This is a genomic window from Homoserinimonas sp. A520, from assembly GCF_054489245.1.
Genome location: NZ_JBTMWX010000003.1, coordinates 170,035 through 224,067 on the forward strand (window position 1 = coordinate 170,035; position 54,033 = coordinate 224,067).

A 54,033-nucleotide genomic window follows, 5' to 3' on the forward strand; every position below is an offset into this window, starting at 1 on the left:
CATACAGATCTCTTTGCCGGCCGGCCGGTCGACGGGGTTTCGCGCATAGTCGGGGTGGAACTTTTAAAGGTAGTCCCGGTGCTCCTCTTCTTCCAGAGATCCCCGGCCGGTTCTACCTTGTTCACGTCCCGACGCGACGACGTCCTTAGGTGTCCTCAGGGGTGTATCGTCCCTCAGAAGTCGCTCCACGATAAGGGTCGGTGAACCGGACGCCAACGGCACCATCGGCGTCGGTGATCCAAGTGACGTCATAGGTGGCGCGATAGGTCGGTGGCCAGAACGACCAGAACTGCCCCTGAGCGTCCACTCCCCACTCTCCGAAGGTAGGGCGCCCGTTCTCGGTGTAGGTAGTTCGGCCGTCAGGAGTGAACACCTGAGTTGCCCCGTCGGCGTAGGTGAATGGTGCTCTCGTCAACGCTTCAGCAATGTCGCCTGCATCAATGCGGTCGCCATTCTTGATCGCAGGTCTCTCCGCTCTGGACATGACATGCTCCCTTCAGATGATGTGCCCTCTGGACGTATGCAGCGACACGGATTTCCGGTCATCGGCAGACGGCACGCATTCACTTCGCGATCGCCCCGGTGCCGTGGACGATGTCGCCGTTGAGCCCATCCGGATAGAAGCCACCGGAGCCTCCCGCCTGGGGATCGAGGTAGACGATGTTGAGGATCTCGGCTGCGCTCCGGCCAAACGTCCGACCGTACGCGTCGGTGGGAACGAGATTGGCCATGTCCTTGGTGCCGAGATCCTGATCATCGTCGATGGGGCCACTGACTGAGTTGCGAACTGCGGAGATCTTCTGCACGACGTCGAACACGGAGTCGTCTGCGAGCCCTTCGCTGAAAAGTGTGGCCCGCACGATCCCGGCGTGGTAGGCCTCGGTCGCCATCAAGCCCGCTGCTGCGTCCAGGTAGGTCTTGTTTGAGATGAACGGTGCCGCGCCCTTGAAAGCGGTGACTCCCACGTCTTCGAAGAGGAAGGCGGCGAAGAGGAAGTTGCGGTCGTTCGCGTAGGCATCGAAGATCTCTCCCGGCTTGATCAAACCCGCTGCGGTCGCCGCGGCGGTGAAGCTGTGATCGAGAGAGATCCGCGGGCGTGAAACAGCCGCGCCACCGAGTGCGTCGCGGAGGAATGCAACGTGGGCTCGCTCATCCATGGCAATCTCGCGGGCAATGTTATTGATCAAGGGACTCCGGAAATCGACCTGACGGCCGCCGGATACCTGACCGGGCGTCCCCGTCCCTCCCACCATGTCATCGGGAAGCCCGTGCCCTGTTAAGCCACGAAGATAGAACTCGGCCTCCAGGTATTCAAGGTTGAGCGCAAAGTTCAGGATCGAAGCATCGCTGGGCCCGTCCTCGGCCGTCGCAGCCGCCGGTGCGCCGGTCGCGGCTTCGGCGACCATGTCGGTCAGCTTGACGCGGTCCGCTGTTGTCTCCGCGCTGGCGCTGATGGCATCACTGATGAAGCGGTTCTCAGACATCCTGACTCCTGCTGTTCGATGATTCCGGCCACGCCGAAGGCCGACCGCCGTGTGCTCGAATCGGCTGTCGAGACACTGCTATCTTTCTACCCCACAATGGACCCTGGCGTCCAGATTTGAAGACTGAGAGTTGCCAGTGAAGTGTGGCGTGCCATGCCCTCGATTACCAGATAGCTCAACCCAAGGAGGGCACGCTCTTGCCGATCGTACCGCGGCATCGTATTCTGGACGAAATAGTTCTGTTACTTCGTGATCGACTGATCGGCAGACAGGCCAGGATCACCGGCCGGACACGCGCCGAAGCTCGTCAATGGAGAACGCAGGAGCCATCAGCCACAAAGCCGACTGCGCTGATGCTGGATCATCCGCGACACAAGTCGGCGCACTCACCGGATTGGACTTACCGGCATGGATATCGATTCCTCAGCGTGGCTGACCGCGCTCGACGATGCCGGAACCAAACGGGACGCGGCCTTGGCCCGACTGCATGAGATGTTGCTGAGGGTGGCCGTTCGTGAGGCGTATCGCCGTGGACCGATCTTCCGCATCGGCGGACCGGAACTCGACGACCTCGCGCATCAGGCTGCCAACGATGCGATGGTCTCTTTGCTCGGGAAGCTCAGTACCTTCCGTGGAGAAAGCCGATTCACGACCTGGGCGTATCGCTTCGTGGTGCTGGAGGTCTCCAACAAACTCGGCCGCCACTTTTGGCGCAAGCCATCCGTGTCGCTCGACGCCGAGGATTGGGAACGGCTCCCTGCACGGTTCGCTGCCGACCCGCTCGCACAGGCACAGCAGCGGGAACTGATCGAAGCCGTGCGGCAAGCCATGACCGAAACGTTGACAGATCACCAACGCCATTTCTTCGTCGCGATCGTCGTCAACGGCGTTCCGATAGAAGCGATGGTGTCTCAGTCTGGATCGAATCGGGGCGCGATCTACAAGACCGTTTTCGATGCACGCCGTAAGATCCGCTCCTACCTGGCCGCTAACGGATATCTGGAGGGTGAATCGACGGCTGCCCAGCCTACTGAGCAACAGGTAGAGGTGAAAGGTCATGACCGGGTGGTGGAGGTGGGTCGAGCGATTCCTAGCCGCCGACTCGCGTGACGTCGGGTGCGATGGGGCGCGGGCTATTGTGCATGTCTATGTCGAGCTACTCGCGGCCGGAGTCGATGCTGCGGAGCACAATCCCGGAGTGGCGGCGCATCTTGCTGCATGCGAATCGTGTGCTGAGGATGTGCGCGGGCTATTGGCTGCTGTGCAAGACGATGACCTGCATCTCTAGAGGGGCGGACAATCAGGCTGTCCGTGACGCGTCAGATCGCAGTCACAGCGGGTTCTCAGGATTCTGGGACCAAAACGACTTTCTGCGGTGTTATCCCCTGTGACACCGCAGCCAGCGAAGTTAGAAAAGGAGCAATCGTGTCACACGACTACAGCAAGACTCCGGAGGCGCTCAGTCGCCTCACCGACAGCCAGTTCCGCGTCACTCAGAAGGACGGGACCGAGCCTGCATTCCGAAACGAGTACTGGGACAACCATGAGCCCGGCATCTACGTGGACGTGGTCTCCGGGCAGCCCCTGTTCTCGTCGACCGACAAGTACGAAAGCGGCACCGGATGGCCGAGCTTCACGAGACCGATAGTGGCGGATGCTGTTCGAACGAAGACGGACAAATCGCCTTGGATGACCCGCACAGAGGTGCGGTCTACCGGGGCCGACAGTCACCTCGGCCACATTTTCGATGACGGCCCCGCAGGCGCGGGCGGCCAGCGGTACTGCATGAACTCGGCCGCGCTGCGCTTCATCCCAGCCTCCGAACTCGAAGCACAAGGCTACGGCGAGTACCGCTCGCTATTCGAGACACCCGAAACTACCAACGCAGAGGAGCACGCATCATGACCAGCGGAATTATCGACACCGGGCAGATCACCCGCACATCAGACACCGAGACAGCCGTTCTCGCCGGCGGATGCTTCTGGGGTATGGAGGACCTCATTCGCCGCCAGCCCGGAGTGCTCGACACGCGCGTCGGGTACACCGGGGGCGAGAACGATTACGCAACGTACCGCAACCACCCCGGCCACGCCGAAGCCGTCGAGATCGTCTTCGACCCGACGCAGACAACCTACCGTGACATTCTGGCGTTCTTCTTCCAGATCCACGACCCGTCAACGTTGAATCGCCAGGGCAACGACATTGGGACCAGCTACCGTTCGGCAATCTTTCCGCTCACCCTCGAACAGGAGAGGGTCGCCCGGGACACGATCGCGGATGTCGATGCATCTGGGCTGTGGCCAGGCAGTGCGGTCACAACTATCGAGCCGGCGGGGCTATTTTGGGAGGCCGAGCCCGAGCACCAGGACTACCTGATTACGTACCCGAACGGCTACACCTGCCACTTCCTGCGCCCGGATTGGGTGCTTCCCCGGCGCAGTGCAACCACCGCCTGACGCCTACTGTGAGGGCGCGTTCACTGCGGAAGCGATGGACGCGCCTTCAACGGTTTGGTCACGAACGGCGATGGCTGCACCCTGGCCGGAGTCTGTGGCTTGGTCCGCGGCGAACTTAACTCGCAGACAGGCTCTCGATATGTGCAAGGGCCATGTCAATCGATGTTGCCATCGGCGTGACATCGCGCGCTGTCTGGGCCAAGACGTACCCGCCCTGGACGGCACCCATAAGCCCGGTCGAAAGCTGGTCGATCGAAGCTTCGGGCGGAAGCGCACCACTGTCTTGAAGCTTGCGCAACACACCTGCCAGGAGCTCTTGCCATTCGCCAAAAAGTTGAGACAGGGTTTGGCGCGCGAGATCGTCATTATCTGAAACCTCGGAGGCCAACGTGCCGAGCGAACAGCCGTAAGCGCCGTGCCGTAGAGCGTTGTTCTGTACCAACGCATCCCGCCAGCGTCGCAGGCCTGCGAGCGTCGAAACATGACCGAGGGCGTCGCGCTCACGAGCTATTACGCGTTCTCCTACGAGGTCGATGACGGCCCGCACGAGCGCGTCCTTTCCGTCGAAGTGATGGTACAACTGCGACTTACTCACTCCACTCGCCGCGATCACATCGTCGAGCGTGGTACCCCCGACTCCTCGGATGTACATTAGGTCAGCTGCCGCGGCGACGATCTTTGACCGTGTCTTTGCACCACGCGACGTCAGGCGTCTGCCATTGTGCAAGTCAGCGGTCGTCATCACAGGTCCATGCTACTAAGTGGGCTACTCGATCGCCGTCCTTACGCGGCAGCTACCCTCGCTTGCAGTAAAAGGCGCGAGCGCAAGGTCGAGCGCGGCGTTGAGCGGCCGCGGGTCTTGTGCAAGCTGACTCAAGGTGCTGCCTCCATGAAGCGCCGCAAGAATCAGCACGGCAGTCTTCTGGGCATCGACGTCGACGCTCGCGGCCAGGGCGGAGGACCAGGGGGTGTCAACTTTGGTGCTGGACTGGAGCAACCGGTCCACCGTCTCGGCGATGAGCTCGCGCCACTGATCGAGGAAGTCGGCTCGCTCGGACAACTCATCTGTTTGTTGCATTGCCAGAAAATACGGCGACCGCGGGGTCATGAGCTCCTCGACGATGCGGTGGCGCCAGCAGGCCAGCATTGCTCCGTCGGTGACTCCAGTCAGGTATGCACTTTCGCTGGCCAAGACTTCCGCGAAGTGTGTACTCATCAACCCTCCCAACTGGTCACGCTGCTTACGCACTCTTCCATACTATGGGACTATATAGTCCCATAATGCGGTCCAAATGACGCTTTGGAGGCGAGGGCATAGGCTGTGTGCCGACACTGAGCGGACTACAGAGTCCACAATCCACTCATCTGTAGGGCTATGTGGATGATCCCAGGCAACATTGCGCCAGACCGTGATCAGAAGGAGCAGCCGTGAGTTTCGAGACGATTCACAAGAGAATTATCACTGATCCGGAAAACGCCTGGGCGAGGGACCTCGGCTACTTGCCGCTGTACGCGGCGGCGGCGGGTGCGAAGATCGTTGTGATTGGCCAAGCGCCGGGCCGCAAGGCCCAAGAGAGCGGCATCGCTTGGAATGACGCTAGTGGGATCAAACTCTTCGACTGGCTCGGCGTGTCTGAGACCCAGTTCCGTGATCCCGACCTGTTCGCACTGCTTCCCATGGACTTCTACTACCCCGGCAAAGGCGCCGCCGGCGACTTGCCGCCCCGAAAGGAGTTCGCCGGTCGCTGGCACGCGCCTCTCCTCGATTTGATGCCCGAGATCCGGCTGACCATTCTGATCGGCCAGTACGCCCAACAGCACTATCTCGCAGGCCGCACCAAACGGAACCTCACCGAAACGGTTCACGCCATCGACGAGTATCTGCCGGGCATCATCCCACTGGTTCATCCGTCCCCGCTGAATTTTCGATGGCAGGCCCGCAATCCGTGGTTTGTCACCAAATTATTGCCCGTTGTCCGAGAGCATGTGGCCGCCGCGCTTGCCTGACCTCGGTCTGCACTCGGCGAAGACGCGCATGCCGAAGGGGGCGCGTTGTTTAGCCGCCCGCCTGTTTTGTCTCTGCTTCAATTGCGGTAGCGCATCGAGTAGAGCCGTTCGATTTTTCCCAGCGAGGCTAGTGCCGAACATGCATCGTCCGGCGGAGTGAACAGAGATCATGACGGGAGTTCCAGGTGTTGTCGCCGGAAAAGAAGAAAACAACAAGTGAGGCAATGGAGCTTCCGGGCCTAACAGGGCCAGCGGAGATCATCGTGGACCAATGGGGCGTGCCCCATATTTACGCCGCCACTACGTACGATGCCTTCAGGGTGCAGGGCTTCAACGCAGCTCGAGACCGCCTGTGGCAGATCGATTTTTGGCGACGGCGCGGCTTGGGACGGCTGTCGGGTGTGTTCGGAGCCAGGTATGCCGAAAGGGATCGGGCGGCACGCCTCTTCCTGTTCCGCGGTGACATGCATCACGACTGGCTCTCGTACGGTTCCGACGCAAAGCGGGCGACTAAGGCCTTTGTTGAGGGGATCAACGCCTTCATCCAAATGACTCGCGACGACACCAGCTTGTTGCCTGATGAGTTTAAGGAGATCGGGTACGAACCCGAACTCTGGGAGCCGGAAGATGTATCTCGCATCCGCAGCCATGGCCTCTTCTATAACGTGAGAGAGAAGGTAAATCGCGCACTTACGATCCGCGATCATGGACCAGAGGTCGAGGAATTGCGGCGCAGACGCCAGCCGCACAACGACCTAACGATTCCTGAGGGCCTGGACATCGATCTGATTCCGGATGATGTCCTTACCGTTTATGACCTGGCCACGACCCCGCCGCCGTTCGCTACCCCCGACCCCGATGCCGCACAAGGCAAGGTTCTTCCGGAGGGAAGCAACAACTGGGTTCTGGCGGGTGGCAGGACGGCGACTGGTCGGCCCCTACTCGCCAATGACCCTCACCGAGCCGCTGCCGCCCTTCCGGGACTTCGCTACCTCGCTCACCTCAGCGCCCCCGGTCTTGACGTTATCGGTGGTGGAGAGCCGGGACTCCCCGGGATCAGCATCGGGCACAACGGCCAGATCGCGTTTGGGCTCACGATCTTCGCGATCGACCAAGAGGAACTCTACGTTTACGAGTTGAACCCTGATAACCCCCGCGAGTACCGCTACCAAGGCCGGTGGGAACCGATGCGCGTGGAACGCGAAGTGATCGAGGTAAAGGATGGGGATGACATTGAGGTGGAACTCGTGTTCACCCGCCACGGACCGCTAATACATTCCAATGAGAAAGCAGGGGTAGCCTTCGCAGTGCGAGCGGCTTGGCTGGAGCCCGGCATGGCCCCCTACCTAGGAAGCATGGACTACATGCGCGCCAAGAACTGGGACGAGTTCCTCGGCGCCATGAACAGATGGGGAGCTCCTCCTGAAAATCAGCTTTACGCAGACACCGATGGCAACATTGGCTGGAAGACGGGTGGCCTTGCCCCAATTCGCCCGAACTGGGACGGCACACTTCCGGTACCGGGAGACGGCCGGTACGAGTGGGCAGGCTTTTACGACGTTGACCAACTACCTGGTGACTTCAACCCCGCGACCGGATGGCTTTCGACGGCAAATGAAATGAACCTGCCAGAGGACTATCCTCGCGAACGCCACATAACCTACGACTGGTATGCACCGTACAGAAAACACCGCATTGATGAAGTTCTGGAACGGACCACGAGCGCGAGCGTTGAGGACATGGTCACGCTCCAGAGCGACTACCTCAGCATTCCCGCCCGTCGAATTCTCAACGTGGTCAGGGAACTGCCTATCAAGAATCCCCGCGATGTAGATGGTCTGGACCTGCTTCTCAACTGGAACAACGTCCTCGACGCGGACTCGCCGGCTGCGGCGCTGTTTGAAGTCTGGTACCGGCGTCACTTGAGGCCCGCACTGCTCGCAAGAGCCGTCAGCGAAATCACAGGAGACACCGACACGGTCGACGTCCTGAAGAGGATTGCCAACAACGAAGATCTGCTTGCGGACGCTCGTATCGACCTAGACCTGATGGAAACGCCCGGGAGCCGGCTGGGGCCCGATGCAGCGGGATTCCTGGCGGCAACAGTGGCAGCTACGCTCCCGGCGGCGGTCGCGGATGTCGGGGACTTACTTGGGACTGACCGCAGCGGGTGGGCATGGGGCCGCCTTCACGTGACGCGTGCGTCTCACCCCTTGAAGGCGATCATGCAGGGCATTGACAAGAGCAAACTGACGGCCGGCCCCCTGCCGCGCGGCGGAAGCGGCGACACTGTGGGAAACACCGCGTACGGGCCGAACTTCGTTCAAAGCGCAGGATCAACGTTCCGCATTGTTATCGACGTCGGCAACTGGGACGCTTCACTTGCGATGAACGCTCCGGGCCAGTCTGGCAACATGCAAAGTCCGCACTATACCGACTTGTTCGAGGTGTGGGCGCGAGGGGAGGCGTTTCCATTGCTCTACGCGCGCGAGAGTATCGAAGCCGCCGCCGAACACATCATCAAGCTCACACCTCCAGCCAATAAGTAAAGAGTGTGCAGCGGTAGCTTGCGACACTTCCTGCGAGGCTGCCCTCACGTTAGCGGGGCCATGTGTCGCCGCTGCGCGGATTCATCGGAAGTCTGCGTGCGCTGGCGAAAAAGAGGAAAATCCGGAGGGGCGTGGAGGAAAAGGCCTATAGGGGGTCGAAGAGTGCCCAGAGTTTTCCGCGGCTGCTTGAGTTCTTGGAACAGCCCACAATTGTGATGTCTTCAGACATTGAGGAAAGATGTCGCGAGACATCGAGGACACCCTCACCTATTCAGGTGGGGGTGTTTTTCGTTTGGGGTTGGTAATCGCGGGTGGTGTCGAGGATCAGTGCGCGGAGGAGCTGGCCGGTTTCTGTGGCGATGATCCGGATGTGTTGGTCGTGGATGAGGATCTTCACTCGGGTGCCTTTGTGTGCGCGGCCGATGCCGATGTGGTGCAGGCGTGAGTTGTAGCGGAGGGTGACGACTCCGGAGTCGTCGATGCGGTCTTCGCGGATCCTCCAGTGACCGCCGACGGTGCCGGCGGGTCCGACCTTGGTGCGGGCGGCGTAGGCCTGGGCGGGTGTTCTGCGGTCCAGTGAGCGGTGTGGACGCTGCTGGTTGTAGTACTCCCGGAAGGTCTCGAGCTGTGCTTGGAGGTCGGTCAGGGTGGCTGCTGCGGGTTGGTGGCGAAGCCATTTTTTCAGGGTCTGCTGGAATCGTTCGACCTTGCCCTGGGTTTGCGGATGGTTCGGGCGACCATTCTTCTGGGTGATGTTCAACAGGCGTAGTTCGTTCTCGAATGCGTTCTTCCCGCCGCGGACTCGGGTGGTGAATACCAGCCCGTTATCGGTCAGGTGGACGCTGGTGGCCCGTATTCATTGAGGTTTCTGCGGAATTCGGTGACCACGATTAGCCCGGTCACGACTGAATGAGCCGTGATCGACAGGGCTAGCCGGGCGTGGTCATCGAGGAAGGTGAGGATCTCGGTCCCGCTGCCGTCGGCCAGGGCCCAGTGGGTGAAGTCGGATTGCCAGGTCTCGTTGGGCAGGTCGGCTTCGAAGCGTAGGTAGGAGGAGCGCGGTCGTTTCCTGGGTTGCTCGATGATCAGGCCGTTGCGTTTGAGGGCTTTCCAGATGGTCGAGATGGCCGGGGTGGTGCCGTGGCGTTGCTGCAGGTGGAAGGCGATCGTGTGGGCGCCAGCATCGTGACCCTGACCGGCCAGGTCTCGGCGCAGCTGGACGATCTCGACCTCCAGCTCGGAACTGATCTGCCGCGGATTGGATGCAGGACGTTTGGATCTCGGTTCGATCGCTTCCCACCCGCCGGCCAGGTAGCGATCGACCAGGGTGTAGACCCAGGAGCGGGCGATACCGTATTCGCGGGCGACTTCCGTTTTGGGCCGGCCCTCCACGATGACGGCGCTGACGATGACACGGGCCTTGGACACGGGGCCTCCAGAAGAGAACGAGAAACGTCCTCTATGTCTGGAGACACCTGTCCTCGATGTCAAGAAACCAGACACTGTCAGCCCGACAAAACAGAACACAAAACAAAACAAAACAAAACAAACGCGGACGCTGGATTGCCCGGCTGAAGCCGCAAGGGCGGCGCGTCGGTGAGCTGACCAGTCGTACCTTCTCGAGCTGGCGGCGTTAGATTGTTGCCAGCCTGATGTTCGAGAGCTCCGCACCGTAGTGCTCTCGGAGCCTGACTTTACGCTCCAGATCCTCGATGACGGCGGGCGTGAAGTCCACGCCGTAGAGCGCCTCGCTGGAGCCAAGGCCACCGGGCGAGAACACGTTGACCTCCATCAGCTTGTCGCCCACAATGTCCAGGCCGACGAGGAACAGACCATCCGCGAGCAGTTTGGGGCGCACCGCCTCCACGATCTGCAGCATCTCGTCGGTCACCTTCACCGCTTCGGCGCTGCCGCCGGCAGACATGTTGGACCGGATGTCGGTCTCTCCGGGCCGCCGACGGAAGGCGGCGTAGACGCCGTCAACCTCGAGAGCGCGGCCGTTCATGACGAACATCCGCACGTCTCCGTCCTTGGCTTTGGGCAGGTATTCCTGTGTGACCACATAGCCGTCACGAGCGATCGCCTCCACAATCTGGGAGATGTTGGGCGCTTCCTTCAGGTTGACCAGGAACACGCCGGAGCCACCTGAGCCTTGCAGGGGCTTGAGCACGGCGTGGCCGCCCAACTCGTCAATGAACTGGCGGATGCGGTCCTCATCTCGCGAGATCAACGTTCGTGGCCGCACCACCTCGGGGAAGCGCTGAAAATATGCCTTCGACGTGGCGTCGGCCAGGGAGCCAGGATCGTTGACGATGAGCACGCCGGAGTCGGCGAGCAGCTTGCCGAATGCGATGCCGGCCGTGTTCGCCCACGGGCTCTCCTCAGCGTCCATCGCCGGGTCGGAGCGCAGCATGATTACATCGAAGTCGTTGAGCGCAACCCTCTCCCGGTCGGCCGCCTGCACGTCTTCGAGATACCGCTCCCGCGAGCGGTACGCTTTGCCAGTGCTCACGGATGCCACAATCGCCGAGAGCGACTCGTCTGGCTCGTAGCCGAAATCCCGCAACCCCATGAGGCGGGCGTCGTGGCCGAGCCGATTGGCGGTCATCGCGAGACGCGTGGTCGTGTACACGGGCTTCTCGGTGGCGATGTCGTTGACGACGAAACCGATCTTCATGGGACTCCTAGGTGGATGGTCGTGTGTGGTTGGGGAGGTTTGGGCTGCGGCGAACGATCTACGCGTTGACGAGGGTCACCAGATCTTCCGCGCGGGCGGCATTCTGGAGCCTAGCGGTGGCCTCTGGGTCGGAGAGGTACCGGGGCATGACCCGTGCCGCGGAGAGCAATCCGCGCGCGGCGAGATCCTCCACGAGGGGCAAATCCTCCAGCGAGAACTTGCCGAGAAAGAACAGGTCAAGCGCGCCACCGTCGGCCACATACTGCAGTAACGCGAGTAGTCCGCGCAGGTAGATCGCATCTTTGGTGAAGCCGCCGGCCCGGTACACCCGCATCGCGACGCCGTAGGCGCTTCCGGCGGGCAGACCATGACCGGTGAGCAGGCGGTGCGTCTCGACGAAAGTCGCGCCGCCCACCAGCGACTGCACGGCAATCACCCTCGCGGCGAGCTGGCGCAGCCGGGTGGCGGTGAGCCCGCCGCACGCGATCTCCGCAAGCACAGCGAGGCCTTCCTGCGTCTCGTCGTAGTGGGCGAGGCCCGAGCCCAACATCCGGATCGGCTGTGCCATGCCGTTCACCTGGGTCACCAGGTGCGTGCCCACCTCGTGCTGCAGTAGTGCGTTGACGCGGGGGGCGGCCACCGCGGCGTTGTTCGAGATGAGTAGCATGTTGCCATCAACGAGCACGCCCGAGATGTCATCGCGAATCTCCGCGTGGATCCCGACGTCCGGGTCAATCGATCGGTAGTAGTCGATTTCGGCCTGCGCTGCAGCCAGGAACGTCTCTGCGTTTACGGAGTCATACTCGAGCCGGCCGCTCGGCAGTCGGCGCAGCAAGTCTTCGGCGCAGCTCACCAGGGCGGGTCGCACCGCGCCGTATTGGGCGATCGACAACTGAAGGAAGTCTGGCGCGTTTCGCGCCCGCAGCATCTCTATCCGTAGCGACATCTCCCGCTGCCGGTTGCGCAGCAACGCGGCGAGGGTGGCGTCAGCGACGTCGTCGAGCGGCAGCGCGGCCACCTGCGCATCCAGCACGTTGGGGTCAACATCCAGTTTGCGGTACTCGAACACCGGGTCAACCTCCGGATGCGCGAGGAACTTCGCACGAATGTCGTCGGCGTTCACGGGGGTCATTTCAAGCAGGAACCGCACGCTTCCCGCCAGGGTGGCCATGGCATGGTCCGCCGCGAGGTCCTCGGGAGTGAGAGCTCCCGCGTCGATGGCGCTCGTCTCCGGGGCGGCGGCATCGTGCGGGCGAACTGGCGGCTTGACGGCGCCGGCGGACGGTACCGGGGAGTTATCGGCGCGCGGGCGCGCAGGATCGAGGGCGTCAGACGCATCCGTGGCGTTGCCGCGGGGAGCCGGGCCAGCACTCACGACGTCACCACCGCGCGCAGCGATTCCTCGACCGCCGGGATAGTGCCGGCCAGCGCGCGGGCAAGTTCGTCGATTCTGTCGCGGTCAGGCTCTCCGGTCCACTCATCCATGAAGGTCTTCTTGAACTCGAGCGCGAGCACGATGCCGCGGCCCGGGTAACGGGCGTGCGTCCAGGCCGCGAGCTGTCGACCACGGAAGCGGATGTTCTCTCGCACGTCAAGAACGCCGGTCGAGGTATCTGCGCCCCTCAGCGACTCCATGAAGGTGTTCACCAGAGGGGCGAACCGGTCATCCAGCGAGCCCGTGCCCACGTTGACCTCAGGGTTCTCTTCATCCGGGCCCGCGGCGGCGTCAGCTCCATCGCGGCGGTGGTTATAGGAGTGGATGTCGAACACCACGAACGGTCCGCGTTCAGCGACCACGTCCAGATACCGGCCGAGATCCGCATAGAAGGCGTCGTAGACGTCGAGGGAGTCGGCGACGACGGCATCGTCGAGCGGAGGATTGCGGATGACATCCAGCCCCCACGCCTCCTCCGAGGAACGGTAGACAGACTCTTCGCGCTCGCGATTCAGATCCACCTCGAATCGGGACCGATGCACGATGACGCGGGCGGGGATGAGGGCCCCGATCTCGGCAGTGTGCGGGTCCTCCTCCCGCAGTCGGTCCGGCTCGGGAAGAATCAGCTCCGCGGCGAAGTCAGGGCGCACGTCGTGCCCATTGTGGATAGCGGTGGCGACGAATTGTCGATCCCAGCTGCCGAGAAATTCGAACGGGGGAAGCTCCATTTTACGCATTGGGACATTATTACCGCCGCATATGAGAGATACATGGAGGTTGACCGCGCCGTCGACTCCTGCGAGGCGGATGAAAGCAGACTCGTCAAAGCATGTCCCGAAATGAGTCATTAACTATTACGGCTAGCAGCGCGATCATGAGGGTGCTGACCTGGTGGACGATGAAACCATGCGAATCAGAAGGGGAGAATTCTTCATGGGCGTCAAGAAGAAGCACTCCTCGACTCCACACCTCGTGCTCGACTTTGTGTAGTTCTCGTCGCTGGCGGGGCTCTGGCTGATCTGGATTCTCATCCGGTTCCTTCGCAGCTGACAGCAGGAACGCCATTGGCGCCGCTGCGACCCATGCGGTTGCCCGTCACGGCGGGAGCCCGCGCAAAAAAGAGGAAAATCCGGAGGGGCGAGGAGGAAAATGCATTTCAGGCACAGAAAAGGGTCCCGTGTTTACAGGGCACATTGAGTTCTTGGAACAGCCCACAAAACAGTGTGATGTCTTCAGTCATTGAGGACAGATGTCGCGAGACATCGAGGACACCCTCACCTATTCAGGTGGGGGTGTTTTCGTTGGGGTTGGTAGACCGATGACTGATTCAAGCGTAACGTCGCGTGTCTCATGTGATGGACGCACGCCCTGGGAGTCATTGTGCAGACAGAATTCACCGAGTTTCCCCTCATCGATGCCATCGCGGGGCGCCGCTCCCGCCGTTTCGGGCTGGGCATGGAGCTGCCGAACGGTCCCCTCGCCTTCCGGTCCCAGGCTGAACCCGTGCCCCTGTCGGAGCTTGAACGGTCGATCCTGGTGGCCGCCGGCACCGGCGTAACCGGGTGGAGTTTCGGAGTGCCGTACGGCCCGGATCGCCCGCAAGAGCATGCCCACTACACGCAGCGGTTCACGGGCCGCACGGCACCGACCGCCTCTGGGATCGGCACCCCGATGTTGTTCGCGACCGACGACTCCGGCACATATCTCACCAATACGCGTGATGCCCTTCCCGCCCGCCCTGTTGGGACCAGCGGGAACCGAGACAGCGCCCTTGATGCCATGGTCGAGTCGGTCCGCGCACACACTGTGCGGGTGTCCGAACGGCGGCTCGACCTCCCAGCAGCCCCACCTCACATGCTTGACCCAAACCTGTGGATGGCCAACGCTGCGGGCTCGACCTTGTTCATGCCGGTGGGGGACTCCAGCGAGCAGATGCTCGGCTTCATGGCCATGGCGCTGGCGAATGGGAGCATGCTCGTCGACGATGTGGCCGGTCGCCCCGCCGGCAACTTGGCGCCTTTCGTCCGGAGTGGCCTGCTGCAGGAGGACAAGCGCGTCCCGTTGACGGTGCTGCACCAGATGGTCTACGAGGCAAACGTCGCGGAACTAGCCTTCATGGGCCACAACATCGTGCTCACCATGCAGGCCATGGGGCTGGGCGGGCTGTACTTCACCGGGCTGAACCGGTGGAGCATCCTGGGCGCGTTCAACGAGAGCGGAGTCAAGGGGCTCGGGTTTCGATTCGTCCACGACCCCCGCTGGGTGCTGCCCAACCCCGTGGGGCTCGACGGTCACTTCGAAGCCCTATGTCCGCCGTACGTCTCCGACATGCGTGAGGCGGTGAATCTCTTCGTGCACCGCAAGTTCGGCTCCGAGGGCGCCTACGATCCCAGCACCCCCGGCGCATGGCAGGATGCCGAGGCAATCAAGCACGGGGTCACGCCTTACTCCGACGAGTTCATCGACTGTCTGAGTGAGGCTGCTCAATACATCTACGACACCTACGGAAAGTTTCCGAACACTTTCACGACGATGGTGCTCACCGGCTACGTGCAGGCCGTGCACCTCGACACCGACTTCTACGACGCCCATTACCAGGCCGGCGCTTACCTCCCCACGCACCAGCACCACATGGAGCGTTGGCACAAAGCCGGCGCCGAAGTGTGAGTCTCGCGATAAGAGCGCGCCAGTACGTCCCGCCATCAAAACTGGCACTTGCCATCGATTGAACCGGAGGGTACCTTCGCCTCTGTCGGTGGCGCACGGTCGCCTCGTGCGGTCGCAAGCTTCGATATCGAATCCGTAAAAGACCACAGAGAGGTGGCGACTATGAAGCGAGCGATCATCGGATGCGTTGTTGCATTCGGTCTCGTCCTCGGCGGAGCCGGAACGGCATTCGCGGGCGAGACAAATGGAAATGGTGATCCCATCCCCGGCGCACACAATGCCCATTCGGCATGCGCTTTCTCCGGGCAGGATCTGCCCGACTCGATCGAGGGCAACCCGCCCGGTTTCGATGACGACTTTGTCACAAACGGGCACGTACAGAGTTACGGAATGTACGTCAGCAACGGGTTGAAGAGCGCCTTTCCTTCACCGGGCGAAGCCTGCCGCGGCAACCTGGAGTTCGAGGAGTAACTGAACCACTGTTCGAACAACCAGTCAGCCCCAGCACAATGCGCCGGGGCTGACTGGCGAGTGTGCGGGGTCAAGCGGTGATCCCGAGCCCTTCCAGCGTTTGTGCGACTGCGGCGCGGTCGGAATCGTCAAGTCCGCGGATGGGCAGCGGCAGGCAGGAGCGGCGCGCGAGGCCGAACTGTTCGGCGATCGCCGCGGTGACTCGCAGGCTGCCGTGCCGGGCGAACAGGTCCCACAGCGGCTGCAGCCGGTTCGATAACTCGACAGCGGTCACTGAGTCACCGGAGCGGGCGGCGTTGGTGATCGCCTGGATGGGTTCGGGCAGGGTGCCGCCAACGACGGAATACCAGATCTCGCAACCCGCGTTCAGTCCGGTCGCGCCGAGGCTGTCTCCGGAGATTCCGATCGTCACATCCGCCGGGACGATGCTGCGTATCTGCTGCACGCGTGCCGCGGCCGCGGTCGGGTCGGTGGGCACGCCGGGGATTTTGACGGAGGCAACGTGGGGCAGGCGCGTGATTGCCGCGTAGAGGTCGTCTGTGAAGGTGAAATGCGTGGTTCCGGGGTTGTCGTAGACGATGAGCGGCACCGACAGGTTGCGCGTCACGTCCTCGTACAGCCCGAACACGTCATCCGCTGTCAGGGTCTGGTACGAGACGGGTGCCAGCAGTACGGCGGACGCGCCGGCGGCCTGGGCGTCCTCGGCGAGTTCCAGCACCTGACGGGTGCGTAGGGCGCCGATGCCGACGAACACGGGCGTGTCACCGGCATGCGCGACGGCCAGCGACGCGACGCCGGCCCGCTGTTCGCGGGTCAGATAGGCGTAGGAGCCGGTGGAACCCAGCGCGGTGATCGAGTCGACGCGGGCATCCGCCAAGCGCTCGATCAGACGCGCGAAGGCGGGTTCATCGATGCTGTCTTCTGACAGCGGGGTGAGGGGGAAGGCGCTGTGGCCGGTGAACATGGGTGGCTCCTATTGCTGGTGGTGGGATGGAAGCGCGGCGTCCAGGGCGGCGCGGATGTCGGCGAGCAGGTCGTCTCCGTCTTCCAGCCCGACCGACAGCCGAAGGTGGCCGTAGCGCTGAAACGGCTCCGGATAGTTCTCGCCACCCCCGCGGCTGTGGGGACCGGTGTGCACGATCAGGCTCTCGTCATGACCGAGGGATACCGCGGAGGTGATCAGCCGCAGCTGGTCGACGAAGCGATTCTGCGTGTCCGGGTCACCATCGAGGGCGAACGCGAGTACACCCCCGTAGCCGCGCCCGCCGAATTGACGTGTCGCCAATTCGTGCTGCGGATGCGAGGCCAGACCCGGGTAGGTAACGAACGCGATCCTGGGATCGGCATCGAGAAACTCGGCGATGAGTTGCGCGCTCGGCTGGAGTTGGCGCATCCGCAGCGGCAGGGTCACCGAGCCGCGCATGATGAGCCAGGCGTTGAACGGCGAGATGACTCCGCCGACGTCGATGAGCGCGTCCCCGCGGATGCGAGCGACCAGCTCGGCGCTGCCGATCACGGCACCGCCCATGGCATCGCCGTGGCCGTTGATGTACTTGGTCAACGAGTGGACGACGAGGTCGGCGCCGTCATCGAGCGGGCGGTACAGCGGAGGGGGAGTGAAGGTGCTGTCCACACTCAGCAGCGCGCCCGCGCCATGCGCGATCGCTGCCAGGCCGGCGATATCCGCCACCCGAGTGGTGGGGTTCGCGATGCTCTCCACGTGCACCAGTCGGGTGCTCGGACGGACGGCGGCACGAACTGCGTCGAGGTCCGAGGTGTCCACGAAGGTCGCCTCGATGCCATAGCGCTGCGGGAGCAGTTCGGTGAACAAGCGCCACACCGCCTCGTAGCAGACATCCGAAACGATCACGTGGTCCCCGCTACGCAGCAGGGTGAAGAAAACGCCGTGCAACGCCGCCACTCCGGTGGCGAACACCACCGCGCTGTCACCGCCATCTGCTGCAGCAAGCTTCGTCTCCAACGCTTGCTGGTTCACGGCGCCATTGCGGGTGTAGACCAGTTGCTCAGGTGAGGACCAGTTCATCGCCGATGGGTCTTCGGGGAGCAGGTACGAGTTCGCCATCACCACCGGGGTGCGCAGCGCACCCGTTGCGGGGTCGACCCGGTTGCCGCCGTGGACTGCCCAGGTTGCGTCGCGCACCGTGGTGGGGTCGTGCTTGTCAGGTCGTGCGTGGGTCATTGTCATGGCCTTTCGGCTCCGCGGAGCACCGCGGCGAGGTCGGAGGCGAACCGGGTCGCCTGGTCTGGAGTGAGGGTGGAGGTTGTGACGCGGATGGCAGAAGGCGGATGCCCGGTGACGGCGAAGCTCTCGCCGGTTCGTACCGCCCATCCCAGTTCGGCAAGGTCGGCGGCCGTCGCCACCGGGTCGGTGAGGTCGGGCACCCACACGTTCAGTCCGTCGCTGCGCCCCCAGGTGGCGATCCCGCGCGCATCCAGTGCTGTCCGCAGCGATTGGTTCCGTTCCTGATAGGCGGTGCCGGCACGCTCGAGGAGCGTCGTGGTGCTGGGGTCCGTGAGGGTGTCGATGACGAGGTTCTGGAGGATGTGGCTGACCCAGGTGGATGCCGCGCTGAGCCTGCTCTCCAGCCTGCTCGCCGTGTCGGGCGTGGTGAGCACGAATGCGAGGCGGAGGTCAGGCCCGAGAAACTTCGACACGGATCGCACGAGTGCCCAGCGTCGCGACCCCTCCGGGGTGATGCGTCGGTAGGGCTCAGCGGAGATGGCCGAGAAGTGGTCGTCCTCGATGACGAGCACGCTCGGGTGCTCGGCCAGCAGAGTGCGCAACTGCATCGCGCGCTCGGCGGTGAGGCTTGCCCCGGTGGGGTTGTGCGCCCTCGGTGTGCATACGACGGCGCGAGCCCCCGACTCCAGCGCCGCACGCAGACCGGCGACGGTCATGCCCTCCGCATCGACGGGAACCGGGATGCCACGGTACCCGTCGACTTTGAGCAGGCCGAGGCTGGTGAGAAAGCAGGGGTCTTCGACGGCGACCCGGTCGCCTCGCGTCAGGTGCGCGGTCAGTAGGCGCTGGATGCCATCCATCGCCCCGTGGGTCAACACCAGACGATGCGGGTCGCCCACATCCGGACTCAGGTGCGCATCCGCCCATTCCTGAATCCGCAGATTGATCGGGTCTGCCCCGTAGAGCAAGGGAATGAAAGCCTCGTCGGAGCGGCGGGTCAGGCTCGGTAACAGCTCGGGATCGGGATTCCCGCTGGCGAGGTTGATCAGCTCAGTGCCCGCCGTGCGCCCCTCACCGTCCACTGCCGGCGCCCCGAGAACGATCGTGCCACCGCGCCGCCGGGACTCGACGACGCCGGCAGCCGCCAGTTGCGCGTATGCGGCGGCGACCGTGTTCCTGTTCAGGTCGAGTTCTCCCGCCAGTGCGCGAATCGACGGCAGCGGATTCCCTGGCAATAGGTTGCCGGAATCGACGAGAGCGCGCACGGACAGCGTCAGCTCCTCCGCGCTGCTACCCTCGATATTCATGGTGGCCTTTCTTTGTCCTAGGACATAACCTAGACATGTCGAGTGACAAGGTCAAGAGGGAGAGCAGTGGAGATGGTTCGGCACATGGGCCGTCGGTTTCGCCAGGTGGACGTGTTCGGGGAAGGTCCCTGCACGGGGAACCCGGTAGCCGTAGTGCTCGACGCGGACGGGCTCGATGATGAGACGCTGCGGAGATTCTCTGTCTGGTCGAACCTCTCCGAGTGCACGTTCGTGCTGCCGCCCACGCAGCCGGGAGCGGATTATCGGGTTCGCATCTTCAGCCTGAACACCGAGCTGCCGTTCGCCGGGCATCCAACGCTGGGAACGGCCCGGGCATGGTTGGATGCCGGTGGCGTCCCAGCGACCCGCGGTGTGGTGGTGCAGGAATGCGGTGCAGGGCTGATTCCGGTGCGTATCGATGACGAGCGGCTCGCGTTCGCCGCGCCTCCGCGGCTACGCTCCGGCCCGGTCGATCCGGGCACGGTGGCCACGTTGGTCGAGATCCTCGGCATCGGGCACGAGCAGGTCGTGGATGCCGAGTGGCTCGACAACGGTCCCGGCTGGGTCGGACTCCTTCTCGATACTGCCCGCACGGTGCTCGAGCTCCGCCCGGATGCGTCGGCGCATCCTGGCCGGTGGGACATCGGCGTGGTCGGCGCCCACGAAACGGGATCGGAGGCGGCGTTCGAGCTGCGGGCGTTCTTCACCGAGGGGGAGGAGCCCCTGCGGGAAGATCCCGTGACGGGGAGCCTGAATGCAGCGGCCGCGGAATGGCTCATCCAGACCGGTCGCGTCCGGGCGCCGTATATCGCAGCCCAAGGCACCGCTATGGGCCGGCTGGGGCGCATCCATATCAGCAGCGAGGATGACCGGCTGTGGGTCGGCGGACGGGCCGAGGTCATCCTCTCGGGAACGGCCGACCTGTAGCGATCCGACCCGCATCGTTCTTGAGCAATGGCGCGGTGAGGAAACCGCGCAACAGCGTTAGCGTTACCGGCTTATTCGCAAGTCACGCCAGCCGAACGCCCCCGATTCGGGTAGCGCACCGCGGATCTGGCTGTCGTCGAAAGGAAGCTTGGGGCGAAGATCATCAGGTAGCTCTGTGGCCGGCGTAGCGGCATCCGTGACTCCTTCGGCCAGCATCCTCGCTTGAGCTTTTGCCAGGAGGGGTACCTTCATCGTCCATTCGGCGAACTGGGCGAGGATCTGGTGGAATGCAACGGGTGCAGGGATGACGATCAGGCGGCGGTCGAGGACTCGCGCGACTCGACGAGCGGCTTCGCTCAAGAGCAAGGTTTCGCCGCCGCGGACGGCCACGGTTTGATTGGGGAGGCGGTCGCCGAGGGCGGCGACCAGGACGTCGACCAATTCATCTACAGGGATCGGGCTGATGGTTTTCTCACGAAGTCCCACGGAGGCGAAGAGCGGGACCGTCTGAATAGTACGGCTCAGGTGATCGACGAGGTGGTCGCCAGGGCCGTAGATCATCCCGGCTTTCACGATCGTGTACTCCAGACCGGAAGAGCGAATCATCTCTTCGGCCACCCATTTCGACTCGTGGTAGGGCGAGCCCGACCCTGGGCGGGCGCGCAGGAAGCTGAGCATGACAATCTTGCGGACGCCCGCGGCTCGGGCCGCCTCGATCACCGCAGCCGTGCCCCGAACGTGGACTCGGTCGAAAGTCTGCTCACCAATCTCGCGGTTGATGCCTGCGCAGTGCGCTACCGACTCACAGCCCTCAAACGCCCGCGTCAGCGCGTCCACGTCGTCAACGGGCGTGCCCGACCGGCGCGACACAACCGCCACATCCGTCGCCGGGTAACGCTTCGCCAGGTGGCTGCCGACAAATCCGGTTCCACCAGTAATTGCTACTCTCATCATCCGACTATGGCGTAAACCGCGATCCCTCGTCACGTGCCCTTCCCGCGCATCCTCCGGCTTCGGCATCTCCGCCCTCAGCCCCAGCACGCGGATAGGGCGGTCCGGCTCGATCCGGCCGACCAGTCCCGGTAGTACCGCAAAGGGGATAACGCCATGATCCGTCTGATCAGAAGACCTGAGACAGTATCGCCGATGGGCGTGGACGGTGTATACTCGCCCACACTCGAGCGCCTGACCCGACAGTTGCTCACGACCCGAACTCAGGCATCATGGGGGATCTTAGAACCAAGAGTGCTCGCGCACTGGCCCTGTACGCTGCGAGATGGAACTGGCGCCGCAGTGACAATGTCAGTCAAGTACATGCGGGCCGGGCATCCACGCAGACTAAGCCGTTCAACTCAGGGCTGACCATCGCCGCGTGGACCGTGGGCGCCGTGATCACCGCGCTGATTCTGTGGAGCCCCTACCTGGCCTATGCGTACCACAACCCGTTAGCACATCTGGTGCTGGCGTCCATTGACGCCGGCGCCGCGCTCCTGGTCGCGTATCTGGTTCACGGACGATACATCCGTCATGGCGCCCTGCAGGATCTACTGCTGACATATGGCCTCGTGCTGCTGGCCGTCTCGGGAATTGGCCTCACCTATGTGATTGACATCCTGGGCGTCATCAGCACTGGTGCCCCGGAAGCCTGGCTGTTACTCGCGCTCCGCCTGGCGGGAGCGGCCTTGATCGCCCGGGCGGCCCTGGCTAATCAGCGACCCGCCAGACAACCCGCCACGCGGCAGGTGTGGATTCTGGCACCGGTGGCCGTGATCACTGTGGTTTTCCTCGCCCTCTGGACGGCCGGGCCGTCAGCAGAGTCGATCGAGGACCAGGTTCCGGTGACAGTACAAAACCTGTTCCTCAGCCAGCCCGTGCCCATGATCATGCAGGGGCTGGCGGCGCTCGGGTTCCTGGTCGCGTCAATCGCGTTCGCCTCCCAGATGAAACGCCGCGACAACGAACTTCTCCGCTGGCTCGCCCCGGCGTTCGCGCTCGTAGGTTTCGCCAGTGTGAACATGGTGCTTTCCCCGTTGCTGTTTGCCGACTGGATCGCCACCGGTGACCTTCTCCGCAGCGGAGGCTACCTTTTACTGATGATCGGGGCGACCCGCGAAATACGCCAGTTCTGGAGCACCCGCGCCCGCGCGGCCGTGCAGGATGACCGGCGCCGGCTAGCCCGGGAATTCCATGATGGGGTCGTTCAGGAACTGGTGTACATCCGCTCCGTGAGCCATTCCATACCAGTGGATGCCGCATCCGCCTCCCGAATCATCGCCGCCTGCGACCGCGCGCTCGACGAAGTGCGCTCCGCAATCCAGGCGCTCGGCCGACCGAGCGATGAGCCGTTGGGCGCGATGCTGAACCGGGTGGCCCGGGAACTCGCAGCGCGGTATGAGGTGGACCTTGAGGTCGAGCTCGACGGAACCGTCTACGTCGAGCCGGATCAACAGCATGCGCTGATGAGGATAACCAGGGAGGCCGTTTCCAACGCGGTGCACCACGGCAAAGCGAGAAGCGTGCGCCTTCGGCTGATGAAGGACGGCAGCCATCGACTGCTCGCCATCCACGATGATGGCGACGGGTTCGACGTTGCCGAGACCGTCTCGAGAAACGCGGGGTACGGGTTGATCAGTATGCGGGAGCGGGCACGCACACTGCCCGGATCATTCAGCGTGGAGGCTGCGACAGGTGCGGGAAGCGTGGTGACGGTCAAATGGTAGTGAACGAGAGCATCCGAGTCGTCCTGGCGGACGATCACGTTCCGATGCGCGCACTACTCCGGACGGCGTTGGAGGCGGATGGCTGCGAAGTTTGCGGCGAGGCAGGCGACTCCGAACATGCAATCCAGCTGGTTGCCGAGCTGCGGCCCGATGTGGTGCTGCTCGACATCCACATGCCCGGCAACGGCATCTATGCCGCCCAGCAGATCAGCAGGAGCATGCCGCTGGTCGCGATCGTGATGCTCACGCAGTCGAAGGAACACGACGACCTGTTCGACTCCCTACGTGCCGGCGCCGCTGGATACCTGCTCAAAGACACGGATCCGGCCGCTCTGCCCGGCATGCTCCGAGGCGTACTGGCAGGAGAGCCCGCTCTGCCGCCCCGCGTGGTGCAGCGGATCCTGGAAGAATTCCGCGCCCCGTCGCGACCGCATTTCGTACGCAAATCCGCCGTCGCGACCGTGCTCAGCGCCCGCGAGTGGGAAGTGATGGAACTGCTCAGCGACGGCAAAGCCACCGAGGAGGTCGGACGCCGCCTGTTCGTCTCCCCGACGACGGTGCGGGTGCACGTCTCCGCGGTCCTCCGCAAACTTGCTGTGAAGGACCGCGAGAGCGCCTTCCGGCTGCTTCGTGAGGAGTAGCGTTCCCGCTACTTCAGGATGAAGTTGGCGGAGATGCTGGAAGCGTCGTCGGTGGTCATCGTGACGACGAAGCATGCGCCGGGCTTCTTCGGTGTCGCCCAGTTCTGGATGAACTGGCCGGCCGTTGCGTCGTAGCGAAGGCTGGTGCCGCCGGTGGTGAGGAATTCGATCGCATCGGACGCGGCCGCCGCACCGGGGCAGACGACCGGGGTGGCCCGGAACGTGTCCACCGCCGACGTGTTGGTCAACTCGGTGGTGCCGACGAACACCTCGAACTTGAGCGGCACCGTGCTGCCGCCCTTAACCGTGTTCCACACCGAGCCCATGTCGACGGGGGAGTAGAAGCCGATCGGGGTCCAGGCCAGGACCGTGTATCCGAGCGTTGCGATGTTCGTGTTGCCGGCGTTGTCTGTCGCGGTTGCGACGTACGAGTGGGCGCCGACGGTGGTGCCGCCTCCGGTGACTAGGCAGGATGCCAGGCCGGAGAGGGCATCGGACGCGTTGCAGGTCGGCGCGGCAGGGTCAGCTCCGAAGTAATAGCTGGCGTCGGGCCCGCCGACGAAGCCCACTGTCGGCGCCGTCTTGTCGACGTTGATGCCGGTGACGGTATCGGTTTGCGTGTTGCCGGCCCAGTCCGTCGCCGTACCGGTCACCGACTGGCCGGCCCCCTCGCCGAGGGTGGTGTCGCCGACGCAGCTGTCGACGCCGGAACCGGAGTCGGAGCAGGAGAAGCTGACCGCCACGTCGGTGGTGTACCAGCCGTTCTCGCCATTCGGGGCGGCGGGGAGGAGCGCATGGTCGATCGTCGGGCTTCCGGTGTCCACGATCGTGAACGTGGCCGAAGCCGTGTCGGCCGAAAGGCCGCCGGTGTCGATGGCGTCGCAGGTGGCGACCAGCGCACCGAGACCGTGGAACAAGGTTCCGTTGAGTACCGCTGCCGTCGAGCTGGCGCCGTCTTCGGCATCCGTCACAGCGCACGTCGCGTCGGGAACGGCACCGATCTCGTAGCTTGCGCCGTCAACAACGCCAGTCACCGCGACGGATGGCTTCGTGTTGGTGGGCGTTGGCTGGGTGACCGCGATAGGGATCAGCACCTGGTTGAAGTAGCTGCCGGATCCGGCAGGGCCGGATACGATGCTGACGGTTGCGTTGCCGCTCAGGGCGCTGCTGCTGGCAGTGAATGTTACTGGGAACTCGGTGCCGCACGCGGTGATCGACAGTGGGTCGGGGTTGGCGGTGACGCCGGCGGGAGTCACGATGTCGAGAACGAGTGGCGCTTCGCCCAGGTCGATGTTGCACCCTGGATCCGTGTCGCCGCCCGAGTTGTTTCCGATCAGGCGGATACCGGCGCTGGCGCCGGTGGCGGCTCCGGCGACCAGCGTGACGCCGGTGCCGGTGTCCGCGATGGTGTCTTGAATGTTGTCCGCGTGCGCGATGCCGCCGGTGGCGACCACGGCGAGGGTGGTGAGGAGGGTGATGGCGGTTACCGTGCCGGTCCGCTTCCAGATTCGAGTCATGTTCTTCGCCTTCGCGCTTAAGGGGCAGCTCTCGGGTGGGCTGCCATGCGATGACTGTATTGCCCGGGATGCGGTTTGCACCCGGGCCCGGTGTTCAAAGGTCTAAACGGTACAGGGCGAGCGCGAGAAATGCCCCGGCGAGCATGGCTGGGCCGAACGGGGTAGACCCCTTAATGTTCACCCGGCCGGTGAGTAGGGCGACGGCGGACATCCCACCGCCGACGATGAAGCCGGCCGTCGCGCCGACGAGGAACGTCGCCCAGCCGAGATAGCCGAGCGCAAGTCCGATCACGGCGGCGAGCTTGACGTCGCCCATTCCGATGCCGGCGGGCGAGATCAGGGCCAGCACGAAATACACCGCGAACAGGCCGACCGCGCCAGCTCCTGCACCGAGCAATGCCGGCCAGGCGCCGCTCATCGCGGCGGCGCCGGTGAGCAGCAGCACCATCACGAGCAGCGTCGGATAAACGACCGCGTTCGGCAGGCGTTTCTCGGCTAGGTCGACGGTGCCGAGAATCACCGCGGCAGCGGCGAGGCAGAGGTACGCCGGCAACTCCCACACCAGCCCGAACACACCGGCCACGACGGCGAAGAGTGCAGCGGTGGCAGCGGATGCCCCCGTTCGCGCCGGCCAGGCGAAGCGCCGTCTCCGATGCAGCATCCGCTCGGCAATCAGGCTGAGCGGGACTCCGAGCGCGGCCCCCGCCACCGCGGCGATCAAGGGCAGCCATGGGGCTAGCACGGTGGCATCCCGGTGGCCATCCTCAGTGGCATCCGGCGCACGCGCATGCCGTGACACTACCGCAGGCGGTTCGGGCTCGCCGTTTAGGAAATCAAACGCCACCGGCCGTGGTGTTTAGGGGTTTGAACGCCGGGGTGGTGCCGACCCGGCGTAACTTTACGGTCACTCGCTCGGTCAACCCCCTGGCCAGCCGCTACCGAAACGGAACGAAAATGAACCTTTACACCCGAATCCAGGCTCGTCTCAACAGCATGCGCGACGAAGACGGCGCAACCGCCGTCGAGTACGGACTCATGGTCTCGCTCATCGCGGTCGTCATCATCACCGCCGTCGCCCTCATCGGAACCAACCTCGACCTCATGTTCGACGCAGTCGGCGGAAAGATCGGCACGACGGTTCCGTAACCATCTCAGCTGTGCGCGGCTTTGCTCGCCACACTCTTGAGCGGCGGTGGTCGCCGATACCCGGGCAACCGCCGTCGCTCTTCCCCCGTTGATTTAGAAGGGCATTCCGATGACTGCTTCGCAGAGAGCCGCAGACGACAGCGGCGCGGCAGCCATCGAGTTCGCGCTCATCCTGCCGGTGCTCATTCTTCTGCTGATGGGCCTCATCGAATTCAGCCTGCTCTTCAACACCCAGATCTCACTGACGCAAGCCGCCCGTGAGGGCGCACGCACCATGGCGATCCACAACGACCCTGCGGTCGCACAAGTGGCAACAATCAACGCCGCGCCATCCGTCAATCCGGCTATCGCCGCTGGCGACATCACCATCATCCCCACAGATTGCGCGGCCGGGACCACCGTGACCGTGACCATCAACTACAACGCCGAGCTCCTTACCGGATTCTTCGGCGTCACGTTACCCCTGGAAGGCAGAGGAGTCATGCTATGCGGTGGATAAATTCAAGGCTTCGCGATGAACGCGGAGCCAGCGCGGTGATGATGGCCATTCTCATCATCCCGCTCATCGGCTTTCTGGCGATCGCCCTCGATGTCGGTGCTCTCTACGCCGAGCGTGCGCAACTCCAGAATGGGGCGGATGCCGCGGCACTCGCCATCGCCCAGGACTGTTCGGATGGCACGTGCGACGATCCTACTGCCCGCGCTGCGGCATTCTCGGACGCCAATGCCAATGACGGCGCAGCCAACGTCCTCACCCCGACGTTTCCCACTGCCACTAGCGTCACGGTGACGGCGAGCACCCGGGAGGCCGGCACCAACTCGACTGCCATCCGCCATCCGTTCGCCGCCCTCATCGGAACGAGCGCAACAACAGTCTTCGCCGAGGCCACGGCGGAATGGGGCGCACCCCGTGCCGCCATGGTGACGCTGCCGATTGCCATCTCCTACTGCGAGTTCACGCCGGCGCTGGACGGGACTCTGGTGCTGATCCGGTACGACGAGGAACGCGTGTGCGAGGGTCCTGACGGCCAGCCGATTCCCGGAGGGTTCGGCTGGATCGAGCGGCTGGAGGACCAATGCGCAGCTTTCCTTGACCTGGATGAAGCATCAATGCCGAATGAACCCGGTAACTCTTATCCCGGAATCTGCGATGACACGCTGACCGACATGGAAGGCCAGACCATCCTGGTCCCCATCTTCGACAGCGCGCTCGTGACCAACGGTGTTGACGCCGCGTACCACATCTATGCATTCGCCGCGTTCACGATCACCGGCTGGAAGTTCTCAGGTGGCCACAGCTTTCCCGAAGTGAACATCGACTCCGCTGCACCCAATTGCAACGGCAACTGCAGGGGTATCCAGGGTTTTTTCGAGCGCTGGGTCTCAGTTGAGGATGCAGCTACCGAGCTCGGTGGCCCGGACCTCGGCGCCACCATCGTCAGACTCATCGACTAGGAGATGTCATGAAAACCCGACTCATCGGCGCCATCCTCGCCATCGCCCTGGCCCTCGCGGGAACCTTCGTCCTGATCGCCTACGTGAGGGGAGCGGATGCCCGCGCCTCGGCAGGCGCAGAAATGGTCACCGTCTATGTCGTCGCCGAAGAAATACCGGCCGGCACAGCCGCTGAGGACATCGAGAAACTTATCGCGGAGCGTCAGCTGCCTGCCCTGGCCGTGGCCGATGGCAGGGTCACCGACTTGACCGGTCTTGCCGGGAGGGTGGCCGACGTGGCGCTCGTGCCGGGCGAGCAGCTTCTCGAGTCGCGTTGGGTCGACCCCACCACGCGCGCCGCGCGAGGCGATGTCCCGGTTCCGGAGGGCATGCAGTCGTTGACCATAGCCTTGCCGGTCGAACATGTCGTCGGCGGCACCGTGACGGCAGGCGACACCGTGGGGATCGTGATCTCCTCAACGCTGAAAGACACAGCCGGAGGAACCGAGGTATCGCTGAGCAAGCAGGTTTTCCACAAAGTGCTCGTCACGGCCGTGCAGGAAGGAACGACCACGCGCCCGAATAAGGATGACTCGGATGTGCCAAGCGAACCGGTCAGCGCTGTCATGGTCACGCTGGCCCGCACGACTCCCGACATCGAGACGATTGTGTGGGGCCAGGAATTCGGTTCGATCTGGCTGACCATCGAGCCTGAAGGCGCCGACGAATCCGGCTCGAGGTCCGTCAATGGCGGGATGGTGTTCGAATGAGCCGGCTACTGCTGATCAGCCGCAGCCGCAAGTTCGAGTCCCGGCTGCGCTCGCTGCTCGACTACGACTTCCAGACGATCATGGGGACCTCCCTGGCCAAGGGTTCCTCAGCGGTGCTCGCAAACCTGAACGCAGATGACCGTCCCGACATCGCGCTGCTCGGCCCGTCGCTCTCCCACGCGCAGACGTATGAGCTGTCCGCCGGGCTGTCCGAGCTCTATCCGCGGGCCGGAATCATGCTCGTGATGGAGCGAGGTCGCGCTATGGATAAATGGGTGTCAGACATGAGGGTTGACGCGGTCGCCAGTCCCAGCCTGGACGATGCCGCGCTGCTGAAGGCGGTGGAGAAGCTCGGCAGACGTCACGACCCACCACGTCGGCGGACCAGACAGGTGCCAGTGGTGCGGGCATCCGAGCCGGAAGTTGTTCCGGTGGAGCCGGCACCGGAGCCCGAAATGGTGCGGGACGTCGAGCCCGAGCCCGAAGTTGTATTGGAGCCTTTGCCGGAATTAGAAGAGAGGGGGGAAGCAGACGTGGAGGAAGTGCTAGTAGCCGACGCATTTCCATCAGAGCCGCTGCCATCAGCTGAGCCTCCTGTGGCCGAGCCGGCCAAGCCTGAACACGCTACCGCTCGACACGCGAGTGAGTCACTCGCCTGGTCCGGACGGGTGATTTCTGTGGTGTCGCCGAAGGGGGGAATGGGCAAGACGACGGTGGCGACCAACCTCGCCGTCGGCCTGGCCGGCTTTGCGCCAAACTCCGTTGTGCTCATCGACGGCGATGTGCAGTTCGGGGATGTTGCGACCGCGCTGGCGCTTCAGCCGACCTACACCCTCCCCGATGCAGTGTCGGAGGCGGCGGCCGGCGACACCATGGTGCTGAAGACCTATCTCACCGCCCATGATGCCAATTTCTACACAGTCTGCGGGGCCGCATCGCCCATCGACGGTGACCGCGTCACGGGCGACCAGCTGGGTGCCCTGATCGCGCAACTGCGCGACGAATTCCGATACGTCGTCGTTGACACGACACCAGGACTCGGCGAGCACACTCTCGCCGCGATCGAACAATCGACCGACCTGGTCTTCGTCTGTGGCATGTCGGTCACCAGCGCCCGCGGCCTGCGCACCCACCTAGCCGCTATGGAGAGCATCGGACTGACGCCGCCGTCACGGCACGTAGTCCTGAACTTCGCCGACCGGGACAGTGGGATGTCGATCCGAGATGTCGAGTCGACAACCGGAGTGCCCGTCGATATCGCGATCCCGCGGTCGAAGCTCGTCGTGCTCTCGACAAATATGGGGCATCCGGTCCTTGAGGACCGTGCCAAGAATCCCACATCGAAAGCGTTCGCCGCCCTTGTGCAGCGGTTCGATCCCGCCGCCGGGAAACAGCGGAGCTGGCGTCACCGAAGGGTCGTGCTCAAGTGAAACTCACCGAACGGGTCGATGCGGCACACCGCGATGGGCCCCAACACCTCCTCCAGAAGACGCCATTGGTTGCCCCCAGGCGGACCGCCGCCGCCTCACCCGAACCCGTTGCACACGAGGCTCGCCGACCCGAACCCGCGCTGCCCAGCAAAGCGGCACCTCAGGTTCCCAAGGTGGTCAAGGCAAGGGTGCCCGCAGCGATCATCGAAGCTGATCCCCTCGCTGACCTCAAGGAGCGGGCGGCTCAGGACCTGTTCGAGAAGATCGGGTTCCGGCTGAACGACCCGAGCCTCTCCGAGGAGCAGCTGCACGCGTACGCCCGCGCCGAGCTGGCCACCATCGTCACCGCGGAGAAGGTGCCGCTGACCACAGAGGAACGTACCAGGCTCATCACCGAAATTGGCTCTGATGTTCTCGGATTCGGCCCGCTGGAGGCTCTGCTCGCGGAGGACGCCGTGACGGAGATCATGGTCAACGGACCAGATCAGATCTTCGTCGAGCGCGGCGGGGTGTTACGTCGCGACGATGCCCGGTTCACCAGTGAAGCCCAACTTCGGAGGGTGATTGAGCGGATTGTTTCGAAGGTCGGCCGGCGAATCGACGAGTCATCGCCCCTGGTCGACGCACGGCTGGCAGACGGGTCGCGGGTGAACGCGATTATCCCTCCGCTCGCCGTGGACGGGTCTTCGCTGACGATCCGCAAGTTTTCCCGAGAGCCGTACACGGCCAGCGACCTTATCGGGTTCGGAACCCTCAACGATGACATGGCCGCTGTGTTCGATGCATGCGTGAAAGCACGGCTCAACATCATCGTTTCCGGCGGTACCGGCACCGGAAAGACGACATTGCTGAATGTGCTGTCCGGTTACATCCCCGCAGAAGAACGCATCATCACCATCGAGGATGCCGTCGAATTGCAACTCCAGCAAGAACACGTGATCCGTCTCGAATCACGCCCGTCCAATATCGAGGGTAAAGGCGAGATCACCATTCGCGACCTCGTACGCAACTCGCTCCGGATGCGCCCGGATCGCATTGTCATCGGTGAATGCCGCGGCGGTGAAACCCTCGACATGCTTCAGGCAATGAACACCGGTCACGAGGGATCCATCTCCACGGTGCACTCCAATTCGCCGAGAGACGCGATTGCTCGTTTGGAGACCCTCGTGCTGATGGCCGGAATCGACCTGCCGCTGCGAGCAGTCAGGGAGCAGATAGCCTCGGCCATCGATGTCATCGTTCAAATCAGCCGGCTGAAAGACGGAACCCGTCGGATCACGCATTTGACCGAAGTGCAGGGGATGGAAGGCGAAATCGTCACCCTGCAGGACGCGTTCGTCTTCGACTACGCAGCCGGTGTCGACGCGGACGGCCGACACCTCGGCAACGCCATCGCAACAGGGGTCAGGCCGCGCTTCGCTGACCGATTCGGCGACCTCGGCATCCCGCTCCCGCCCAGCGTCTTCCAGTCCGAACTCGTCACCCGGGACAAGCGATGAGCGACATCGTGCTCTACCTGGGGAGTGCTGCGGGACTGCTCGCGCTGCTGGTCATCGTGTTCCTGGTCATCTCACCGCCGGCCGTGAAGGTTCCGCTGGAGAGGCGGCGAGCACCGGGGGAGTCCACCCCGTCCACGCTCACTAAGATGACTGATCGCACTCTTAACGCCATTGAGAGTGGAATCCGTCGTCGCGGTCGCGCGCCATTCAACTCCGATCAGCTCGAGCAGGCGAACATCAGGATGCAACCGCCCGCATTCGTGCTCATGGTCATCGCCGCCGCTTTGGTGCTTGCCCTTGCAGGTTTGCTGCTCGGCGGTGGGACCCTCTGGACCATCCCACTCATGATCGTGTTCGCCCTCCTCGCCCCCCTCGGCGCGAGGATCATGCTCAGCATCCGCACCGGTCACCGACGGGCAAAGTTCGCTGACCAGCTCGATGAATCACTCGGGCTCCTCTCCGGCGGGCTCCGCGCGGGTCACAGCCTGCTGCGAGCCATCGACGCAGCCGCACAGGAATCCGAGTCTCCAACTGCGGACGAATTCGCCAGGGTCGTGAACGAGACCCGAATCGGTCGCGACCTGGGCGATGCCCTCGACAACACGGCGATGCGGATGCGCAGCGACGACTTCCAGTGGGTAGCCCAGGCAATCGCGATCAACCGCGAAGTTGGCGGCAGCCTGTCGGGAGTGCTTGATCAGGTGGCCCACACCATCCGGGAACGGAACGAGATCCGCCGCCAGGTGAAATCCCTCGCGGCCGAAGGCAAGCTGTCCGCCTGGATTCTCATCATGCTGCCGGTGGGCGTGTTTACTTTCCTCATCCTGACCCAGAAGACGTACCTGACCGGCTTTATCACCAATGTGTGGGGCATCATCGCGCTCATTGTCTCAGCCGTGCTTCTTGTCGCCGGGTCGCTGTGGATGATGGCCGTCGTCAAGGTCAAGTTTTAGGAGAAACGAATGCCACCCATGATTGCCCTCCTCGCGTCGATTGCGATCGCCGGTGGCTTTGGTGCGCTGATCGGCATCCTGGTATCGGGCCGGACGCCCCAGCCGTCCGGGCTGCCCGCTGTCCCCGATTCCGCGCGTGTGGCCACCAGCGACGCCACACTCGTCGAGCGCATCCGGGAACGTGTCCCCAAGGGTTACCTGGGCATGCTGGACCGTCGACTCGCGCTCGCCGGGCGACCGCCCACCTGGACGATCGATAAGATCCTCATCGCAAAGCCGGTTATGGCTGCTGGTGGAGGCATGCTCGCTGTCTGGTGGATCAGCACCGACCCAGGAGCCGTGCGATTCCTGCTCGGGATGGCGCTCATCGTGCTCTGCTTCTTCGTCCCCGACCTGCTGTTGATCAGCCGCGGGCAGGAGCGGCAGCAGAAGATGCAGGATGCCCTCGCCGACACCCTGGACCAAATGACGATCTCGGTGGAAGCCGGTCTCGGCTTCGAGGCGGCGATGGCAAAGGCGGCAACGAACGGGAAGGGACCGCTCGCCGAGGAATTCATCCGCACCCTCCAAGACATGAGCATCGGGCGCACGCGAAAGGATGCATACCTCGCGTTCGGCGACCGCACGTCCTCCGCAGATTTGCGCCGGTTCACCCGCTCGGTCGTGCAGGCAGACACCTACGGCATCGCCATCGCCGCGGTGCTGAGGGTGCAAGCAGGGGAGATGCGCCTCAGGCGGAGGCAACGCGCTGAAGAGTCGGCGATGAAAATCCCGGTGAAGGTGCTGTTCCCACTTATCTTCTGCATTCTCCCGGTGCTGTTCATAGTGCTGCTCACCCCCGCTGTTCTCAGCATGATCGAGGCTTTCACCTAGACAGCGAGAAAGCCCCGACCCCACGTGAACTACTCCCCGGAAGATGGAACTTTCCTCAACAGGCGTTCTCGCCGAATTGTCGTCGTTTAGGCATTCAAACGTCAATCGCCCCGAAAGTTCAGGGGTTTGAACGCCGCGGTGGTGCCGACCCGGCGTAGCTTTGCGGCACTTGCTCGGTCAATCCCCTGGCCGGCTGCTACCGAAAGGGAGAAAAAAATGAACCTTTACAGCCGGATTCAGGCTCGTCTCAACAGCATGCGAAACGAAGATGGTGCAACCGCCGTCGAGTACGGACTCATGGTCTCGCTGATCGCAGTTGTCATCATCACCGCCGTTGCCCTCATCGGAACGAACCTCGACCTCATGTTTGACCAGGTCGGCGCCAAGATCGTAACGACGCCGTAGGACGATGCTTCAAAGAACAGCCGCAAGACGAAACGCTTCTGACGATTCTCGGGAGCGTTTCGGCTTTTCGCCCGGTCACCAGCCGCTGCGCGTCGGGGCGTGCCCCTCCCGCGCGTTACCGCCTCCTCGATCTTCGGAATCATGTTCGTCGTCCTCGGCGCACTACTGCTTCAGGCGCGGATGCTCCCGCGCTGGCACGCGTGGGCGGCGATCATCCGCAGCCTGGTCCAGTTCGCCTGCGAACACCCAATGGCCGCCGGCGCGGAGCTTGTCGTTGAACTCGACTAGCCCGCCGCGCGGGGCTTCGGCCCGACGCCTTCCGGGATGCCCTCGTGCAGGTGCGGGGCGTACACGAGCTTAATCGTCCGGCCGTCGAGCACGGTCGACTCGATGAGCTCCAGGTCGAACTCCGCCCCGTCATGGAAGAGCGAGGCATAGCCGCTCTTGCCGGTGATGGCGGGGAAGACCATGACCTCGAGCCGGTCGACGAGGCCGGCGGCGAGCAGAGCGCGGTTCAGCGAGATGCTGCCGTGCGAGCGCATCGGGACATCGGTGGTGCGCTTGAGGCGCTCGATGGCCGTCGCCGCGTCCTCGTTGGTCAGTGTCGAGTTCTGCCAGCCGAGCGGCTCCTCGAGCGTGCTCGAGAAGACGATCTTCGGCAGCTCGTTCATGCGGTCGTAGTAGGGCTCGTCGTACTCGGCGACGAACTTCCGAAACTGCCGGAACGTCGTCGCGCCGAAGACGAGCACTTGGTCCTGCGCGAACGTGCGCACCCGGTCCTCGCGGACCTCGGGGCCCTCCTTTCCCCAATATCCGGGCCATCCTTTGGCCGAGCCGTAGCCATCGAGGCTGCAGAAGAAGTCGACTGTGAAGGTGGTGCTCATGGTGTTACTCCTTTAGTTCGCGATTGGTGTTATTCAGAGGGACCGTGGTCACCGCCAGACAAAGCAAGTCACCAGCCGCTGCGCGTGGGAGTGTGCCCCTCCCGTGCATCCTCCGGCATCGGCATCTCCGCCCTCAGCCCCAACAGCCGGATGGGCCGGTTCGGTTCGATCCGTCCGACCAGTCCCAGAATTTCAGCCAGCACTGCCTCTCGGTCGAAAGTCTCGGCGACCCGTTTGGTGAGGACCTTGGTCACGAACGGCGCGTAACGCACCTTGAGTGTCAACCCGACCACCGGCCGGCCCTCAGCCGCGACATCCGCCAGCACCCGGTCGGCCAGCTCGCGTACCGCCTCCTCGATCTGCGCCGGTTCGGTCAGATCGCGCTGGAACGTCGTCTCCCTGCTGTGGCCGCGGGCCACCCAGGGCGTGTCATCCACGACCCGTTCGCCATCGCCGCGCCCGAGCTGGACGTACCACGGACCCATTTTCGGCCCGAACTCGGCAACCAGGCTGTCCGGTTCGGCGGCGGCGAGCTCGGCGACCGTGGTGATGCCGCACTCGGCTAGCCGACGCGAGATCTTCGTTCCGACGCCCCATAAGTCGATCGTCGGCCGGTCACCCATGACGTCCAGCCAGTTGTCCGCCGTGAGTCGAAACACCCCGCCAGGTTTGCCGAACCCCGTCGCGACCTTGGCACGGACCAGGGTGTCGCCGATTCCGACACTGCAGTGCAGCCGGGTCCGTTCCAGGACGGCCTGCTGCACCTGCCGGGCATAGCCTTCCGGATCCGCTGTGTGTACGCCGATGAACGCCTCGTCCCAGCCGAGCACTTGCACGGTCGCACCGGGCTGCGCTCGCAGAGTCGCCATGACCTGTTCGGATGCCGCGGTGTAGGCCTCGGCGTCCACCGGCAGGATCACCGCATCCGGTGCCTTGCGCGCGGCGATGCGCAGAGGCATCCCGGAACCGACACCGAACTCGCGGGCCTCATACGACGCGGTGGACACCACTGCCCGCTCAGTCGGGTCGCCTCGACCGCCGACGATCACCGGTTTGCCCGCGAGCTCTGGCCGCCGCAGCACCTCGACCGCCGCAACGAACTGGTCGAGATCGACGTGCAGCACCCAGGAGTTCCGCCCTTGGTCCACGCGACCAGTCTGACGCCCGCATCTCGCTGTGCAAAGCGTCGACCGTTATTCATGGCGCCAACTTTGTCGATGCGGTCGTCGTGGATACATCGTTCCTGTGCCTGCTCGCATTCGTCGCCAGGGTCGCATCGGTGGCCCGCCGGACGACCAGCGTCGCGGATTGGTTCGGCACTCTGGCTGTCGCCCTGGCCGCAGCATCAGCGGCCATCGCCGCGGCTGGGATCGCTCCGCTCGTGGCGCTCGCGCGCAGCGGCGCTGCCGAGGAACTGCCTGCTTCGGTTGTCGTTCTCTTCAACAACCTGCGGATCGGGCTGCACTGGCTCGACATGCTCGCCTTCGGAGTCATGTTCGTCGTGCTCGGTGCGCTGCTGCTTCAGGCGCGGATGCTCCCACGCTGGCTGGCGTGGGCGGCGATCGTTCTCGGTCTGGTCCAGTTCGCCTCCCTTGTGGGTCTCCTCTTCGAGGTCGCGGACACGGTGTCGTTGCTTCTCGGCTTGTGGGCGATAATCGCCGGAGTCCTGATCATCATCCGCCCGTCCGCGTTGATGAGCGAGGACTCGGTGCAGCGCCCGGGCCGGACCCATACGTCGGCTGGATAAGCCGAATCGTGAAACGGCGGGCCACCGTCAAGCGTCGATTTGGTTCGATGACTTGGGTCGACCAATGATGAGGAATTGCCGAAAACGCTACTGTTCGCCAGACTGTGGCTCATGAATCGAATGGACGAGACTCCGGCCGCCGACCCGCGTCCACGTGGCCGCGCCCGCGTCGTGCTTTACCTGGTTCTCATTGTTGGCGTGCTCGCCGTGAACGCGGGGGTCTTCATCTGGGGGATGGCGGCCGGATGGTGGCAGCCTCGCGCACTCAGCCTGCAGGTCATCGCGGCGATCTCCCAGCTGAACCTTCTCTTCGCGATTCTGCCGCGCCAGCACTGGATCGTGAACCTCATTTCCTGGCTGGCGACACGGGCACCCACCTCCTGGCCCCTAGGCCTGCGCTGGCGGCTCGCACAGTATTACCACGTAGGCGGACTGCACGTGGGCGGCGCCATCGCCGGTACCGTCTGGTACGTCGTGTATGTCGTACTTCTCATCCCCGCATGGGCTGACGGGGTAACAGGATACGACGACATTTCAGTGCTCCTGGCGCTCCTCATCGTGATCGTGTTACTTGCCATCTGCGCCTTGGCGGCACCAAGGTTTCGCACCCTCCACCACGACGTGTTCGAGGCGTCGCATCGTTTCGGCACCTGGGTCGTGTTCGCTCTGGCCTGGGTCAACGCCTTGATTCTCGCCCAGTTGCAGACGGCTGCCCGTACGTTTGGCGAGGCACTCGTGACATCGCCGATCTTCTGGATGCTCGTGGTGTCGACCGTGCTGGCGGTATGGCCCTGGCTGTTGCTGCGCAGAGTGGCAATCACGGTCGAGCGTCCTTCCGACCACGCGGCGATCGTACGGCTGGATTATGGTTACGTCCCGCCGGTGGGTACGACGCGGGCGATCAGCCGGCATCCGCTGTTCGGTTGGCACCCTTTCGCCTGCGTGCCGGCGACCGCGGGGGAGTCCGGATATCGGATGGTGGTATCTCGGGCCGGAGGCTGGACGTCACGGTTCATCGACCACCCGCCCACGCATGTGTGGGTCAGGGGCATCCCTACCGCCGGCGTCGCGAACGCGAAGCGGCTCTTTTCCCGGGTGTTGTATGTCGTTACCGGAAGCGGAATCGGGCCTGTTCTCGGCCACCTCCTCACCGACACGCAGGGTGCCCGGCTCGTGTGGGTCACCAAGGCGCCGCGAGAGACTTACGGCAACGGACTCCTCGCCGAGGTGACCGCGGCGCAACCCGAAGCCGTGATCTGGAACACGTCCGAGAAGGGGAAACCCGATGTGTTCGGGCTCGCCTATGACGCGTATTTCGCCTCCGGGGCGGATGCCGTCATCTGCGTCTCGAATAAGTCCGTTACCGGGCGGGTCGTGGGCGAATTCGAACGCCGCGGCGTTCCAGCATTCGGGCCGATTTGGGACTCCTGACTCGCCCCTCGACGTGACCCACCCGCGTGCACGGAGCGCGGATGCCTACCGTCACCGTGGCGTGGAGAGCGCGGTCACGTCGTGCTCACCCTCGAGTGATGTCACCGCGCCACGGAGTGAACCGTGGCCACCACCCGGGAACGTGGCGCTTGTAGTCGAGGTACTGATCGCCGTAGGTGCCGGTGAGGGTCGGCTCCTCATAGCCCTTCACGAAGGCGAAGACCGCAACGAAGGCGATCACGGCATAGAGCACGAGCCACCAACTTCCGAACAGCAGCGCCTGGCCGAGGATGATCGCGAGCACCGCGAGGTACATCGGATTGCGCACGAACCGATAGACCCCTGTCACGACGAGCGTCTTGGTAGGGGCAATCGGCGCAGGCGTTCCACTGTGCAGGGCGAACAGGGCGAAGGCGTGAAGGAGGAAGAATGCGCCGACAGCAATCGCGACCCCCGCGATCGGCACGACGACCCAGGTCGCGGCACCCCAGTCGTGAACCCGCCAGCCGGAGATGAACCATGGAATCAGGACGGCGACGACGCCGGGCGCGAGGAAGAGGAAGACGATCGTTCCGATCCACGCACGTGCGAGCGAGGCGGCCTGGGCCATGCGCGTCAGGCTAGCCCGAATCTCCGCACCGCGCGACTGGGATTTTTGGGGTCCCGTGGTTTCGAAGTCAAGAACTAAACGGAGATCTGCTCTGCTCTGTCCGGTCTCACCAGCGCTGGAAGTCGCTCCAGGCCGCCTCGCTTTTCCGGGCGCGCGATCGCGGGCAACACAATCGCCCACATCTCCTCCAGCCGCTCATTGAGGTCTGCCCAGTCCGTCGTCGCCTGCGAGACGACCTGGACTCCAGTGAATGCGGAGATGACGAAACGGGCGACAGCCGGAAAATCCGTCGACTGGTCCACGTCCCCGTCATCCGCGGCCTGCCTCAGGAACAGGTCGGCGGCGGCGATCCAGTCGGTGTAAGGCCCACTCGCGTGCTCGCCGAACAACTCAGCCGATTCCGTACTGAGCCTCAACCCCCCACGAACGATCGGGTCGGTGGTGATCTGGCGAGCGAGTTCCACTGAGAGCAGCACCATCGCCTCAAGGCCACGCACCTCGCCTTCGAGAAAGATCCGACCGGAGTTAATCGAGGTTTCGTGCTGGCGGCGGATGACTTCAAGGGCGAGAGCGTGCTTCGACTCGAAGTGGAAATACAGCGCCCCTTGAGTCACTCCGGCCTCGGAGATCACGTCGGCGAGAGTTGCGCTGGCGTAGGTGGTCCTGGAGAAAACAGCTCCAGCCGAACGGATGAGCGCCTCGCGTGTCACCTCGGCTCGAGCCTGCCTGACCATGAAACTCCCTGCCTAGTTGGCCCGCACGGATGCAGCGGAAGACCAGTTCTGCGATCTTATAACGAAAACCAACTGTCCACTATGTTTCTATTGTGCATTCCTCGAGGCTCCTATAGCGTCACCCTCAACCGGAAGGAATGAGATGGACTCGAAGAGCGCGGCGGCACGAATAGCACCAGAATCCCTCACGCTTCCGGCCACCCGATCGGTGGACATCACCTCGTCGATGAACTTGACACCACCAGACGGCGGGGAAGCAGAATCGGTGCCATCCGTTGACTAGTTCACGTCGGACTCTTCTGGGCGTGATCGGTGCGGCTGTCATCCTGACTGTTTTGATGAGCGGATGCGCGTCCTCCCCGGATGCCGAAGGCACCGAGAACAGGTTCGGCATCCCCGAGATGTCGGAGGCGGAGGCATTCCGCCTGTCGGATCTCGAAATGGAGGAGGTCCGGGCAAACCTGCGGAACACCGACCGCACCGTGGACGTGGACGCGATCAAGCGCATCCGCTTCGTGTCGCCGGAAGAGCTCCCGAAGGCGATGGCGGAGTGCATGACCAGGCTCGGGTTCGAGACGACCGTGAGTGAGGACGGTGGGTACGGCGGCTCGTACACGGAGGAACAGATGGTGCCATACACCGTTGCGAACCTGACCTGCCGGATCCAATACCCGCCGCATCCGAAATACACCCAGCCGCTCAACGACGCCCAGCTGGAATTCCTTTACGACTACTTCGTAGACACCTTGACCCCATGCCTGGAGGGCGAGGGCATCAGCGTCGACCCCGCGCCCAGCCGGGCCACCTTCGTCGAGGAGTATTACACGCATCCGTGGAGCCCCTACGATTCCCTTGGCCGTACGCCCTCGCAGGGCAAGTTGGACTGGATCGACCTGAACAAGAAGTGCCCGCAGATACCGGATGGAATCTATGGCTGAGCGCGCAATGGCACCCGTTCGCCGCCCAAGTCTGAAAGTATCTCGATATGCCACACGCTGATGCCTCAGATCTTCCTGCTCGACGCCGGTGGCTTATGTGGGTCGGGCTTGCTCTGGTCACCTTGTTGGTCGGCGCTGGTGTCGGGTGGGCTGGTGCGACGGTGTTGACCCCGGCAAAGGACGTACTGGATTCGACGGCGTTCACCTTCGTCGAGGTGGTGGACGGTGAGGTCGGCTCCAGCATCAACCTGAACACGGTGGCGGAGTGGACACCGGTTCCGGTCGGGACGAATCAGGCATCCGGCACCGTCACGACGGTGAACGTTGCTGCCGGCGATGAGGTGACTCACGGGACGGTGCTGTACACGGTGAACCTGCGGCCGGTGGTCGTCGCGCAGGGCTCGATCCCGTCGTTCCAGCCGCTGGCCCGTGGTTCCAAGGGTGCGGATGTGACGCAGGTGCAGGCGATGCTGGCCGCCCTCGGACACTTCAGGGCGACACCGGATGGAGAATTCGGTTCCGCGACCGAGCGGGCAGTGAAGTCGTGGCAGAAGAGCCTGGGTGTTCCGCAGGATGGGGTGGTGCAGCCGGGGGACCTGGTGTTCGTCCCCACGTTGCCGACCCGGCTGGCGCTGGACATCGAGGTGATCAAGCGCGGCGCCATCGTCACCGGCGGGGAGGCGGTGGTGAAGGGCCTGCCCGCGGCACCGACGTTCGTCATCCCGGTGACCGAATCGCAGACCTCGATGATGCCGAACGGCACCCGGGTGGAAATCACCAATGGTGACGCGAAGTGGGAGGCGGTAGTCGTGGACCAGGTGACGGATGAGATGGCCGGCACCACGATCATCCTCGCCGGCCAGGATGGTGCGGTCATCTGCGGTGAGGAGTGCGCAACGATTCCGGTGACCGGGCAGACGCTGCTGCAGTCGCGGATTGTCACGGTGGAGACGGTGGCCGGGTTGGTGGTGCCGTCCGCGGCACTGCTCAGCTCCGCCGACGGAAGGGTCACGGTCACCGATGCGGAGGCGGTGTCGCATCCGGTGACGGTGGTCACCAGCGCCCGGGGCATGTCGGTGATCGAGGGGGTGCCGGGCGGAACCCGCGTGCGGGTGCCCGCCTCCGGCGAGTAATACCCATGGGAACCGTACTGCTGGAAGCCCGCGGGATCACTTTCGGCTATGGGCACAGCGCCGAAATCCTCACCGGCTGGGATGCGACCTTCTCAGCCGGGGAGGTGGTGGCGATCACCGGCCCCTCCGGCCGCGGCAAGTCCACCCTGCTCTACCTGCTCGGCCTCATGCTGAAACCGGGCGCCGGTCACGTGCTGGTCGATGGGGCGGATGCTGCGGGGCTGGCGGATGCGCGCCGGGCACGTATGCGGGCCTCCCGGTTCGGGTTCGTGTTCCAGGATGCGGCGCTGGATGCCACCCGCACGGTGCTGGACAACGTGATCGAGACCGCCCTCTACCGCGGCGAGCCGCGCGAGCCGGCGAAGCGGCGCGCCCTGGAGTTGATGAGCCAGTTCGGGGTCGACCTGCGGGCAAACCACAAGCCCGGGCAGGTCTCCGGTGGGCAGGCGCAGCGGATCGCCCTGTGCCGGGCGCTACTGAACGACCCGCGCATCCTGCTCGCGGATGAGCCGACTGGGAACCTGGACCCGGACTCGGCCACCATCGTGGTCGACGCCATGCGCGCCCAGGCCCACGGCGGCGGCACCGTCGTTGTCGCCACCCACGACCCGGCCCTGGTCGCCCGCTGCGACCGGGTGATCACCCTATGAACGCGTTGCGCCGGGTGCTGGCTGTGGTGCGGGAGGCGATGGCATCCGCGCGGAGCCAGCCGGTGGCATCCGTCGTCTCCATCATCATGGTCGCTGGAATGTGTGCGACTGTGCTGCTGACCACCGGCCGCACCGTCGGCGCGGAACAGGCGGTGCTGGGCAGCATCGACTCCGCCGGCACCCGCGCCGTCGTGGTTCGCGCCGAGGCCGGCGCCGGGCTGAACACCGCCGTTCTGCAGCGCCTTGCCAACGTGGATGGCATCGAATGGGCCGGCGCGTTCGGCACCGCCCACGACGTGCAGAACGCTGCCTTCGGCGACGGCACCCGCGTGCCGGTGCGCCTGGCCTACGGTGACGACATCCGCCGGCTGACCGGCAACCTCCCCGTGCCCAACGGGTCAGCCTTGGCCTCCGCGATCGCGCTGCAGCAGCTCGGCATGCCCGATCAGGCCGGGGGAGTGCTCTCCGATACCGGCGCCGACTACGCCATCACCGGCCGCATCGACGTGCCCGACTACCTGCGCTTCCTGGAACCCCTGGTCGTCGTTCCGCAAACCGAGGCGGCGGATGCGACGCCAGCGCCGGTCAGCGTGCTGGTGGTGATTGCGGCCCGGCCCGACCTGGTCGCCCCCGTCTCCCAGGCGGTGCAATCGGTGCTCGCCGTCGATGACCCCAGCAAGGTCAAGCTGTCCACCAGCGAATCCCTCGCCCAACTGCGGGCGCTGGTGGAGGGCCAGCTCGGCAGCTTCGGCCGGAATCTGGTCGTGGTGATCTTCGCCCTGACCGCTGTGCTGGTCGCCGCCATCCTCTACGGCCTGGTCATGCTCCGCCGCAAGGACTTCGGCCGCCGCCGCGCCCTCGGAGCATCCCAAAGCCTCATTGTTGGACTTCTCCTCACCCAGATGGTGGTGCTCAGCACGGTTGGTGCCGTCGTCGGCAGCGCGGGAGCAGCGATCGGCCTCGTCGCTACCGGTGACCCGTTGCCCGGCTGGGACTTCTTCACCGCCGTCGGCATTCTCGCGATCATCACCGGACTCGCCGCCGCCCTCATCCCCGCCCTCGCCGCCGCCCGCCGCGACCCGCTCAAGGAGTTGAGAGTCCCATGACTGAACAGAACCAGCTGCCGACCTCCATTGCAGCCCGGGCGATGATCGCCGGTTGCGTCGCGGTCGTGTTGTGGGCAATAACCACCGCCGTTTTCTGGATCTCGGCACGACCGCCGCAGGATGCCCTCGGAGATATCGCAGCCGGGGTGGCCGTGGTGTTCACCGCGGCGGCAGCGGTTCGAGGGCTGAGTGGCTTGCTCCGGAGGCGCACGGAGAACCCGGCGATCGTCGTTCTGACGGATGTGGCGATTTGCGTCGCCGGGCTTGCCTTCATCGCGTTAGTAGGGTCGCTCACCGATAGTGACGGCTACGTGCTCTATTCAGTAGTTGTTGGTTCGGCCTTCCTCCTGCCTGCGGTGCTCGTGGTCTCCGTCGTCATCGAGATCGTCATACACCAGGTGTGGCTCATTCGGATCTCCATGTGCCTGGCCTCTGCCGTCGGGGTGGCTTCCCTGGCCCTTTTCGCATTGACGTTCGGCGCATGAAGCCCGTCCAGCTGGCGACAGTTGGTGCCATCTTCGTGATCGGGCTGCTGGCCGCCTGCACGAGCCCGGGAGCTGACCCGCCTGGCGGATCCGATTCACCTGATGCATCGGGCCCGCCTGCATGGGTAGAACAGGTTGGCCCCGATGGCCTGATCGACGGCAAGAGCGTCTATGACCTGATCAACGAGGCCCATACCCGCTGCATGGAAGACGCCGGCTGGCCCGAACTGGAGACTGGCGGGTGGAATGTTCCCCCAGAGCAGGAAGACCAGTGGAAGGCCGATGAAGCGGAATGCCGAGCTCAAGGGGAGGAAGCCTATCCGATCACACCACCGACCGATCGAGCCCTCCGCGAGCAGTACGGCTACGAGCTGGAGTTACGAGAGTGCCTGATCGCGCAGGGCTACGACATCAGCGAGCCTCCGTCAGAACAAACCTGGGTTGAGTGGGTGAACGGCACTACGGTCGGGCTGTGGAGCCCCTACTGGGAAGTCATCACTGAAACCCACATCAGCAGGGCCGACTTGGCTGCACTCAAACTGAAGTGCCCTGATCCAAGCGCGAGGTACTACGCACCATGACGACCAGATACCACATCACCATGAGGGCTCTGGTTGCGAAGACCCTGCTCGTGTTTCTTTGTGCGGCAACAGTCGCCGGGTGCACCTCTAGCGAGCCCGAAGAAACAGACCGCTCCCCATCAACCGGGGACTTTGGCACGCTGATGGCCGAATGCCTCAGCGAGTTCGGGTTCGAGGGAGACATCCAGGGGAATGGGATCGTCGTGGGTGTCCCGGCTGAGCAGGCCGACAAATACCATGCGGCGAACGTCGAGTGCCAGGCGCGCTACGGATTCGACAAGATGACGAAGATGACGGATGAAGAACTCGGCGAGCAATATCACTTCGAACTGCAGGTGAAAGAGTGTCTCGAAGGCCTCGGCTACGTCATCGAGTTGCCGACCAAACAGGTGTACATCGACACCTATTACTCCGCAGCGGAGGGCGAAGGCTTCCTGCTCCCGCACACCCAGATCGTGCCGCAGGTCGGGTCGCGCCAGGACACGGAGGAAGCCGATAGCACCTGCAAGCCGGCGTCGATGCTCTACGACCGGCCGATTGACTAACACGGCATGGCTCCGCCGACTGCGCCCTAGCGAGCCGCGCGGGGAGCGGCTGTCTGGGCTCTCGACTATCGTCGGACCATGGACAAACCGAGGATCCGCGTCGGCGCGGTCTTCAGCCCGTACCAGAACGCGCCGGAGGCATTCCGGGCGGCAGTGGAGGCAGCTGAGGAGGCCGGGGTGCCGGAGTTGTGGCTCTGGGAGGACTGCTTCCGCCAGTCAGCGTTCGCTACAGCATCCGCCGCCCTCGCCTGGACGGACCGGCTACGCATCGGTATCGGTATCTCTCCGATGCCCCTGCGCAACGTTGCGGTCACCGCGATGGAGATCGCGACGATTGAGCGGATGTTCCCGGGTCGCCTCTACCCGGGGATAGGGCATGGCGTGCTGCCGTGGATGGCGCAGGTGGGTGCGCGAGTCGCTTCACCGCTCACGTTGATGCGTGAATACATCCCAGCTCTCCGTTCGCTTCTGGCCGGTGACGAGGTAACGGTTTCGGGGCGGTATGTGACTTTCGATCGGGTGCGACTCGAGTATCCGCCGGAGAATGCTCCGCCGGTCTACGCCGCGGGGGAGGGGCCGAAGACTCTCGGCCTGACCGGTGAGGTCGCAGACGGCACGATTCTCGTTGCCGGGCGCACTCCGGCCGAATTCAGTGACCAGATCCGCGCAGTCAACGAGGGCCGCTCTCGCGCGACCCATGGAGACTCAGCCAAGATCATTGCGTACGTGACCGCCGCTTTTGGCGACGGTGCCGAAGCGCGGGTGCGGGCGGATCTAGGTGACAGCGGAATCGATGGCGACCGTGCGGTGTGGGGCGATGCTGACGCTGTTGCGGCGGCCGTGAAGCGGTTCGCGGCCGTGGGCATCGATGACGTGGTGCTCCTTCCCGCAGCGGGAGAACCCGATCTGGCCGAATTCTTTCGCGCGGTTGGAGAGGTCTCGCGGATCGTCGCGTGACGCCCGGCCACCACAGTGCTGCTCACTCTCTGAAAGGTCACCATGGAACTCGAAGATCTGCTGGAAGCGTTGGATGCCGGCCGTACCATCACGGGGGCCTCGCCGTTGCACCAGGTCATGCACCGAGTTAGCCAGGACGCCCTGCGCATCACCGGTGAACTCAACGGCGGATACCACGAACCTCCACGGGTGCGGGGATTACTGGCTCAGCTGACCGGAAAACCCGTCGACGAGACGGTGACGGTTTTCCCGCCGTTCTACTCAGACTTCGGTAAGAACATCACCCTCGGGAAGCGGATTTTCATCAATTCCGGATGCAAGTTCCAGGACCAGGGCGGTGTCACCATTGGCGATGACTGCCTGATCGGGCACAACGTGGTAATTGCCACACTCAACCACGACCTGGACCCGACTCGGCGCGCTGACATGCATCCGTCTCCCGTCGTCATCGGCCGCAACGTCTGGATCGGGGCGAACGTGACAGTTCTGTCCGGCGTGACGATTGGCGACAACGCGGTCGTGGCGGCTGCATCCGTGGTGACGAAGGACGTACCGGAAAACACGATCGTTGTCGGCTCGCCGGCACGGGTGCTGCGCTCACTGGCCGATTGAACCGGCGCTCGGTCCATCCTCTATGGATCGGACGAACGCGAACTTCAGGAGCAAAATGGACGCGTCGTGTTCTGGGTCACCATCCGAGTTATCTGGTGAGTAGCACGGGATGATCAGGTGGTGGTGAAGATCTCGATGGCGTTCGGGACGAGGAGCGCTAGCCCTACTGCAACAGTCACGAAGGCCCAGTATCGGACGGGCAGGAAGAACAACGTCGAGCGTGGAAGATTCTTGCTCGGGTCGTCGAGTACCGGTTCGATGAAGCGCACCGCGACTACCCAACTTGCGATCCCGGCAATACCGAATCCGATAACGAGAGCGATCAGATTCCAGACGCCTTGAATAGCGTCTATGTGCATTGCGGACCGGATTCCTGCGCCGATAGCGAGCCACAACACGAAGCCGAACACAGGAAACAGGATGGCTATCCATCCCCATCGGCGCCAGATCAGAAGGAACATGTTGAAAGCTTCTCACACCTGATCAGTCTTCAGGGGAATTCTGGGTTAGGCCTCCTTTAGCCCTAAACGCCACCGAAGCGGATGGCCGCGGTGAGCACGCGGGGATCGGGCCAGTCTTCGCAGTACTGGTATCGATAGGCGAGTTGCACGATGCCACCGCGGTCGATCACGAACTCCCCGGGAAGTTGCCACGGACTATCCACGGCCGCACGGTCAGTGCCGTGCCGGGAAGCGGCAAGCGACTCACCGGCAACCGCTTCGCAACGAAGAAACTCGTCTGGCGCATCGAAAAGCACCTGGGCGGCCGTGCCCTCAAGCAGGTCGAATGCTTGGTACACAGTTCGATCCGGGTCGCACAACACGCGGCACGGGATACCGGTGTGCTCTCGGTATTGCGCTGAGCGGGCGGGTTCGCCCTGCCCGATCACCACGACTGAAGCCCCGGCGTCGGTGTATTGCGAGTACTCGGCCTTGAGTCGGGCGGCACGGTCATTCCCGCAACTGCAGCCGAAGTGACGCCAGAACAGGATCAAAGCAGGGGAGTCAGCCCACAAGGACGACAGTCGCACCATTTCGCCAGTGTGATCCGGTAGTTCCAGATCCGGTGTTGCGTCGCCGACCTGCAGTGGCACACGGTCCCATCGCATCCGTTGTGGACCGCGGTGCCAGGCGTCGAGCCATTCCTGCTCGGCCGCTTGCTGTTCTTCGACGATGCCCATTATGGTTCTCACGGCCTTCTGGTTGTAGTTAGGTGGCCGTCGACATGTCGCCGACACCGGGCGTGCCGTCGGCGAGCGCGTAGCGCTGCATCACCGCGCCGTGCGGGGATGCGACGACTGGCTCGATGAGTCTGAGGTTCGTCGGGACCACCCCGTCGGCGAAAACCTTCTTTCCTTCTCCGAGGAGAATCGGGTACACCCAGAGCGTGAGCCGATCGAAGAGCCGCTCCGCGAACAGGGTCTGCACGAAGTCGAGGCTGCCGATGACGTGGGTGTCGGCGTGCCGGTCGCGCAGTTCTTGGACGGCGGATGCGACATCAGGACCGAGCAGACTGGAGCCGGCCCACTCGAGGGTCGGCGTGTGGCGCGAAGCCACGTATTTCGGGAGACGGTTGAACAGCTGGGCGATGTGCCCGCTCGCGTGCGGCCAATACGCGGCGAAGATGTCGTAGGTTCGGCGCCCGAGCAGCAGCGCGTCCATCCCCGCCATCTCGGAGTCCACCTGCTCGCCGACCACCTTATCGATGAGAGGCGCTTGCCAGCCACCAAACGCGAAACCGCTGTCAGTGTCCTCGTCGGGTGCGCCCGGCGCCTGAGCGACGCCATCGAGCGTCGTGAACAGGTCGATGTGGATGAGTCCCATGGCGTGCTCCACTTCGGTCGCCCATCGTCAATCCGGCGACAGGATCACGTCAAGCCTGCCACTCCGCCCCTTGCCGAACAACCGGATCGCGTGGACCAGCCCCGGCGGCTACACGTCTTCGAGAGCCGCCGGGAAGCTGACGCCAGTGAGCTCCTCCGATGCGATCCACAGACGCCGGGCAGCCGCTACGTCGCTCGCCGCGTTCGAGCGACCGACGAGGATGGGGGAGCCGACCAACTCGCGGCGCTTCCGTGGTCCGGCATAGCTTCCGCCGGGGATGTCGGCGGTGGCCGCGAAGAGCGTGGGGGCTGCGCCAGCCGTTGCGTTCTGCGCGAAGAACGGCACGATGGCCTCCGCCAGGAAGGTCATGATGGCGCTGCCGGAGTGGGATCCCAGGTTCGTTGCTGCCATCCCCGGATGCGCCGCCATGGCGAGAACCGCCGAGCCGGATTCCTTCAGACGCCGCTGCAGTTCGAGCGTGAACAACAGATTGGCGAGCTTGGACTGTGCGTACCCGCCTGAGCCGTTGCCGTACTTGCGGCTCTCCCAATTGAGGTCGTCGAAGTCGATGGTGCCGGAGCGATGCGCTCCGCTCGCCACCGTCACGATTCGCCCGCTGATGAAGGGCAGCAGGAGGTTGGTGAGGGCGAAGTGGCCGAGGTGGTTTATCCCGAACTGGAGCTCGAAGCCGTCTGCGGTCCGGCCTAGCGGAGGGATCATCACGCCGGCGTTGTTGATGAGTACGTGGATGCCGCCGCGCCAGTCGGCGGCAAAATGCTGCACCGACGCGAGGTCGGAGAGGTCGAGCGGCCGAACCTCGGTGGAGCCATCGATGCCTGCCGCGGCCGTGCGTCCTTTGGGCTCGTCACGCACCGCGAGCACCACATGGGCGCCGTGTGCCGCGAATCCGCGGGCAGCTTCCAGGCCGATGCCGCTGTTCGCGCCGGTCACCACCACGGTCTTGCCGGAGAGGTCCGGAATTTGGTCCGTTGTCCAGTCGGTGGTCGGGGTCACGGTCTTCATGGTTGTCCTGGCTGTAGGAGGAGCGCGATGCCGGTGGCGATCAACCACAGCGACCACGCGATGTAGACGATGGGGGTAGCGGATGCTGCGACACGCCAGCCCTTCGGCTCGAAGGGTCCGACGAACTCCAGCGAGCACAACGCCAATGCGCCACCGATGACGATGCCGACGATGCCGAGCCAGCCCGGCACATTGGAACTCTGGAGGATTCCGACACCGACGAGGATGCTCCAGCCCCCGGTGAGCAGGAAGCCGAGGTGCTCACCGACCGCGACACCGAGGTAGCGGTTGAAGGCCTGGAAAGTGATGTCGATGGCGTCCTTGCGGGCCGGTGAAACGGCATCCGCTGACTCACGCGCCAGGTAGGGCACCAGGAAAGGCCAGCGGATCAGACCAAGGAACTGGACGACGCTCGCGATGACTCCAGTGATCGCTCCGGCCAGGGTGAGCCACTGGTGCACTCCCTCAAGCGATGCTGCCACGAGGATGGCCAACGGGGTGAGTAGCACCGCCGTCATGGCGAAACCCCACCAAAGCAGGACGAGGCGCGACCCGCCTTGCCTGAACTTCTCCAGAATCTCGGCGGTTGGGCGGCGAAGAATGTCGGGATAATCGAAGGTGGCGGCCAGGGCTGCGAACGCTGCGTTGAAGGCCACCGGAATCGCGATGAGCAGGATGCCCGCGGTCGCGGTCAGGGCAGGGTCAATATTCTCTGTCATGCGATCCCGCCTCGTTCGTGATGTGCATCGTACGCCCCGACACCGGTGATCGTCCCGAAACCTGTAGCCTCGTTCGCAGAAGCGATCAGAATGACAAGCGGAGACGGTGGCTCAGATGGCTAGGAACGGTCAGGCACGCATCGTGCGGGACGGGCAATGGGGCTTCATCTTCCTGTTGGCCTACGTCGGAGCAGCCATCTACTTCATCACCGAGTCGAACGGCACGTTCTGGGGCGTGATCCTGGGGCTGCTCCAGGCGATCGTGTGGCCCGTCTACGTGGTCTTCCACGTATTGCGGCTGATCGGCGCCTAACGGCTCACGGGGCAGCGCCTTTCTTGCTAGCGTCGCTAACCGTGCTGCCTGAGAACTGGATCGAACACCGCCGCGAGGACCGCGAATTGGTGGGCTGGATCGTACCGGAGGCCGACGGTTTCAGTCCCGTTTCCGGCTCCGGAGGAGCTGCGCCCCGCTCGTTGACAAAGGCGTTCTACACCCAAGAAGCCAGGTGGGTGAGAATCTGCCCTGTAGCGCCGGTGGTGGCCGCGCGGTATCCCGTCCCCGCCCAGAGGTGAAGCGACTGCGGATCTCCGGCGGCTGCGGCAGCGCGTCGAATGGCCTTGGTCAGGTGATGTACCGCGGGATAGCCGGATGGCGCGGACGCATCGTGGCGGTCGGTGAAGTCGTTGCTGAGCGCGCGAGCGGGCCGACCGGTGAACGCGCGCGTGATGACGGTCCGCGAAAAGCTGGGGTCCGCCAGCGCGTTCTGGTGCGTTTCGGATGCCCCGCTCTCTGCAGACCGGAGCAGCGCAGTTCCTACGGTGGCAGCATCCGCCCCTGCCGCTAAGGCGCTGGTGACATCTTCCGGAGTGGAGATCCCGCCGGCGGCGATGAGGGGGAGCGAAGTCACCGAGCGGATGCCCTGCAGCAGTTCCCCGATGGGAACCACTGGCGGCGTGACACGCGGTGTGAGCGTCGCGGAATGCCCGCCTGCAGCTGAGGCTTGCACGATGAGGGCGTCGGCTCCGGCTTCAATGGCGGCGCTCGCCTCATCCGCCGACGTCACCGTCAGCAGGATCACGCTTCCCGCCGTTTTCAGCGCGCGCATCGCGGCGGCGTCGGGGATGCCGAACGTGAAGCTCACGACCGGCACCGGATCGCCGATGAGCGCATCCAGTTTCTGCTGCCAGGCGTCGTCATCTTCGATCGGTTCGGTGAGCTCGATCGAGATCCCGAATCGTTCCGCCTCCCGCTGCATGCTGCGGCGGTATTCGGCATACTCGGTCGGGTCGACGGCGATCGGGTTCGGCGCAAAGAGGTTCACCCCGAAACGTGGGGTCGTCTCCCGTACTGTACGGATCTCATCCGCAACGGCATCCGCCGACTTGTAGCCGGCGGCAACGAAGCCGAAGCTGCCCGCAGCTGATGCGGCGATCGCCATCGCGGGCGTCGTCGGACCACCGGCCATCGGAGCGGCAAGCACCGAGAGCGTGATGCCGAGGTCATCGAGTAGCAAACCCACCAGCGTCACTCCTCCGTCATTGGCGGTCTGAGCCGCTTCGGCGCCGAGCAGTCGCATACTGTTCGCCAGCCACAACTCTCTCGACCTTCGCATCTTACCGACCGGTGTGGACTGTCCCGCTGCGTCACAAAACACCTGCCTGTCGAGTCTTAACGTGTAGACCCGGCTGCGAGCTGCCGCCGGGAAAATCGAGACGGAGCGGAGGCGCACTATGCCGACCACATCGACAGGGAAGGCGCGGACAGAGCGGGCGGACGCCGCGTCACTGTGGGCTGCCGGCCTCAAATGGCTGACGCGGCCCATCCATCACCGGGCGGTACATGACTTCCGCATTGCGGCTGAACGGCGCGACGGGGCTCGGTTGGAGGCGCTCCTGGATCCCGGCGTTGCGGTGGTCGTCGACTCCGGAGATACGGAACACCAAACAATCAGGGTGGTACACGGAACCTTTGACGCGATCCCGTTACTGGTGCACGGGATGGGCGCCCAGCCTGGCCTCGAGATTGCAGAGGGCGCAATCAACGGTCAGGCAGGCCTGACGCTCAGCCGTGGCGGAGAAGTCACGGCGGCCATCAACCTGGACTTCACCGGGCGACGGATCAGCATGGTGTGGATTCAGTTGCAGCCCGAGCTGGTGCGCCGCTGGAACACGGTGTGACCCGCTAGCTGACCGCTTTCTTCACCAGCTCGCCGAGCTTCTTCTCATCGGCGGACGTCAGCTTCGTGATGGCGTAGGAGGTCGGCCACATGCTTCCCTCATCGAGGTTTGCTGCCTCCTCGAAGCCGAAAGTGGCGTGCCTGGTTTGGAACTTCGATGCAGCCTTGAAGAAGCAGATGAGCTTGCCGTCCTTGGCGTAGGCGGGCATCCCGTACCAGAGCTTCGCCTTGAGCTCCGGCGCACTGGCCTTGACGATGGCATGAATTCGCTCGCCCATCACGCGGTCCGCTTCCGGCATCTCGGCGATCTTCGCGAGCAGGTCCTTTTCTGCGTCCGCGTCCTTCCCGCGGGCCGCCTCTGTCTTCAGCTCCTTGGCACGCTCCTTCATGGCGGCCTTTTCATCATCCGAGAATTGTGGTGCCTTGCTCTTAGCCTTGGTCGACTTCACCTTGTCGTTCATCGGGGGTTTCCTTTCTCATCAATGGGGTCGACATTAGTAGCCCGACACGTTGACGGCTTCTTGAAAACTGATCGATGTGCGAGCCGGTTTCGCCGGAATGGAGGAATGGGCGCCCGTTTCAGGGGTCCCTCTGCGCGAGCTTCGCGCGCCGCTCACGCTGTTTACGTTGCCCGTACGGTGTCATGCCCCGTGGTTTGAATACCGAGAGAGCTACGACGAGGAGAAGTACGAGGATGCCGCCGCCGGCATCCGCTATCAATTGAATTCGGAGCCCGTCCAGAGCGCTGTCGAATGGGGCGCCTTCCGCAGCAACCTTCGCCAGATGGCCGATCGGCCCGGTGTGCAGCAGCAGCAACGCGGTGGCGACAACAGTCAACAGCAGCTTCGCGAGCACCCAATAGTGCCGGAACAGCCCCCACCGCGTTCCCAGCGACTGGACGATGCCGGTGGCGAGTGAAGCGAGGCTCAGCGGCACGATGACCCACCAGGTGACAAGGTCCGTTGCGAGGTAGGCGGCCAGCGCAGTTTTCTCGTCCGGGCTGGTGAGCCCGACAATGGCCAGGGCGAGGAATCCCGCGACGGCACCAAGCCAGCCGACGGAGACGGCGACGTGCGCAGTAAGGGCGAGCCGGCGGATCCCGAGCGACATCATCATAGGTGCCCGACGAAGCCGCCGCCCGCAAAGTGGAGCGCGGCGAACGCCACGATGAGCACGAGCACGATGATCCCGGACACAATCACCCAGCGAGGGGTGCCCGTTGCCGACTCATTATCCCTTCCGGTGCCGGAATCGCGGTCGGATCCCGGTGAGGTTTCGTGTGAACCTGCCATGACCATCTCCCATCGTTTATCAATACAGTATGTCATCGTAGTGCGCAATGTGTTGATAGGAGCGGCATCATGTAACCTGATGGCATGCCGAAGCTGTGGAGCGAATCGATCGAAGCGCACCGTCAGGCTGTTCGAGACGCCGCATTGGACGCGACTGACAGCCTCGTGGCACGCAGGGGGCTCGCGGCAGTGACCATGTCGCAGGTGGCGGAAGACGCTGGTATCGGCCGGGCGACGCTGTACAAATACTTCGCAGATGTCGATGCGGTCATAGCGGCTTGGCATGAGCGCCTGATCGCCGGCCACCTTCGCCAGCTGCACGAGATAAGAGACTCGGCGGGCGATGCTATCGGGCGGCTGGAGGCCGTGCTTATGGCGTATGCGTTCATGTCACATCACCGCCACGGCATGGAAGCAGCCTCCCTCTTGCATCAGGGCGAACACGTGAATCGGGCGCTGCAGCAACTCTCCGATTTCGTGCGGGATCTTCTGGCTGGCGGCGCAACGTCTGGCGCGATTCGTAAGGATGTGGCACCCGAGGAGTTGGCGATCTACTGCCTTCACGCGCTTTCGGCCGCGAGTGGGTTGACGTCGCATGAGGCTGTCCGCCGACTCGTCGCGGTGACCCTGGACGGCTTGCGCGGCAACGAATGATCGGAGTCTCCCGCTAATCAGCGCCGGTCTGAGGGTCGATGTGGCAGGATGCCGCCGTGAACGATAAACGTGAGTGCCGGATGCTCCTGGACACCGCCGCACTGTATTTCCGGGCGTTCTACGCGCTGCCAGACACGGTGCAGGCGCCGAATGGGATGCCGGTGAACGCGGTCCGCGGGCTGCTCGACATCATTGCCAGGCTGACCTCCGAGTTCAAGCCGACCGAGATCGTGGCCTGTTGGGATGACGACTGGCGACCGCAGTGGCGGGTGGATCTGATCCCCACCTACAAGGCTCACCGGGTCGCGGTGGAGCCGACGGATGCTTCCGCCTCCATCGAGGTGGTCCCCGACTCGCTGAC

At 63.9% G+C, this 54,033-nt stretch carries 61 protein-coding genes and 1 pseudogene (1 of these 62 only partly in view); 35 read left to right on the forward strand and 27 right to left on the reverse strand.

The window, feature by feature from the left end:
• Positions 1-145: 145 nt before the first annotated feature.
• Positions 146-484, reverse strand: a complete 339-nt coding sequence (locus ACX3PH_RS09465; RefSeq protein WP_459091793.1) for a hypothetical protein — start codon at positions 482-484, stop codon at positions 146-148.
• A 79-nt stretch (positions 485-563) separates the two neighbouring features.
• Positions 564-1,484 (reverse strand): ferritin-like domain-containing protein, encoded by a 921-nt coding sequence (locus ACX3PH_RS09470; protein ID WP_459091795.1) that lies wholly within the window; start codon positions 1,482-1,484, stop codon positions 564-566.
• Positions 1,485-1,892: 408 nt separating this feature from the next.
• On the opposite strand from ACX3PH_RS09470, the gene ACX3PH_RS09475 reads away from it, so the two are divergent.
• The 3 genes from ACX3PH_RS09475 to msrA all read left to right on the forward strand — a co-directional run bounded on the left by ACX3PH_RS09475 (position 1,893) and on the right by msrA (position 3,940).
• Positions 1,893-2,594: a sigma-70 family RNA polymerase sigma factor gene (locus ACX3PH_RS09475; RefSeq protein WP_459091797.1), complete on the forward strand. Its 702-nt coding sequence runs from the start codon at positions 1,893-1,895 to the stop codon at positions 2,592-2,594.
• A gap of 315 nt (positions 2,595-2,909) precedes the next feature.
• On the forward strand, positions 2,910-3,389 hold the full coding sequence (msrB, locus tag ACX3PH_RS09480) for a peptide-methionine (R)-S-oxide reductase MsrB (RefSeq protein WP_459091799.1): 480 nt from the start codon (positions 2,910-2,912) through the stop codon (positions 3,387-3,389).
• Positions 3,386-3,940 (forward strand): peptide-methionine (S)-S-oxide reductase MsrA, encoded by a 555-nt coding sequence (msrA, locus tag ACX3PH_RS09485; protein WP_459091801.1) that lies wholly within the window; start codon positions 3,386-3,388, stop codon positions 3,938-3,940. Before msrB ends, msrA begins: the two co-directional genes overlap by 4 nt.
• Positions 3,941-4,055: 115 nt before the next feature.
• Here msrA and ACX3PH_RS09490 read toward each other — a convergent pair whose 3' ends face one another.
• The gene (locus tag ACX3PH_RS09490; RefSeq protein WP_459092396.1) at positions 4,056-4,682 is read right to left on the reverse strand and encodes a TetR/AcrR family transcriptional regulator; all 627 of its coding nucleotides are present in this window, start codon (positions 4,680-4,682) and stop codon (positions 4,056-4,058) included.
• A gap of 24 nt (positions 4,683-4,706) precedes the next feature.
• Positions 4,707-5,189, reverse strand: coding sequence for a hypothetical protein (locus ACX3PH_RS09495; RefSeq protein WP_459091803.1), 483 nt, complete (start codon positions 5,187-5,189; stop codon positions 4,707-4,709).
• Positions 5,190-5,368: 179 nt separating this feature from the next.
• Here ACX3PH_RS09495 and ACX3PH_RS09500 point away from each other — a divergent pair, with 179 nt between their 5' ends.
• Both ACX3PH_RS09500 and ACX3PH_RS09505 read left to right on the forward strand, forming a co-directional pair.
• Complete coding sequence (locus ACX3PH_RS09500) at positions 5,369-5,947, forward strand: uracil-DNA glycosylase family protein (protein ID WP_459091805.1); 579 nt, start codon at positions 5,369-5,371, stop codon at positions 5,945-5,947.
• Positions 5,948-6,132: 185 nt separating this feature from the next.
• Complete coding sequence (locus ACX3PH_RS09505; protein WP_459091806.1) at positions 6,133-8,496, forward strand: penicillin acylase family protein; 2,364 nt, start codon at positions 6,133-6,135, stop codon at positions 8,494-8,496.
• Between the two features lie 271 nt (positions 8,497-8,767).
• Here the strand turns inward: ACX3PH_RS09505 and ACX3PH_RS09510 are convergent.
• The 4 genes and pseudogenes from ACX3PH_RS09510 to ACX3PH_RS09525 all read right to left on the reverse strand — a co-directional run bounded on the left by ACX3PH_RS09510 (position 8,768) and on the right by ACX3PH_RS09525 (position 13,345).
• Positions 8,768-9,924: pseudogene (locus ACX3PH_RS09510) on the reverse strand (IS481 family transposase).
• 205 nt (positions 9,925-10,129) lie between these two features.
• Positions 10,130-11,173 (reverse strand): glutathione synthetase, encoded by a 1,044-nt coding sequence (locus ACX3PH_RS09515; RefSeq protein WP_459091807.1) that lies wholly within the window; start codon positions 11,171-11,173, stop codon positions 10,130-10,132.
• A 58-nt stretch (positions 11,174-11,231) separates the two neighbouring features.
• The gene (locus ACX3PH_RS09520; protein ID WP_459091809.1) at positions 11,232-12,548 is read right to left on the reverse strand and encodes a flavohemoglobin expression-modulating QEGLA motif protein; all 1,317 of its coding nucleotides are present in this window, start codon (positions 12,546-12,548) and stop codon (positions 11,232-11,234) included.
• Entirely contained in the window at positions 12,545-13,345 is an 801-nt protein-coding gene (locus tag ACX3PH_RS09525) for an N-formylglutamate amidohydrolase (protein ID WP_459091811.1), read from the reverse strand. The genes ACX3PH_RS09520 and ACX3PH_RS09525 overlap by 4 nt, the downstream gene beginning before the upstream one ends.
• A gap of 643 nt (positions 13,346-13,988) precedes the next feature.
• Here ACX3PH_RS09525 and ACX3PH_RS09530 point away from each other — a divergent pair.
• Positions 13,989-15,275, forward strand: a complete 1,287-nt coding sequence (locus ACX3PH_RS09530) for a hypothetical protein (RefSeq protein ID WP_459091813.1) — start codon at positions 13,989-13,991, stop codon at positions 15,273-15,275.
• A gap of 162 nt (positions 15,276-15,437) precedes the next feature.
• Positions 15,438-15,746 carry a hypothetical protein gene (locus ACX3PH_RS09535; RefSeq protein ID WP_459091815.1) on the forward strand — a complete coding sequence of 103 codons (309 nt, stop codon included), beginning with the start codon at positions 15,438-15,440 and terminating at the stop codon, positions 15,744-15,746.
• A 70-nt stretch (positions 15,747-15,816) separates the two neighbouring features.
• On the opposite strand, the gene ACX3PH_RS09540 is transcribed toward ACX3PH_RS09535, so the two are convergent.
• Genes ACX3PH_RS09540 through ACX3PH_RS09550 form a run of 3 tightly spaced genes read right to left on the reverse strand, consistent with a single transcriptional unit; the run spans position 15,817 to position 19,256 of the window.
• On the reverse strand, positions 15,817-16,710 hold the full coding sequence (locus tag ACX3PH_RS09540) for a dihydrodipicolinate synthase family protein (protein WP_459091817.1): 894 nt from the start codon (positions 16,708-16,710) through the stop codon (positions 15,817-15,819).
• Between the two features lie 9 nt (positions 16,711-16,719).
• Entirely contained in the window at positions 16,720-17,946 is a 1,227-nt protein-coding gene (locus tag ACX3PH_RS09545) for a trans-sulfuration enzyme family protein (RefSeq protein ID WP_459091819.1), read from the reverse strand.
• 2 nt (positions 17,947-17,948) lie between these two features.
• Positions 17,949-19,256, reverse strand: coding sequence for an aminotransferase class I/II-fold pyridoxal phosphate-dependent enzyme (locus ACX3PH_RS09550; RefSeq protein ID WP_459091821.1), 1,308 nt, complete (start codon positions 19,254-19,256; stop codon positions 17,949-17,951).
• Between the two features lie 84 nt (positions 19,257-19,340).
• On the opposite strand from ACX3PH_RS09550, the gene ACX3PH_RS09555 reads away from it, so the two are divergent.
• Positions 19,341-20,183: a PhzF family phenazine biosynthesis protein gene (locus ACX3PH_RS09555; protein ID WP_459091823.1), complete on the forward strand. Its 843-nt coding sequence runs from the start codon at positions 19,341-19,343 to the stop codon at positions 20,181-20,183.
• A 63-nt stretch (positions 20,184-20,246) separates the two neighbouring features.
• On the opposite strand, the gene ACX3PH_RS09560 is transcribed toward ACX3PH_RS09555, so the two are convergent.
• Positions 20,247-21,134: an NAD-dependent epimerase/dehydratase family protein gene (locus ACX3PH_RS09560; protein WP_459091825.1), complete on the reverse strand. Its 888-nt coding sequence runs from the start codon at positions 21,132-21,134 to the stop codon at positions 20,247-20,249.
• 272 nt (positions 21,135-21,406) lie between these two features.
• Here ACX3PH_RS09560 and ACX3PH_RS09565 point away from each other — a divergent pair, with 272 nt between their 5' ends.
• Both ACX3PH_RS09565 and ACX3PH_RS09570 read left to right on the forward strand, forming a co-directional pair.
• Positions 21,407-22,903, forward strand: a complete 1,497-nt coding sequence (locus tag ACX3PH_RS09565) for a sensor histidine kinase (protein WP_459091827.1) — start codon at positions 21,407-21,409, stop codon at positions 22,901-22,903.
• Positions 22,897-23,544 carry a response regulator gene (locus ACX3PH_RS09570; protein ID WP_459091829.1) on the forward strand — a complete coding sequence of 216 codons (648 nt, stop codon included), beginning with the start codon at positions 22,897-22,899 and terminating at the stop codon, positions 23,542-23,544. The genes ACX3PH_RS09565 and ACX3PH_RS09570 overlap by 7 nt, the downstream gene beginning before the upstream one ends.
• Positions 23,545-23,552: 8 nt before the next feature.
• Here the strand turns inward: ACX3PH_RS09570 and ACX3PH_RS09575 are convergent, their stop codons facing one another.
• A complete protein-coding gene (locus tag ACX3PH_RS09575; protein WP_459091831.1) occupies positions 23,553-25,061 on the reverse strand; it encodes a PxKF domain-containing protein in 1,509 nt (502 codons plus the stop codon).
• 94 nt (positions 25,062-25,155) lie between these two features.
• Positions 25,156-25,860: a prepilin peptidase gene (locus ACX3PH_RS09580; protein ID WP_459091833.1), complete on the reverse strand. Its 705-nt coding sequence runs from the start codon at positions 25,858-25,860 to the stop codon at positions 25,156-25,158.
• A gap of 155 nt (positions 25,861-26,015) precedes the next feature.
• Between ACX3PH_RS09580 and ACX3PH_RS09585 the strand changes: the two genes are divergently transcribed.
• From ACX3PH_RS09585 to ACX3PH_RS09630, 10 genes are all read left to right on the forward strand, one after another.
• Positions 26,016-26,207, forward strand: a complete 192-nt coding sequence (locus ACX3PH_RS09585) for a Flp family type IVb pilin (RefSeq protein ID WP_459091835.1) — start codon at positions 26,016-26,018, stop codon at positions 26,205-26,207.
• 109 nt (positions 26,208-26,316) lie between these two features.
• Positions 26,317-26,706, forward strand: coding sequence for a TadE/TadG family type IV pilus assembly protein (locus ACX3PH_RS09590; RefSeq protein WP_459091837.1), 390 nt, complete (start codon positions 26,317-26,319; stop codon positions 26,704-26,706).
• Positions 26,694-27,662 (forward strand): pilus assembly protein TadG-related protein, encoded by a 969-nt coding sequence (locus ACX3PH_RS09595; RefSeq protein ID WP_459091839.1) that lies wholly within the window; start codon positions 26,694-26,696, stop codon positions 27,660-27,662. The genes ACX3PH_RS09590 and ACX3PH_RS09595 overlap by 13 nt, the downstream gene beginning before the upstream one ends.
• Positions 27,663-27,670: 8 nt before the next feature.
• Positions 27,671-28,411, forward strand: a complete 741-nt coding sequence (cpaB, locus tag ACX3PH_RS09600) for a Flp pilus assembly protein CpaB (protein ID WP_459091841.1) — start codon at positions 27,671-27,673, stop codon at positions 28,409-28,411.
• Positions 28,408-29,841, forward strand: a complete 1,434-nt coding sequence (locus ACX3PH_RS09605; protein ID WP_459091843.1) for an AAA family ATPase — start codon at positions 28,408-28,410, stop codon at positions 29,839-29,841. The genes cpaB and ACX3PH_RS09605 overlap by 4 nt, the downstream gene beginning before the upstream one ends.
• Entirely contained in the window at positions 29,838-31,340 is a 1,503-nt protein-coding gene (locus tag ACX3PH_RS09610) for a CpaF family protein (RefSeq protein ID WP_459091845.1), read from the forward strand. The genes ACX3PH_RS09605 and ACX3PH_RS09610 overlap by 4 nt, the downstream gene beginning before the upstream one ends.
• Positions 31,337-32,293, forward strand: a complete 957-nt coding sequence (locus tag ACX3PH_RS09615) for a type II secretion system F family protein (RefSeq protein ID WP_459091847.1) — start codon at positions 31,337-31,339, stop codon at positions 32,291-32,293. The genes ACX3PH_RS09610 and ACX3PH_RS09615 overlap by 4 nt, the downstream gene beginning before the upstream one ends.
• 9 nt (positions 32,294-32,302) lie before the next feature.
• A complete protein-coding gene (locus ACX3PH_RS09620) occupies positions 32,303-33,166 on the forward strand; it encodes a type II secretion system F family protein (protein WP_459091849.1) in 864 nt (287 codons plus the stop codon).
• A 216-nt stretch (positions 33,167-33,382) separates the two neighbouring features.
• A complete protein-coding gene (locus ACX3PH_RS09625) occupies positions 33,383-33,571 on the forward strand; it encodes a Flp family type IVb pilin (RefSeq protein WP_459091851.1) in 189 nt (62 codons plus the stop codon).
• Between the two features lie 99 nt (positions 33,572-33,670).
• Positions 33,671-33,859: a hypothetical protein gene (locus ACX3PH_RS09630; RefSeq protein WP_459091853.1), complete on the forward strand. Its 189-nt coding sequence runs from the start codon at positions 33,671-33,673 to the stop codon at positions 33,857-33,859.
• Here ACX3PH_RS09630 and ACX3PH_RS09635 read toward each other — a convergent pair.
• Both ACX3PH_RS09635 and ACX3PH_RS09640 read right to left on the reverse strand, forming a co-directional pair.
• Complete coding sequence (locus ACX3PH_RS09635) at positions 33,856-34,455, reverse strand: dihydrofolate reductase family protein (RefSeq protein ID WP_459091855.1); 600 nt, start codon at positions 34,453-34,455, stop codon at positions 33,856-33,858. The two genes, ACX3PH_RS09630 and ACX3PH_RS09635, sit on opposite strands and share 4 nt — an antisense overlap.
• Before the next feature lie 68 nt (positions 34,456-34,523).
• Positions 34,524-35,603, reverse strand: a complete 1,080-nt coding sequence (locus ACX3PH_RS09640) for a DNA polymerase IV (protein ID WP_459091857.1) — start codon at positions 35,601-35,603, stop codon at positions 34,524-34,526.
• 47 nt (positions 35,604-35,650) lie between these two features.
• On the opposite strand from ACX3PH_RS09640, the gene ACX3PH_RS09645 reads away from it, so the two are divergent.
• A complete protein-coding gene (locus tag ACX3PH_RS09645; protein ID WP_459092398.1) occupies positions 35,651-36,202 on the forward strand; it encodes a hypothetical protein in 552 nt (183 codons plus the stop codon).
• Positions 36,203-36,313: 111 nt separating this feature from the next.
• Complete coding sequence (locus ACX3PH_RS09650; protein ID WP_459091859.1) at positions 36,314-37,633, forward strand: ferredoxin reductase domain-containing protein; 1,320 nt, start codon at positions 36,314-36,316, stop codon at positions 37,631-37,633.
• An 85-nt stretch (positions 37,634-37,718) separates the two neighbouring features.
• Here ACX3PH_RS09650 and ACX3PH_RS09655 read toward each other — a convergent pair whose 3' ends face one another.
• The gene (locus ACX3PH_RS09655) at positions 37,719-38,243 is read right to left on the reverse strand and encodes a methyltransferase family protein (protein WP_459091861.1); all 525 of its coding nucleotides are present in this window, start codon (positions 38,241-38,243) and stop codon (positions 37,719-37,721) included.
• A gap of 74 nt (positions 38,244-38,317) precedes the next feature.
• The gene (locus ACX3PH_RS09660; RefSeq protein ID WP_459091863.1) at positions 38,318-38,977 is read right to left on the reverse strand and encodes a ScbR family autoregulator-binding transcription factor; all 660 of its coding nucleotides are present in this window, start codon (positions 38,975-38,977) and stop codon (positions 38,318-38,320) included.
• Positions 38,978-39,282: 305 nt separating this feature from the next.
• Here ACX3PH_RS09660 and ACX3PH_RS09665 point away from each other — a divergent pair, with 305 nt between their 5' ends.
• The 9 genes from ACX3PH_RS09665 to ACX3PH_RS09705 all read left to right on the forward strand — a co-directional run bounded on the left by ACX3PH_RS09665 (position 39,283) and on the right by ACX3PH_RS09705 (position 45,984).
• Positions 39,283-39,915, forward strand: coding sequence for a hypothetical protein (locus ACX3PH_RS09665; RefSeq protein ID WP_459091865.1), 633 nt, complete (start codon positions 39,283-39,285; stop codon positions 39,913-39,915).
• A gap of 47 nt (positions 39,916-39,962) precedes the next feature.
• Positions 39,963-41,048, forward strand: a complete 1,086-nt coding sequence (locus ACX3PH_RS09670; RefSeq protein WP_459091867.1) for a peptidoglycan-binding protein — start codon at positions 39,963-39,965, stop codon at positions 41,046-41,048.
• A 5-nt stretch (positions 41,049-41,053) separates the two neighbouring features.
• A complete protein-coding gene (locus ACX3PH_RS09675; protein WP_459091869.1) occupies positions 41,054-41,698 on the forward strand; it encodes an ABC transporter ATP-binding protein in 645 nt (214 codons plus the stop codon).
• Positions 41,695-42,804: an ABC transporter permease gene (locus tag ACX3PH_RS09680; RefSeq protein ID WP_459091871.1), complete on the forward strand. Its 1,110-nt coding sequence runs from the start codon at positions 41,695-41,697 to the stop codon at positions 42,802-42,804. The genes ACX3PH_RS09675 and ACX3PH_RS09680 overlap by 4 nt, the downstream gene beginning before the upstream one ends.
• Positions 42,801-43,289, forward strand: a complete 489-nt coding sequence (locus tag ACX3PH_RS09685; RefSeq protein ID WP_459091873.1) for a hypothetical protein — start codon at positions 42,801-42,803, stop codon at positions 43,287-43,289. The genes ACX3PH_RS09680 and ACX3PH_RS09685 overlap by 4 nt, the downstream gene beginning before the upstream one ends.
• The gene (locus ACX3PH_RS09690) at positions 43,286-43,870 is read left to right on the forward strand and encodes a hypothetical protein (RefSeq protein WP_459091875.1); all 585 of its coding nucleotides are present in this window, start codon (positions 43,286-43,288) and stop codon (positions 43,868-43,870) included. Before ACX3PH_RS09685 ends, ACX3PH_RS09690 begins: the two co-directional genes overlap by 4 nt.
• 143 nt (positions 43,871-44,013) lie before the next feature.
• Complete coding sequence (locus tag ACX3PH_RS09695; RefSeq protein WP_459091877.1) at positions 44,014-44,415, forward strand: hypothetical protein; 402 nt, start codon at positions 44,014-44,016, stop codon at positions 44,413-44,415.
• A gap of 78 nt (positions 44,416-44,493) precedes the next feature.
• Entirely contained in the window at positions 44,494-45,372 is an 879-nt protein-coding gene (locus ACX3PH_RS09700; protein ID WP_459091879.1) for an LLM class flavin-dependent oxidoreductase, read from the forward strand.
• Between the two features lie 42 nt (positions 45,373-45,414).
• Positions 45,415-45,984, forward strand: a complete 570-nt coding sequence (locus tag ACX3PH_RS09705) for a DapH/DapD/GlmU-related protein (RefSeq protein WP_459091881.1) — start codon at positions 45,415-45,417, stop codon at positions 45,982-45,984.
• A 113-nt stretch (positions 45,985-46,097) separates the two neighbouring features.
• Here ACX3PH_RS09705 and ACX3PH_RS09710 read toward each other — a convergent pair whose 3' ends face one another.
• The 5 genes from ACX3PH_RS09710 to ACX3PH_RS09730 all read right to left on the reverse strand — a co-directional run bounded on the left by ACX3PH_RS09710 (position 46,098) and on the right by ACX3PH_RS09730 (position 49,549).
• The gene (locus ACX3PH_RS09710; protein WP_459091883.1) at positions 46,098-46,445 is read right to left on the reverse strand and encodes a hypothetical protein; all 348 of its coding nucleotides are present in this window, start codon (positions 46,443-46,445) and stop codon (positions 46,098-46,100) included.
• A 62-nt stretch (positions 46,446-46,507) separates the two neighbouring features.
• Positions 46,508-47,176 carry a peroxiredoxin-like family protein gene (locus ACX3PH_RS09715; RefSeq protein WP_459091885.1) on the reverse strand — a complete coding sequence of 223 codons (669 nt, stop codon included), beginning with the start codon at positions 47,174-47,176 and terminating at the stop codon, positions 46,508-46,510.
• A 16-nt stretch (positions 47,177-47,192) separates the two neighbouring features.
• Positions 47,193-47,807: a dihydrofolate reductase family protein gene (locus tag ACX3PH_RS09720; protein ID WP_459091887.1), complete on the reverse strand. Its 615-nt coding sequence runs from the start codon at positions 47,805-47,807 to the stop codon at positions 47,193-47,195.
• Positions 47,808-47,915: 108 nt separating this feature from the next.
• Positions 47,916-48,830: an oxidoreductase gene (locus ACX3PH_RS09725; RefSeq protein WP_459091889.1), complete on the reverse strand. Its 915-nt coding sequence runs from the start codon at positions 48,828-48,830 to the stop codon at positions 47,916-47,918.
• Entirely contained in the window at positions 48,827-49,549 is a 723-nt protein-coding gene (locus ACX3PH_RS09730; protein WP_459091891.1) for a DUF4386 domain-containing protein, read from the reverse strand. The genes ACX3PH_RS09725 and ACX3PH_RS09730 overlap by 4 nt, the downstream gene beginning before the upstream one ends.
• 115 nt (positions 49,550-49,664) lie before the next feature.
• Here ACX3PH_RS09730 and ACX3PH_RS09735 point away from each other — a divergent pair, with 115 nt between their 5' ends.
• The gene (locus ACX3PH_RS09735; RefSeq protein ID WP_459091893.1) at positions 49,665-49,862 is read left to right on the forward strand and encodes a hypothetical protein; all 198 of its coding nucleotides are present in this window, start codon (positions 49,665-49,667) and stop codon (positions 49,860-49,862) included.
• 175 nt (positions 49,863-50,037) lie between these two features.
• On the opposite strand, the gene ACX3PH_RS09740 is transcribed toward ACX3PH_RS09735, so the two are convergent.
• Positions 50,038-51,126: a nitronate monooxygenase gene (locus ACX3PH_RS09740; RefSeq protein ID WP_459091895.1), complete on the reverse strand. Its 1,089-nt coding sequence runs from the start codon at positions 51,124-51,126 to the stop codon at positions 50,038-50,040.
• 154 nt (positions 51,127-51,280) lie between these two features.
• Here ACX3PH_RS09740 and ACX3PH_RS09745 point away from each other — a divergent pair, with 154 nt between their 5' ends.
• Positions 51,281-51,727, forward strand: a complete 447-nt coding sequence (locus tag ACX3PH_RS09745) for a hypothetical protein (RefSeq protein ID WP_459091897.1) — start codon at positions 51,281-51,283, stop codon at positions 51,725-51,727.
• Between the two features lie 4 nt (positions 51,728-51,731).
• Here ACX3PH_RS09745 and ACX3PH_RS09750 read toward each other — a convergent pair whose 3' ends face one another.
• The 3 genes from ACX3PH_RS09750 to ACX3PH_RS09760 all read right to left on the reverse strand — a co-directional run bounded on the left by ACX3PH_RS09750 (position 51,732) and on the right by ACX3PH_RS09760 (position 53,018).
• On the reverse strand, positions 51,732-52,187 hold the full coding sequence (locus tag ACX3PH_RS09750) for an iron chaperone (protein ID WP_459091899.1): 456 nt from the start codon (positions 52,185-52,187) through the stop codon (positions 51,732-51,734).
• 118 nt (positions 52,188-52,305) lie between these two features.
• Positions 52,306-52,836 carry a DUF2269 domain-containing protein gene (locus ACX3PH_RS09755; protein WP_459091901.1) on the reverse strand — a complete coding sequence of 177 codons (531 nt, stop codon included), beginning with the start codon at positions 52,834-52,836 and terminating at the stop codon, positions 52,306-52,308.
• Between the two features lie 2 nt (positions 52,837-52,838).
• Positions 52,839-53,018, reverse strand: a complete 180-nt coding sequence (locus tag ACX3PH_RS09760; protein WP_459091903.1) for a hypothetical protein — start codon at positions 53,016-53,018, stop codon at positions 52,839-52,841.
• A gap of 84 nt (positions 53,019-53,102) precedes the next feature.
• Between ACX3PH_RS09760 and ACX3PH_RS09765 the strand changes: the two genes are divergently transcribed.
• Both ACX3PH_RS09765 and ACX3PH_RS09770 read left to right on the forward strand, forming a co-directional pair.
• On the forward strand, positions 53,103-53,672 hold the full coding sequence (locus ACX3PH_RS09765) for a TetR/AcrR family transcriptional regulator (RefSeq protein WP_459091905.1): 570 nt from the start codon (positions 53,103-53,105) through the stop codon (positions 53,670-53,672).
• A gap of 80 nt (positions 53,673-53,752) precedes the next feature.
• Positions 53,753-54,033: the 5' end (the start) of a 5'-3' exonuclease gene (locus ACX3PH_RS09770; RefSeq protein WP_459092400.1), read on the forward strand. The gene runs 637 nt beyond the window's last position; the window shows 281 of its 918 coding nt (coding positions 1-281); it begins with the start codon at positions 53,753-53,755; its stop codon lies beyond the right edge, outside the window.

What these genes read in the sequence shown, in the direction of transcription:
- ACX3PH_RS09635 (WP_459091855.1), bottom strand. Translation starts at nt 34,455, where the DNA reads ATGAGCACCACCTTCACAGTCGACTTCTTCTGCAGCCTCGATGGCTAC.
- ACX3PH_RS09685 (WP_459091873.1), top strand. Translation starts at nt 42,801, where the DNA reads ATGACTGAACAGAACCAGCTGCCGACCTCCATTGCAGCCCGGGCGATG.
- ACX3PH_RS09560 (WP_459091825.1), bottom strand. Translation starts at nt 21,134, where the DNA reads ATGAGAGTAGCAATTACTGGTGGAACCGGATTTGTCGGCAGCCACCTG.
- ACX3PH_RS09540 (WP_459091817.1), bottom strand. Translation starts at nt 16,710, where the DNA reads ATGTTCACCGGCCACAGCGCCTTCCCCCTCACCCCGCTGTCAGAAGAC.
- ACX3PH_RS09705 (WP_459091881.1), top strand. Translation starts at nt 45,415, where the DNA reads ATGGAACTCGAAGATCTGCTGGAAGCGTTGGATGCCGGCCGTACCATC.
- ACX3PH_RS09570 (WP_459091829.1), top strand. Translation starts at nt 22,897, where the DNA reads ATGGTAGTGAACGAGAGCATCCGAGTCGTCCTGGCGGACGATCACGTT.
- msrA (WP_459091801.1), top strand. Translation starts at nt 3,386, where the DNA reads ATGACCAGCGGAATTATCGACACCGGGCAGATCACCCGCACATCAGAC.
- ACX3PH_RS09475 (WP_459091797.1), top strand. Translation starts at nt 1,893, where the DNA reads ATGGATATCGATTCCTCAGCGTGGCTGACCGCGCTCGACGATGCCGGA.
- ACX3PH_RS09720 (WP_459091887.1), bottom strand. Translation starts at nt 47,807, where the DNA reads ATGGGACTCATCCACATCGACCTGTTCACGACGCTCGATGGCGTCGCT.
- ACX3PH_RS09655 (WP_459091861.1), bottom strand. Translation starts at nt 38,243, where the DNA reads ATGGCCCAGGCCGCCTCGCTCGCACGTGCGTGGATCGGAACGATCGTC.
- ACX3PH_RS09465 (WP_459091793.1), bottom strand. Translation starts at nt 484, where the DNA reads ATGTCCAGAGCGGAGAGACCTGCGATCAAGAATGGCGACCGCATTGAT.
- ACX3PH_RS09585 (WP_459091835.1), top strand. Translation starts at nt 26,016, where the DNA reads ATGAACCTTTACACCCGAATCCAGGCTCGTCTCAACAGCATGCGCGAC.
- ACX3PH_RS09470 (WP_459091795.1), bottom strand. Translation starts at nt 1,484, where the DNA reads ATGTCTGAGAACCGCTTCATCAGTGATGCCATCAGCGCCAGCGCGGAG.
- cpaB (WP_459091841.1), top strand. Translation starts at nt 27,671, where the DNA reads ATGAAAACCCGACTCATCGGCGCCATCCTCGCCATCGCCCTGGCCCTC.
- ACX3PH_RS09535 (WP_459091815.1), top strand. Translation starts at nt 15,438, where the DNA reads ATGAAGCGAGCGATCATCGGATGCGTTGTTGCATTCGGTCTCGTCCTC.
- ACX3PH_RS09735 (WP_459091893.1), top strand. Translation starts at nt 49,665, where the DNA reads ATGGCTAGGAACGGTCAGGCACGCATCGTGCGGGACGGGCAATGGGGC.
- ACX3PH_RS09625 (WP_459091851.1), top strand. Translation starts at nt 33,383, where the DNA reads ATGAACCTTTACAGCCGGATTCAGGCTCGTCTCAACAGCATGCGAAAC.
- ACX3PH_RS09745 (WP_459091897.1), top strand. Translation starts at nt 51,281, where the DNA reads ATGCCGACCACATCGACAGGGAAGGCGCGGACAGAGCGGGCGGACGCC.
- ACX3PH_RS09680 (WP_459091871.1), top strand. Translation starts at nt 41,695, where the DNA reads ATGAACGCGTTGCGCCGGGTGCTGGCTGTGGTGCGGGAGGCGATGGCA.
- ACX3PH_RS09575 (WP_459091831.1), bottom strand. Translation starts at nt 25,061, where the DNA reads ATGACTCGAATCTGGAAGCGGACCGGCACGGTAACCGCCATCACCCTC.
- ACX3PH_RS09545 (WP_459091819.1), bottom strand. Translation starts at nt 17,946, where the DNA reads ATGACCCACGCACGACCTGACAAGCACGACCCCACCACGGTGCGCGAC.
- ACX3PH_RS09765 (WP_459091905.1), top strand. Translation starts at nt 53,103, where the DNA reads ATGCCGAAGCTGTGGAGCGAATCGATCGAAGCGCACCGTCAGGCTGTT.
- ACX3PH_RS09675 (WP_459091869.1), top strand. Translation starts at nt 41,054, where the DNA reads ATGGGAACCGTACTGCTGGAAGCCCGCGGGATCACTTTCGGCTATGGG.
- ACX3PH_RS09725 (WP_459091889.1), bottom strand. Translation starts at nt 48,830, where the DNA reads ATGAAGACCGTGACCCCGACCACCGACTGGACAACGGACCAAATTCCG.
- ACX3PH_RS09690 (WP_459091875.1), top strand. Translation starts at nt 43,286, where the DNA reads ATGAAGCCCGTCCAGCTGGCGACAGTTGGTGCCATCTTCGTGATCGGG.
- ACX3PH_RS09565 (WP_459091827.1), top strand. Translation starts at nt 21,407, where the DNA reads ATGGGGGATCTTAGAACCAAGAGTGCTCGCGCACTGGCCCTGTACGCT.
- ACX3PH_RS09555 (WP_459091823.1), top strand. Translation starts at nt 19,341, where the DNA reads ATGGGCCGTCGGTTTCGCCAGGTGGACGTGTTCGGGGAAGGTCCCTGC.
- ACX3PH_RS09490 (WP_459092396.1), bottom strand. Translation starts at nt 4,682, where the DNA reads ATGACGACCGCTGACTTGCACAATGGCAGACGCCTGACGTCGCGTGGT.
- ACX3PH_RS09755 (WP_459091901.1), bottom strand. Translation starts at nt 52,836, where the DNA reads ATGTCGCTCGGGATCCGCCGGCTCGCCCTTACTGCGCACGTCGCCGTC.
- ACX3PH_RS09740 (WP_459091895.1), bottom strand. Translation starts at nt 51,126, where the DNA reads ATGCGACTGCTCGGCGCCGAAGCGGCTCAGACCGCCAATGACGGAGGA.
- ACX3PH_RS09590 (WP_459091837.1), top strand. Translation starts at nt 26,317, where the DNA reads ATGACTGCTTCGCAGAGAGCCGCAGACGACAGCGGCGCGGCAGCCATC.
- ACX3PH_RS09750 (WP_459091899.1), bottom strand. Translation starts at nt 52,187, where the DNA reads ATGAACGACAAGGTGAAGTCGACCAAGGCTAAGAGCAAGGCACCACAA.
- ACX3PH_RS09730 (WP_459091891.1), bottom strand. Translation starts at nt 49,549, where the DNA reads ATGACAGAGAATATTGACCCTGCCCTGACCGCGACCGCGGGCATCCTG.
- ACX3PH_RS09550 (WP_459091821.1), bottom strand. Translation starts at nt 19,256, where the DNA reads ATGAATATCGAGGGTAGCAGCGCGGAGGAGCTGACGCTGTCCGTGCGC.
- ACX3PH_RS09615 (WP_459091847.1), top strand. Translation starts at nt 31,337, where the DNA reads ATGAGCGACATCGTGCTCTACCTGGGGAGTGCTGCGGGACTGCTCGCG.
- ACX3PH_RS09760 (WP_459091903.1), bottom strand. Translation starts at nt 53,018, where the DNA reads ATGGCAGGTTCACACGAAACCTCACCGGGATCCGACCGCGATTCCGGC.
- ACX3PH_RS09700 (WP_459091879.1), top strand. Translation starts at nt 44,494, where the DNA reads ATGGACAAACCGAGGATCCGCGTCGGCGCGGTCTTCAGCCCGTACCAG.
- ACX3PH_RS09595 (WP_459091839.1), top strand. Translation starts at nt 26,694, where the DNA reads ATGCGGTGGATAAATTCAAGGCTTCGCGATGAACGCGGAGCCAGCGCG.
- ACX3PH_RS09515 (WP_459091807.1), bottom strand. Translation starts at nt 11,173, where the DNA reads ATGAAGATCGGTTTCGTCGTCAACGACATCGCCACCGAGAAGCCCGTG.
- ACX3PH_RS09620 (WP_459091849.1), top strand. Translation starts at nt 32,303, where the DNA reads ATGCCACCCATGATTGCCCTCCTCGCGTCGATTGCGATCGCCGGTGGC.
- ACX3PH_RS09605 (WP_459091843.1), top strand. Translation starts at nt 28,408, where the DNA reads ATGAGCCGGCTACTGCTGATCAGCCGCAGCCGCAAGTTCGAGTCCCGG.
- ACX3PH_RS09695 (WP_459091877.1), top strand. Translation starts at nt 44,014, where the DNA reads ATGGCCGAATGCCTCAGCGAGTTCGGGTTCGAGGGAGACATCCAGGGG.
- ACX3PH_RS09710 (WP_459091883.1), bottom strand. Translation starts at nt 46,445, where the DNA reads ATGTTCCTTCTGATCTGGCGCCGATGGGGATGGATAGCCATCCTGTTT.
- ACX3PH_RS09670 (WP_459091867.1), top strand. Translation starts at nt 39,963, where the DNA reads ATGCCACACGCTGATGCCTCAGATCTTCCTGCTCGACGCCGGTGGCTT.
- ACX3PH_RS09650 (WP_459091859.1), top strand. Translation starts at nt 36,314, where the DNA reads ATGAATCGAATGGACGAGACTCCGGCCGCCGACCCGCGTCCACGTGGC.
- ACX3PH_RS09525 (WP_459091811.1), bottom strand. Translation starts at nt 13,345, where the DNA reads ATGCGTAAAATGGAGCTTCCCCCGTTCGAATTTCTCGGCAGCTGGGAT.
- ACX3PH_RS09660 (WP_459091863.1), bottom strand. Translation starts at nt 38,977, where the DNA reads ATGGTCAGGCAGGCTCGAGCCGAGGTGACACGCGAGGCGCTCATCCGT.